At 65.3% G+C, this 54781-nt stretch carries 49 protein-coding genes; 29 read left to right on the top strand and 20 right to left on the bottom strand.

What is annotated here, in order from left to right; all coding sequences use genetic code 11:
* The 5 genes from HCZ97_RS14750 to HCZ97_RS14730 form a co-directional block, all read right to left on the bottom strand.
* The coding region (locus tag HCZ97_RS14750; protein WP_167689482.1) for a metal ABC transporter permease at nucleotides 1-315 on the bottom strand (315 nt) is incomplete at its 3' end.
* Nucleotides 312-1190 (bottom strand): metal ABC transporter permease, encoded by an 879-nt coding sequence (locus HCZ97_RS14745; protein ID WP_167689481.1) that lies wholly within the window; start codon nucleotides 1188-1190, stop codon nucleotides 312-314. The genes HCZ97_RS14750 and HCZ97_RS14745, both read right to left, overlap by 4 nt.
* A 130-nt stretch (nucleotides 1191-1320) precedes the next feature.
* Complete coding sequence (locus tag HCZ97_RS14740; RefSeq protein ID WP_303048721.1) at nucleotides 1321-2202, bottom strand: manganese/iron ABC transporter ATP-binding protein; 882 nt, start codon at nucleotides 2200-2202, stop codon at nucleotides 1321-1323.
* Nucleotides 2203-2244: 42 nt separating this feature from the next.
* Complete coding sequence (locus HCZ97_RS14735; RefSeq protein WP_167689480.1) at nucleotides 2245-3147, bottom strand: metal ABC transporter substrate-binding protein; 903 nt, start codon at nucleotides 3145-3147, stop codon at nucleotides 2245-2247.
* Nucleotides 3148-3592: 445 nt separating this feature from the next.
* Nucleotides 3593-4024 (bottom strand): NUDIX hydrolase, encoded by a 432-nt coding sequence (locus tag HCZ97_RS14730; RefSeq protein WP_167689479.1) that lies wholly within the window; start codon nucleotides 4022-4024, stop codon nucleotides 3593-3595.
* Between the two features lie 180 nt (nucleotides 4025-4204).
* Between HCZ97_RS14730 and HCZ97_RS14725 the strand changes: the two genes are divergently transcribed.
* The 9 genes from HCZ97_RS14725 to HCZ97_RS14685 all read left to right on the top strand — a co-directional run bounded on the left by HCZ97_RS14725 (nucleotide 4205) and on the right by HCZ97_RS14685 (nucleotide 13823).
* Nucleotides 4205-5038: an aldo/keto reductase gene (locus HCZ97_RS14725; protein ID WP_167689478.1), complete on the top strand. Its 834-nt coding sequence runs from the start codon at nucleotides 4205-4207 to the stop codon at nucleotides 5036-5038.
* Nucleotides 5039-5208: 170 nt separating this feature from the next.
* Complete coding sequence (locus tag HCZ97_RS14720) at nucleotides 5209-5985, top strand: SDR family NAD(P)-dependent oxidoreductase (RefSeq protein WP_167689477.1); 777 nt, start codon at nucleotides 5209-5211, stop codon at nucleotides 5983-5985.
* Between the two features lie 125 nt (nucleotides 5986-6110).
* Nucleotides 6111-7202, top strand: coding sequence for an ABC transporter ATP-binding protein (locus HCZ97_RS14715; RefSeq protein ID WP_167689476.1), 1092 nt, complete (start codon nucleotides 6111-6113; stop codon nucleotides 7200-7202).
* Nucleotides 7203-7242: 40 nt separating this feature from the next.
* Complete coding sequence (locus HCZ97_RS14710; RefSeq protein WP_167689475.1) at nucleotides 7243-8349, top strand: PotD/PotF family extracellular solute-binding protein; 1107 nt, start codon at nucleotides 7243-7245, stop codon at nucleotides 8347-8349.
* A gap of 64 nt (nucleotides 8350-8413) precedes the next feature.
* On the top strand, nucleotides 8414-9370 hold the full coding sequence (locus HCZ97_RS14705) for an ABC transporter permease (RefSeq protein ID WP_167689474.1): 957 nt from the start codon (nucleotides 8414-8416) through the stop codon (nucleotides 9368-9370).
* Nucleotides 9367-10164, top strand: a complete 798-nt coding sequence (locus HCZ97_RS14700) for an ABC transporter permease (protein ID WP_167689473.1) — start codon at nucleotides 9367-9369, stop codon at nucleotides 10162-10164. Before HCZ97_RS14705 ends, HCZ97_RS14700 begins: the two co-directional genes overlap by 4 nt.
* 30 nt (nucleotides 10165-10194) lie before the next feature.
* A complete protein-coding gene (gene hisD, locus HCZ97_RS14695) occupies nucleotides 10195-11520 on the top strand; it encodes a histidinol dehydrogenase (RefSeq protein WP_167689472.1) in 1326 nt (441 codons plus the stop codon).
* 3 nt (nucleotides 11521-11523) lie between these two features.
* The gene (locus HCZ97_RS14690) at nucleotides 11524-12528 is read left to right on the top strand and encodes a zinc-binding dehydrogenase (protein ID WP_167689471.1); all 1005 of its coding nucleotides are present in this window, start codon (nucleotides 11524-11526) and stop codon (nucleotides 12526-12528) included.
* Nucleotides 12525-13823 (top strand): hypothetical protein, encoded by a 1299-nt coding sequence (locus HCZ97_RS14685; protein WP_167689470.1) that lies wholly within the window; start codon nucleotides 12525-12527, stop codon nucleotides 13821-13823. The genes HCZ97_RS14690 and HCZ97_RS14685 overlap by 4 nt, the downstream gene beginning before the upstream one ends.
* 1 nt (nucleotide 13824) lies before the next feature.
* Here HCZ97_RS14685 and HCZ97_RS14680 read toward each other — a convergent pair whose 3' ends face one another.
* Both HCZ97_RS14680 and HCZ97_RS14675 read right to left on the bottom strand, forming a co-directional pair.
* On the bottom strand, nucleotides 13825-14562 hold the full coding sequence (locus tag HCZ97_RS14680; protein WP_167689469.1) for a UTRA domain-containing protein: 738 nt from the start codon (nucleotides 14560-14562) through the stop codon (nucleotides 13825-13827).
* 240 nt (nucleotides 14563-14802) lie between these two features.
* A complete protein-coding gene (locus HCZ97_RS14675; RefSeq protein ID WP_167689468.1) occupies nucleotides 14803-15198 on the bottom strand; it encodes a cupin domain-containing protein in 396 nt (131 codons plus the stop codon).
* A 303-nt stretch (nucleotides 15199-15501) separates the two neighbouring features.
* On the opposite strand from HCZ97_RS14675, the gene HCZ97_RS14670 reads away from it, so the two are divergent.
* Together HCZ97_RS14670 and dusA are read left to right on the top strand one after the other, a co-directional pair.
* Entirely contained in the window at nucleotides 15502-17640 is a 2139-nt protein-coding gene (locus tag HCZ97_RS14670) for a methyl-accepting chemotaxis protein (protein ID WP_167689467.1), read from the top strand.
* A gap of 435 nt (nucleotides 17641-18075) precedes the next feature.
* Nucleotides 18076-19083 (top strand): tRNA dihydrouridine(20/20a) synthase DusA, encoded by a 1008-nt coding sequence (gene dusA, locus HCZ97_RS14665; protein ID WP_167689466.1) that lies wholly within the window; start codon nucleotides 18076-18078, stop codon nucleotides 19081-19083.
* Between the two features lie 52 nt (nucleotides 19084-19135).
* Here dusA and HCZ97_RS14660 read toward each other — a convergent pair whose 3' ends face one another.
* Nucleotides 19136-20314: a multidrug effflux MFS transporter gene (locus HCZ97_RS14660; RefSeq protein WP_167689465.1), complete on the bottom strand. Its 1179-nt coding sequence runs from the start codon at nucleotides 20312-20314 to the stop codon at nucleotides 19136-19138.
* 204 nt (nucleotides 20315-20518) lie between these two features.
* Here HCZ97_RS14660 and HCZ97_RS14655 point away from each other — a divergent pair, with 204 nt between their 5' ends.
* Nucleotides 20519-21343: a sulfite exporter TauE/SafE family protein gene (locus tag HCZ97_RS14655; RefSeq protein WP_167689485.1), complete on the top strand. Its 825-nt coding sequence runs from the start codon at nucleotides 20519-20521 to the stop codon at nucleotides 21341-21343.
* A gap of 1 nt (nucleotide 21344) precedes the next feature.
* On the opposite strand, the gene HCZ97_RS14650 is transcribed toward HCZ97_RS14655, so the two are convergent.
* The 3 genes from HCZ97_RS14650 to ccmI are packed head-to-tail and all read right to left on the bottom strand — an operon-like array spanning nucleotide 21345 to nucleotide 23304.
* Nucleotides 21345-21584, bottom strand: coding sequence for a DUF1289 domain-containing protein (locus HCZ97_RS14650; protein WP_167689464.1), 240 nt, complete (start codon nucleotides 21582-21584; stop codon nucleotides 21345-21347).
* Nucleotides 21581-22060, bottom strand: a complete 480-nt coding sequence (ruvX, locus tag HCZ97_RS14645; protein ID WP_167689463.1) for a Holliday junction resolvase RuvX — start codon at nucleotides 22058-22060, stop codon at nucleotides 21581-21583. The genes HCZ97_RS14650 and ruvX overlap by 4 nt, the downstream gene beginning before the upstream one ends.
* Nucleotides 22057-23304 (bottom strand): c-type cytochrome biogenesis protein CcmI, encoded by a 1248-nt coding sequence (gene ccmI, locus HCZ97_RS14640; protein WP_167689462.1) that lies wholly within the window; start codon nucleotides 23302-23304, stop codon nucleotides 22057-22059. The genes ruvX and ccmI overlap by 4 nt, the downstream gene beginning before the upstream one ends.
* A 278-nt stretch (nucleotides 23305-23582) precedes the next feature.
* On the opposite strand from ccmI, the gene HCZ97_RS14635 reads away from it, so the two are divergent.
* Nucleotides 23583-24833 carry a sarcosine oxidase subunit beta family protein gene (locus HCZ97_RS14635; RefSeq protein ID WP_167689461.1) on the top strand — a complete coding sequence of 417 codons (1251 nt, stop codon included), beginning with the start codon at nucleotides 23583-23585 and terminating at the stop codon, nucleotides 24831-24833.
* Between the two features lie 164 nt (nucleotides 24834-24997).
* Here the strand turns inward: HCZ97_RS14635 and HCZ97_RS14630 are convergent, their stop codons facing one another.
* Nucleotides 24998-25405, bottom strand: coding sequence for a hypothetical protein (locus HCZ97_RS14630; RefSeq protein ID WP_167689460.1), 408 nt, complete (start codon nucleotides 25403-25405; stop codon nucleotides 24998-25000).
* 359 nt (nucleotides 25406-25764) lie between these two features.
* Here HCZ97_RS14630 and HCZ97_RS14625 point away from each other — a divergent pair, with 359 nt between their 5' ends.
* From HCZ97_RS14625 to HCZ97_RS14595, 7 genes are all read left to right on the top strand, one after another.
* On the top strand, nucleotides 25765-25932 hold the full coding sequence (locus tag HCZ97_RS14625) for a hypothetical protein (protein WP_167689459.1): 168 nt from the start codon (nucleotides 25765-25767) through the stop codon (nucleotides 25930-25932).
* A gap of 104 nt (nucleotides 25933-26036) precedes the next feature.
* Nucleotides 26037-26366 (top strand): sarcosine oxidase subunit delta, encoded by a 330-nt coding sequence (locus HCZ97_RS14620; RefSeq protein ID WP_167689458.1) that lies wholly within the window; start codon nucleotides 26037-26039, stop codon nucleotides 26364-26366.
* Nucleotides 26367-26415: 49 nt separating this feature from the next.
* Nucleotides 26416-29427, top strand: a complete 3012-nt coding sequence (locus HCZ97_RS14615) for a sarcosine oxidase subunit alpha family protein (RefSeq protein ID WP_167689457.1) — start codon at nucleotides 26416-26418, stop codon at nucleotides 29425-29427.
* Complete coding sequence (locus tag HCZ97_RS14610; RefSeq protein ID WP_167689456.1) at nucleotides 29420-30010, top strand: sarcosine oxidase subunit gamma; 591 nt, start codon at nucleotides 29420-29422, stop codon at nucleotides 30008-30010. The genes HCZ97_RS14615 and HCZ97_RS14610 overlap by 8 nt, the downstream gene beginning before the upstream one ends.
* Nucleotides 30011-30149: 139 nt before the next feature.
* Nucleotides 30150-30749, top strand: coding sequence for a superoxide dismutase (locus HCZ97_RS14605; RefSeq protein ID WP_167689455.1), 600 nt, complete (start codon nucleotides 30150-30152; stop codon nucleotides 30747-30749).
* 178 nt (nucleotides 30750-30927) lie between these two features.
* Nucleotides 30928-31155, top strand: a complete 228-nt coding sequence (locus HCZ97_RS14600) for a hypothetical protein (protein WP_167689454.1) — start codon at nucleotides 30928-30930, stop codon at nucleotides 31153-31155.
* A complete protein-coding gene (locus HCZ97_RS14595) occupies nucleotides 31155-31604 on the top strand; it encodes a host attachment family protein (RefSeq protein WP_167689453.1) in 450 nt (149 codons plus the stop codon). The genes HCZ97_RS14600 and HCZ97_RS14595 overlap by 1 nt, the downstream gene beginning before the upstream one ends.
* 13 nt (nucleotides 31605-31617) lie before the next feature.
* On the opposite strand, the gene HCZ97_RS14590 is transcribed toward HCZ97_RS14595, so the two are convergent.
* Nucleotides 31618-32169: a TIGR00730 family Rossman fold protein gene (locus tag HCZ97_RS14590; protein WP_167689452.1), complete on the bottom strand. Its 552-nt coding sequence runs from the start codon at nucleotides 32167-32169 to the stop codon at nucleotides 31618-31620.
* A gap of 452 nt (nucleotides 32170-32621) precedes the next feature.
* Here HCZ97_RS14590 and HCZ97_RS20875 point away from each other — a divergent pair, with 452 nt between their 5' ends.
* Nucleotides 32622-33668, top strand: coding sequence for a LysM peptidoglycan-binding domain-containing protein (locus HCZ97_RS20875; protein ID WP_167689451.1), 1047 nt, complete (start codon nucleotides 32622-32624; stop codon nucleotides 33666-33668).
* On the opposite strand, the gene HCZ97_RS14580 is transcribed toward HCZ97_RS20875, so the two are convergent.
* Nucleotides 33649-34020 (bottom strand): helix-turn-helix transcriptional regulator, encoded by a 372-nt coding sequence (locus HCZ97_RS14580; RefSeq protein ID WP_167689450.1) that lies wholly within the window; start codon nucleotides 34018-34020, stop codon nucleotides 33649-33651. The two genes, HCZ97_RS20875 and HCZ97_RS14580, sit on opposite strands and share 20 nt — an antisense overlap.
* A gap of 76 nt (nucleotides 34021-34096) precedes the next feature.
* On the opposite strand from HCZ97_RS14580, the gene HCZ97_RS14575 reads away from it, so the two are divergent.
* Entirely contained in the window at nucleotides 34097-35923 is a 1827-nt protein-coding gene (locus HCZ97_RS14575; RefSeq protein WP_254871548.1) for an ABC transporter ATP-binding protein/permease, read from the top strand.
* Between the two features lie 182 nt (nucleotides 35924-36105).
* On the opposite strand, the gene HCZ97_RS14570 is transcribed toward HCZ97_RS14575, so the two are convergent.
* The 3 genes from HCZ97_RS14570 to HCZ97_RS14560 form a co-directional block, all read right to left on the bottom strand.
* Nucleotides 36106-36912 (bottom strand): SDR family NAD(P)-dependent oxidoreductase, encoded by an 807-nt coding sequence (locus HCZ97_RS14570; protein ID WP_167689449.1) that lies wholly within the window; start codon nucleotides 36910-36912, stop codon nucleotides 36106-36108.
* Nucleotides 36913-37081: 169 nt separating this feature from the next.
* Nucleotides 37082-40651 carry an efflux RND transporter permease subunit gene (locus HCZ97_RS14565; RefSeq protein ID WP_167689448.1) on the bottom strand — a complete coding sequence of 1190 codons (3570 nt, stop codon included), beginning with the start codon at nucleotides 40649-40651 and terminating at the stop codon, nucleotides 37082-37084.
* Complete coding sequence (locus HCZ97_RS14560; protein ID WP_167689447.1) at nucleotides 40648-42066, bottom strand: efflux RND transporter periplasmic adaptor subunit; 1419 nt, start codon at nucleotides 42064-42066, stop codon at nucleotides 40648-40650. Before HCZ97_RS14560 ends, HCZ97_RS14565 begins: the two co-directional genes overlap by 4 nt.
* 330 nt (nucleotides 42067-42396) lie before the next feature.
* Between HCZ97_RS14560 and HCZ97_RS14555 the strand changes: the two genes are divergently transcribed.
* From HCZ97_RS14555 to der, 3 genes are all read left to right on the top strand, one after another.
* The gene (locus tag HCZ97_RS14555; RefSeq protein ID WP_167689446.1) at nucleotides 42397-43053 is read left to right on the top strand and encodes a hypothetical protein; all 657 of its coding nucleotides are present in this window, start codon (nucleotides 42397-42399) and stop codon (nucleotides 43051-43053) included.
* 240 nt (nucleotides 43054-43293) lie between these two features.
* Complete coding sequence (locus HCZ97_RS14550) at nucleotides 43294-44745, top strand: PQQ-like beta-propeller repeat protein (protein ID WP_254871547.1); 1452 nt, start codon at nucleotides 43294-43296, stop codon at nucleotides 44743-44745.
* A gap of 267 nt (nucleotides 44746-45012) precedes the next feature.
* Nucleotides 45013-46554 (top strand): ribosome biogenesis GTPase Der, encoded by a 1542-nt coding sequence (gene der / locus HCZ97_RS14545; protein ID WP_167689445.1) that lies wholly within the window; start codon nucleotides 45013-45015, stop codon nucleotides 46552-46554.
* 111 nt (nucleotides 46555-46665) lie between these two features.
* Here der and HCZ97_RS14540 read toward each other — a convergent pair whose 3' ends face one another.
* The 3 genes from HCZ97_RS14540 to HCZ97_RS14530 all read right to left on the bottom strand — a co-directional run bounded on the left by HCZ97_RS14540 (nucleotide 46666) and on the right by HCZ97_RS14530 (nucleotide 50719).
* Complete coding sequence (locus HCZ97_RS14540) at nucleotides 46666-47391, bottom strand: hypothetical protein (protein ID WP_167689444.1); 726 nt, start codon at nucleotides 47389-47391, stop codon at nucleotides 46666-46668.
* 153 nt (nucleotides 47392-47544) lie between these two features.
* A complete protein-coding gene (gene serS / locus HCZ97_RS14535; RefSeq protein ID WP_167689443.1) occupies nucleotides 47545-48837 on the bottom strand; it encodes a serine--tRNA ligase in 1293 nt (430 codons plus the stop codon).
* Between the two features lie 232 nt (nucleotides 48838-49069).
* The gene (locus tag HCZ97_RS14530; RefSeq protein WP_167689442.1) at nucleotides 49070-50719 is read right to left on the bottom strand and encodes a pentapeptide repeat-containing protein; all 1650 of its coding nucleotides are present in this window, start codon (nucleotides 50717-50719) and stop codon (nucleotides 49070-49072) included.
* Nucleotides 50720-51128: 409 nt separating this feature from the next.
* Between HCZ97_RS14530 and yajC the strand changes: the two genes are divergently transcribed.
* Genes yajC through HCZ97_RS14510 form a run of 4 tightly spaced genes read left to right on the top strand, consistent with a single transcriptional unit; the run spans nucleotide 51129 to nucleotide 54440 of the window.
* Nucleotides 51129-51422, top strand: coding sequence for a preprotein translocase subunit YajC (gene yajC / locus HCZ97_RS14525; RefSeq protein ID WP_167689441.1), 294 nt, complete (start codon nucleotides 51129-51131; stop codon nucleotides 51420-51422).
* 21 nt (nucleotides 51423-51443) lie between these two features.
* A complete protein-coding gene (gene secD, locus HCZ97_RS14520; protein ID WP_167689440.1) occupies nucleotides 51444-53075 on the top strand; it encodes a protein translocase subunit SecD in 1632 nt (543 codons plus the stop codon).
* Between the two features lie 2 nt (nucleotides 53076-53077).
* Nucleotides 53078-54037, top strand: coding sequence for a protein translocase subunit SecF (gene secF / locus HCZ97_RS14515; protein WP_167689439.1), 960 nt, complete (start codon nucleotides 53078-53080; stop codon nucleotides 54035-54037).
* Nucleotides 54038-54086: 49 nt separating this feature from the next.
* Entirely contained in the window at nucleotides 54087-54440 is a 354-nt protein-coding gene (locus HCZ97_RS14510; protein WP_167689438.1) for an Mth938-like domain-containing protein, read from the top strand.
* Nucleotides 54441-54781 lie beyond the last annotated feature (341 nt).

Here is a 54781-nt window from a genome sequence, read left to right as displayed (position 1 = left end):
AAGAAAGAACATGCCGGAAAAGACCACGCCCAGCACGGTATCCTGCTTCACGCGGGAATTCGTGGCCAGGAAGCCGGTCATGAGCGATGTGGTCATGCCGGCCGCGAAGGCGCCCAGGATCAGCGGCACGCCGGCCACATAGGCCAGCACGATGCCCGGCAGGACCGCGTGGCTGACCGCGTCGCCCATCAGGGCCCAGCCCTTGAGCACCAGGAAGCAGGAGAGCAGGGCGGTGGGAATGGAGACCAGCAGGCAGATCCAGAAGGCGTTCTGCATGAAGGGGAACTGGAAGGGCAGAAGCAGCGTCTCTGTCATCGGGGGGCGTGCTCCGGCTGGGTGGCGGCCCGCAGCTCGCGCCGGGCGCGGGCGCGGGTGGCCAGGTAGCCATGCTTGGGCGCAAAGGTGAAGGCCGCGAGGAAGACCAGCGTCTGGAGAGAGACGATGATGCCGCCGGTGGCGCCGTCGAGGAAGTAGCTGAAGTAGGCGCCGAGGAAGCTGGTGGTCGTGCCGATCAGGACGGAGGTTTGGATCAGGCGCGGGAACCGGTCACAGAGCAGGTAGGCCGTGGCCCCGGGGGTGACGACCATGGCGACCACCAGGAAGGCGCCGACGGTGGACATGGCGGCCACGACGGAGGCGGAGAGCAAGGTGAAGAAGATCACCTTCAGCAGTTGCGGGCGCAGGCCGATGGAGCGCGCGTGGCTTTCATCGAAGAAGGTGACCATGAGGTCCTTCCACTTGGCCAGCAGCACCGCCAGTGTGATGAAGCCGATCAGCGCCAGCTGCAGCGTGTCGCCGGGGGTGATTGCCAGGATGTTGCCCATGGTGATGGTCTGGATCGAGACCGCCACCGGGTTCACGGAGATCATGAAGAGGCCGAGACCGAAGAAGGCGGTGAAGATCATCCCGATGATGACATCCACCTTCAGCCCGGAGCGATCCGACAGAAAGAGCATCGCCACCGCGGCCAGGCCCCCCGACAGGAAAGCGCCAAGCGCGAAGGGCAGGCCGAGCATGTAGGCACCGGCAACCCCGGGCACCACGGAATGGGAGAGGGCGTCGCCGATCAGCGACCAGCCCTTGAGCATGAGGTAGCTGGAGAGAAAGGCGCAGACCCCGCCCACCAGCGCGGAGACCCACATGGCGTTGGTCATGTAACCATAGGAGAAGGGCTGGAGCAGCAGGTCCATCATCGGCCACCGGCGCGGGGGGCGCTGCCCCCGTCCCCTGCGGGGACTCCCCCGAAGTATTTCCGGCCAGATGAAGCGGATCCGGACCGGGCGAGGGGGCGGCCGTGCGGCCTCCGGACGGTGGGGAGGATCATCGGTCTTCTTCCTTCGGCTCGCGGCGGTGCAGCTGGTCGCCGTAATGGACCAGGGGACGCTCATCATCGGAGAAGATGCGCACCTCGCGCGGGTCGTCATCGTCGTGCAGGGCCGCGCCGCCGATGGTGATATGGCGCAGCACGCCGCCGAAGGCGCTTTCGAGGTTCTTGTGATTGAAGGTTTCTTCCGTCGGGCCATAGGCCAGGACGGTGCCCTTGATCAGAACGGTGCGGTCGCAGAACTCAGGCACGGAGCCGAGGTTGTGGGTGGAGACCAGCATGACACGGCCCTCGTCGCGCAGGTCGCGCAGGAGGGCAATGATCTGTTCCTCGGTCTTCACGTCGACCCCGGTGAAGGGCTCGTCCAGCAGGATGACCTGGCCTTCCTGCGCCAGGGCGCGGGCGAGGAAGACGCGTTTCTTCTGCCCGCCCGAAAGCTCTCCGATCTGGCGGTGGCGGTAGTCGGTCATGTTGACGCGGGCCAGGGCCTGGTCGACGGCGGCGTGGTCCTGTTTCCTGGGGCGGCGCAGGAAGCCCATGTGGCCGTAGCGTCCCATCATCACCACGTCCTCGACAAGGACAGGGAAGGCCCAGTCGACTTCTTCGGACTGGGGGACATAGGCGACCAGGTTCTTCTTCAAGGCCTCCCGGACGGACATCCCCAGCAGGGAGATTTCGCCCGAGGAGGCGGGGACGAACCCCATGATGGCCTTGAAGAGGGTGGATTTGCCGGCACCGTTCACGCCCACAAGAGCGGTGATCGTGCCGCGCGGGATTTCGAAGGTGGCATCGCGCAGGGCGGTGTGGCCGTTGCGGTAGGTGACAGAGACATGGGCCGCGCGGATGCCGTCGAAGGCCATGTTGCGGGTGTCTTTCATGGGAGCTTGGCTGGTCAAAATATGCTTCCTGGCTCTGCGTTCTTATTGCATGCCGGCTTCGAGACCGTCGGCAATGGTCTGCGAGGTCACGCGCAGCAGGTCAAGGTAGCTTGGCACGGGGCCACCCGCTTCGGAGAGGCTGTCGACGTAAAGAACGCCCCCGTAGTGCGCGCCGGTTTCACGGGCGACCTGCTGGGCGGGCTTGGTGTTGACGGTGCTTTCGCAGAAGACCACGGGAATGTCATGTTCGCGCACCCCGTCGATCACCTGACGGACCTGCTGCGGGGTGCCGGTCTGGTCTGCGTTGATCGGCCAGAGGAAGAGCTCCTGCATGTCGAAATCGCGCGCGAGGTAGGAGAACGCCCCCTCGCAGGTCACCAGCCAGCGCTGATCTTCCGGGATCTCTGCCACGCGGTCCTTGAGCGGTTCGATCGTGGCTCCGATCTGGTCCTTGTAGGCTTGCGCATTGGCGGCATAGGTGTCGGCGTGTGCGGGATCCGCGTCCGAGAGCGCGGTGGCGATGTTGTCGATGTAGATCTGCGCGTTTTCCAGGCCCATCCAGGCATGGGGGTTCGGTTTGCCCTCGTAAGCGCCGAGGGCGATGGGCATCGGGTCGATCCCTTCGGAGATGGTGACAGAGGGGATGTCGCCCAGGTTGCGGATGAACTGGTCGAACCAGAGCTCAAGGTTGAGCCCGTTGTAAAGCACGAGGTCCGCGTCATGCGCCCCGACGATATCGCGCGGGGTGGGCTCATAACCGTGAATCTCTGCGCCGGGCTTGGTGATCGACACGATCTCGGCCGCATCGCCCGCCACCTGGGCGGCCATGTCCGCGATGACGGTAAAGGTGGTCACGACCTTGAGCTTGTCGGCCGCCTGGGCACTGGCCGCAGGCAGGAGGCAGGCCAGGGCAAGTGCGAGGGCAGGGCGGTGGAGCGCGGGCATAAGGGATCCTTCAGGTCAGACTGTCCGGACGGGCCGGCATGGGCGATTTCCGGCGAGGCCGGGTCAATCTTTCTTAAATGAGTTTGCGAAGCATTCGCAAAAAGGCAAGAAGAAAGTGCCGCGACGCTGCGGAAAGCGGGTTTGCGCCGCCTGGGTGCCTGAAGAGGTGGCATCAATCTGGAGAGGGGTATCCCTGGCTTGCTGAGACGGGACCAATGGGTCCGGCTACGTGGCATCTGCTGCGTGGCGCGTCTTCGGGCTGGCGGGAGCGTGCGATTGGCTGGCTTGCACGGGGCTGGCTGGCTGTCGACGTCACCTTTCGTAAACCGAAATGCCGCTAGGGTCCACATTAATATCTATTAAAATCAATTACTTGACTAAATTACTCAGATGCCCGCTGTCTAGGCTTTTCTATTGTATTCCAATTTCCGGATTTCAAGAAATATCAGTCACTTGGCGGGTGGAGTTGCATCGCGATGGCGGCCTCTGCGATGCGCAGAACGTCCTTGCTGAGGTCCAGCGCACCGGATCGCAATTTCGTGATCGGGACCCAGGTGGCCTCAAGCGCGTCGTCGGCGGCCTGGGGGATTCCCTCCCTGTAATGGCACAGCACCGCGACGAGGATGAAATGACGGCGAAGGGTGCCTGCCTGCCGGTCGAAGGCGTCCAGCGCGTCGATGACCGGGCCGCTGTCAGCGGTGATCCCGGTTTCCTCCTGCAGTTCGCGCAGGGCGGCCTCTGCCAGCGGCTCGCCGGGGTCGATATGGCCGCCGGGAAATCCCCAGAGGCCCGCATCCGGTGGATTGGCGCGGCGCACCAGCAGGATCTCTTCGCCGCGCGGGACGACGGCCAGGACGGCGGGAATTGGCGTGGGCATCGTGAGCTCCTTGGGATCGGGCCTCTGGGCGGGCGTGTGGCGGCGCGATGCTAGCATTCTGGCGGGCGGGGGAAAGCGGCATCCCGGGGGCGCGCATTTCCTTTGGGCGGGGAACGCCCTAGGTAGGATGCGGGGCGCCCGTCACGGTGCCCCCTGAAACACCAGCACCGGAGATCCCCCATGGCTGACCTCGCCCCCCTTTCCCTGAATGACGGCAAGACGATCCCCCGGCTGGGGCTGGGTGTCTGGCAAGTGCCGGAAGAGAGCGTCGCGGATGTCGTCTCTACCGCGATCGGTATCGGCTACCGGCTGATCGACGGCGCGCGCATCTACGGCAACGAGGCCGGGATGGGCGAGGGGATCCGGGCCTCTGGCGTGGCGCGGGACGAACTCTTCGTGACCTCGAAGGTCTGGAACGAGGACCAGGGCTATGATGCCACGCGCCGCGCGGTGGAAGGCAGCCTGAAGCGCATCGGGGTGGAGTACCTGGACCTTTGCCTGATCCACTGGCCGTGCCCCGCCCAGGACAAGTACGTTGAAACCTACCGCGCCCTGATGGACGCGCGCGCAGATGGGCAGATCCGCTCTGCCGGGGTGTCGAACTTCCAGGACGCCCACCTGGATCGCGTGATCAAGGAGCTGGGAGAGGCCCCCGCGCTGAACCAGATCGAGCTGCACCCGGCTTTCCAGCAGGCGCAGATGCGGGCCGCGGATGAAGAGCGCGGCGTGTTGACGCAAAGCTGGTCGCCGCTGGGGCGGATGACCATGTTCGAGGCGCCCGAGATCAAGGCGATCGCAGAGCGGATCGGATGCACCCCGGCCCAGGTGATCCTGCGCTGGCACCTGCAGCTGGGCGTCTCTGTCATCCCGCGCTCCACCAATGCGGGCCGGCTGAAGGAGAACTTCGACACGCTCGACATCACGCTCACGGAGGCGGACATGGCGGCCATCGCCGGTCTTGACCAGGAAGATGGGCGGATCGGCCCCAACCCGGACGAGTTCGAAGGCAACTGAGCCCCCTCCGGTCAGGCGCGGGCGGTCGGGCGCGGGATTTGTGCAAAGGCGCAGGCTGACTTGACCGCAGTGCGGCGGCAGCGGCACGATCGGGTGGACTTGTCTATACATCCCTCGCGCCACGTTCCCGGGCCGAAAGCCCGGGGGCCGCGCCTGGACCGGAGAGCCGCATGAGCACAGCACCCGCCGATTTCCTGACGACCCTCTATTCGCTTGAGGGAAAGCGCGCCCTGGTCACGGGTGCCAGCCGGGGGATCGGGCAGGCGCTGGCGCTTGGCCTGGCGCAGGCTGGCGCGGACCTGGTGCTGACCGCCCGCGATGCCGCGAGCCTTGAAGAGACCGCACAAGCCGTCCGGGAGGCGGGCCGTCAGGTCGAATGCATCGCCTTCGATCAACGTGACGTGGCGCAGGTGAGGGAGCGTCTGGGCGCCCTCGCGCCTGTCGATCTCTTGGTGAACAATGCCGGCTATGAAGAAATCCGCCCCTCTGAAGACGTGGACGAGGCGCTTTGGGACCGGATCGTGGACACCAACCTGAAGGGCGCGTTCTTCACCGCCCAGGTCATTGGCAGCCAGATGCTGGCCCGCGGGCAGGGCAGCATCGTCAACCTGGCCTCGCTGACCTCTTTCGTGGGGGTGCCGACGGCCACGCCCTATGGATCGTCCAAGACCGGCCTTCTGGGCATGACACGGGCGCTGGCCAGCGAATGGGCCGGGCGCGGCGTGCGGGTCAACGCCATTGCGCCAGGCTATTTCCGCACCGCCCTGACTGAAGCCTTCTACGAAGACCCGGCTTGGCGCGACGCGATGCTGGGAAAGATCCCGCTTGGCCGCTTCGGTGAACTGCGTGATCTGGTTGGCGCGGTGGTCTTTTTCGGCTCCGGCGCCTCTGCCTATGTAACTGGTCAATGTTTGGGCATAGACGGTGGCTACCTGGCGTCCATCTGAGGCGCGGGCAGAGAAGACATATGCACAAGTCTATACATTAAATTCGCAAGGGGATTACCCTTGGGCAAGCCGGGCAGCGGCGGGAAATGCGGATCACGGACGTGCAAGCAGCGGAAAGACAGACGATGGAAGAGACGGCCTTGACCGTGCGGGTGCACGATGTCTCGATGGATTTCGGGTCGGGTACGAAGGCAGTGGACAGCGCTCGTTTCGACCTTGAGACCGGCCGGTTCCTGACGGTCCTTGGCCCCTCCGGGTCCGGCAAGACGACGCTGCTGCACATGATCGCGGGCTTCCTCAAGCCGACGGCGGGCGAGATCACGATCAACGGCCAGCCGGTCGATGCCCTGCCGCCGCATCGCCGCTCGATCGGGATGGTGTTCCAGAAACTGGCGCTCTTCCCGCATATGACCGCCGCCGAAAACGTCGCCTTTCCGCTGAAGATGCGGCGCTGGAACCCCAAGGGCATCCCGGCGCGCGTATCCGACTTCCTGGACCTGGTGAAGCTGGGCGATTACCGCGACCGGCGGATCCATGAGCTGTCAGGCGGGCAGCAACAGCGCGTCGCCATCGCCCGCGCCCTGGTCTTCGAGCCGGAGTTGCTGCTGCTGGATGAACCCCTTGCCGCGCTAGACCGCAAGCTGCGAGAGGAGATGCAGCTGGAGTTCCGCCGCATCCAGAAAGAGCTGGGCGTGACCACGATCAACGTCACCCATGACCAGCGCGAGGCGCTTGTGGTTTCGGATGAGATCATCGTGATGGATGGCGGCAAGATCCAGCAGAAGGCGACCCCTGTGGCCCTTTACCAGCAGCCCGCGAACGATTTCGTGGCCGGGTTCGTCGGTGTCTCCACCTTCCTTGACGGCAGCGCGACGGAGGGGGGCGTGGAAATCCAGGGGACCCGATGTGCCGGCACGCATATGACCGATATCGCCGCGGGCACGCCGGTGCGCGGCGGGATCCGGGCCGAACAGATCCGGCTGGGGCGCAGTGCGCAGGCCGTTGCCGATTGCGACACGCGCCTGACCGGGCACGTCAGCGACATGATCTTCGAAGGGGAACGGCTGCTCTACGTGCTGAACTGCCCGGCGCTGCCCGGCGTCGATATCCAGGTTTACTACCATGATCCCGATGCCTTCGATCTTTTCGAGATCGGATCGGAGGTCCACTTCGGCTGGCGGGCGCGGGATCTTCGGATCTTCCGCGCCGCGCGATAAGATCCGCACCAACAAAAGACTTCACGACAGGAGAGAGAACATGACCAATCTGAAAGGCAGCGTCTCGCGGCGCACGATCCTGAGGGCCGGGGCGATGACCGGCGGCGCGGCGATGCTGGGAACCTTGCCCGCAACGCGCCTGTTCGCGCAGGAACCCGAGAAACCCTCTGAAATTATCGTGCGCGCCTGGGGCGGCGAATGGGTGGAAGCGCTCAAGAAGGGCGTGTCCGATCCCTTCACCGAGATGACCGGCATCGCCGTGCGCCACGACCTGACCGAGGACAACGAGATCCAGCCCAAGGTCTGGGCCGCCGTCGCGCAGAACCGCATCCCGCCGATCCACATCAACTGGGATACGACTACCAATGCGACCAAGTCCGCCCTGCGCGGCGTGACGGAGGATCTGTCCGATCTCTCCAACCTTGCCGAGACGACCGACCTGGCCAAGCCCGTCGGGCTGGAGGGTTACCCGATCGTCAACACCTACGGCTATGTCTACGTGCTGGCCTACCGTCCCGAGGCCTTCCCCGATGGTCCCCCGACCTCTTGGAAGGATCTGCTGGATCCCAAGTTCAAGGGCCGCATCGCGCTTTACAACGATGGCATCGGCTTCCACTTCCCGGCGCAGGTGGCCGGCGGCGGCTCCCTTGAAGGGATCCCGGACGACATGGGCCCCTGCTGGGATTTCGTCGAGCAGATGAAGGCGCAGGAGCCGCTTCTGGGCGAAGACCCCGATTTCACCGCCTGGTTCCAGAACGACGAGATCGACGCGGCCTGCACCATCTCCACCAACGCGCTGGCGGCCAAACGTAACGGCGTGCCGATCGAATGGACCGTCCCGGTAGAGGGCTGCAAGTTCGACACAGACGGCCTGTGGATCCCCAAGGGTCTGCCGGAGAACGAGCTTTACTGGGCCAAGCAGTACATCAACTTCGCCATCACCGCCCAGGCACAGCAGACCTGGCTTGACGGCCTGGGCCTGCCGGGCGTCGTGCCGGGCCTGACCCCGCCGGAAGGGCTGGCGGGCGATCCCTCCTATCCCACCGAGCCCGAGGATTTCGAGCACCTGATCCGCATCTCCTCTGCCGTGCAGGTGGAGAACGAGAGCGAGTGGTTCTCCAAGTTCAAGGAAATCATGCAGGGCTGACCGGCCCGGCAGGGCGCGCCGGGGTTTCGGCGCGCCCGACTATGGAAGAATTGGTACGTTCCGGATGACAGATGTGACCGGCCCTGAGGGCAAAAGGCGCTACCCGCTGCGCTGGCATGTGATGGATGCCCTGGAAGGGGCCGCCGGAGTGCTCTGGCCCCGACGCATGGCTCCTTTCACGGGCTGGCTGCTGCTGGCGCCGGCGCTCTTGCTGGTTGCGGTGCTGGTGCTTGGCATGGTGCAGATCGCAGAAAGCTCCCTGCATACGCTGGACCGCTCCACCTTCCTGCCGTCCGAGGACTACACGCTGGAGAACTACCGCACGGTGGCCGACAGCGCGACCTATCTGAAGGTCATCTGGCGGTCGCTTTACGGCTCTTTCCTGACCGTGGTCTTCACGCTGATCCTGGCCTTTCCCTATTCCTACATCCTGGTGCGCACGAATTCGGCCTTCACCCGCAAGGCGCTTCTGGTGGCCCTTTTCCTGCCTTTCTTCATCGGCCAGGTGGTGCGGGCCTATGGCTGGCTGATCATCCTGGGCAATGCCGGGCTGGTGAACGATGCGCTGGAACTGATCGGGGTGGAGCGCCAGCGACTGCTCTTTTCCTTCCCCACGGTGGTCTTCGGGCTGGTGCAATACATGCTGCCCTTCGCCGTGCTGCTGCTGGCCCCCGCCCTGACCGCCATCCCGCGCGAGGTCGAGACGGCCGCCGGATCCCTGGGCGCCAACTGGGCGCGCGTGCTCTGGCATGTGGTGCTGCCGATGGCGCGGCCCGGGCTGATCGGCGCGACGCTGGTGGTCTCGACCCTGTCGCTGACGGATTTCGCCATGCCCGCGATGCTGGGCGGCGGCAGCCAGGATTTCATCGCCAACGCGATCTATGACCAGTTCTTCCGCACGGCGGACCAGGGGCTGGGCTCTGCGCTGGCGCTCCTGCTGGTGGCGATCGGCTCGCTCCTGGTGGGGGCGATCTTTGCCGCCTTCGGGGCCGGCACCCTGGCAATGGGAGGCCGCGAATGACCGCGCCGCTGCAAAGAGCGATCTTCTGGATCCTGGTCGGTTTCGCCGTGCTGATCCTGTCCCTGCCGATGGTGATCGTGGTCGGGGCCTCCGTGACCTCGGGCAATATCATCGCCTTCCCGCCAGAGGGATTTTCCCTGAAATGGTACGAGAAGATCGCCCAGGCACGGGACCTGCAGCAGGCCTTCTGGCGCTCGATCCAGGTGTCGCTGGTCTGCGTTGCGGTCTCCGTGCCGGTGGGCACGCTGGCCGGGATCGCGCTTAGCCGTTACCGGCTGCGGGGAGCGATGGCACTTCAGGTCTACCTGCTGCTGCCGTTCACCGTGCCACTGATCGCATCGGGGATCGGCATGATGCTGGTCTTCGGGGAATGGCGCATCCTGGGCGCGCTCTGGCCCGTGGGTGTGGCCTGCGCGGTCATCAACCTGCCGTTCATCATCTGGTCCGTGTCGGCCTCTGCCGCATCGCTTGACCGCGACCTGGAGCTTGCGGCGCAGAACTGCGGGGCAGGGCCGATCGCCACCTTCTTCCATGTGACCCTGCCGGCGGTCATGCCGGGGGTGATCACCGGCGGGCTGTTGATGTTCGTGCTGGCGATGACGGAGTTCCTGGTCAGCCTGCTGCTGACAGACGCCCGCACGGTCACCCTGCCGGTGCAGGTCTACAACAACATCCGTTCGATCATCACGCCGGATCTTGCCGCGGTCTCGACCATCTTCGTCGTGATCGCCCTGGCGGCTGTCTGGCTGTTGGACCGGCTGGTCGGGCTGGAAATCTTCCTCAAATCGAAATGAGTCGCGAACGGCTCAAGCAAGGACGACCCCATGACTGAAGTGACCTTCAAGGATCTCTCGACCCTTTCGCCAGGGGAGCGCGCGGCGCTGGTGCGCCGGTCAGAGGCGGATCTGTCCGGTTTCACCGACAAGGTCCTGCCGATCATCGACGCGGTCAGGACCGAAGGCGATGCGGCGCTGGCGCGGTTCGGGCGGGAGCTGGACCGGGCCATGGGGCTGGAGGCGTCTTCCCTGAAAGCCACACCTGAGGAATTCGACGCGGCCTTCGATGCGGTCGAGCAGGAGGTGATCGATGCCATCCAGTACGGGATCGACAATATCCGCACCTTCCACCAGGAGCAGAAGCCCGAACCGATGTGGCTGAAAGAGATCCGCCCCGGCGCCTTTGCCGGGGATCGCTGGACGCCGATCTCTTCCGTGGCGCTCTACGTGCCGCGCGGCAAGGGGGCCTTCCCCTCTGTCACCATGATGACCGCCGTGCCGGGCGTGGTCGCCGGGGTGCCGGACCTGGCTATCTTCACGCCGCCGGGCCCGGATGGGTCCGTGGATGCGGCCACGCTGGTCGCCGCACGCCTGGCCGGGGTCGAGACGGTCTACAAGGCCGGGGGCGCACAGGCCGTGGCCGCCGCGGCCTATGGTACGCAGACCGTAAAGGCCGCCAAGAAGATCGTCGGGCCCGGCAGTCCCTGGGTGGTGGCCGCCAAGCGGCTTCTGTCCCACGTGATTGATCCGGGCCTGCCCGCGGGCCCCTCCGAGGTCGTGATCCTGGCCGATGACACCGTCTCTGGCGGGCTGGCCGCGCTGGACCTGCTGATCGAGGCCGAGCACGGCCCCGACAGTTCTGCCTGGCTGGTCACCCCCTCGCGCCGCGTGGTGGACGAGGCGCTGGCGGCCCTTCCGGGGCACTGGGCGCAGATGAGCGAACAGCGGGTCGGCTTTTCCAAGACCGTGCTGACCGGCCCATATGGCGGCATCGTCCTGGCGAAGGACATGGAGGACGCCTGCGCCTTCGTGAACGAATACGCCCCAGAACACCTTGAGATCCTGTCGGAAAAACCCTTCGACTACCTTGGTGACATCACCGAGGCCGCTGAGATCCTGATGGGCACCCGCACGCCCAATGCCATTGCCAACTACGTGCTGGGGCCGAACGCGGTTTTGCCGACCTCGGCCGGGGCCAATACCTATGGCCCGCTCTCCGTCACCGATTACATGCGCCGCAGTTCCATCGGGTACGTGACCGAAAAGGGCTATCCGGAGATGGCCGCGCGCACCAAGCTGCTGGCGGAATACGAGGGCTTCTCCTCTCACGCCAATGCGGTGAGCGCGATGCGTGACCCCTACCTGAAGGGCTGAGGGATGCGCGCAGTCAGATTGCACGGCCCCGGCGATCTGCGGGTCGAAGAGGTCGAAACGCCGCCCGCGCCGGGTCCTGGGCAGGTTCTGGTCGGTGTCGCGCTTGCGGGCATCTGCGGGTCCGATCTGCACAATTACCGCACGGGCGCCTGGATCAGTCGCGCGCCTTCGGTGGCCGGGCATGAGTTCGCGGGCCGCGTGCGCGCCGTGGGGGCGAACGTGCGTCACGTCGCGCCGGGCGACCGGGTCTACGTGGACAGCCGCTACCTGTGTGGCACCTGCGCCGCTTGTCGCGCGGGTCTGGGCCAGGTCTGTGAAAACCTTGGCTTTATCGGTGAAGCGATCGACGGCGGTTTTGCCGAAGCGGCCCTGCTGCCCGCCGGCAACGTCGGTCGGGCGCCTGAGGGCGTGCCCTATCGCCAGCTTGCCATGGCAGAGTCCCTTGCGGTGGCGCTGCATGCGGTGACCCGGTTGCAGGCCCCGGAAGGGGCGCCCGTCATCGTGACCGGATGCGGACCCATCGGCGCGCTGGTGGCGATCCTGGCGGCACGGACCGGCAACCCGGTAATGCTGATCGACCGCGACGCCGGTCGGCGGGCGCTTGTCGCGGATATCGTCGGCGGACAGGAGGCCGAGCTTGACGGCGACTGGGGCAGGGAGCCCCCGCGCCACGCCATCGACACGACCGGCGCGCCGGTGGTAATTGGCACGCTGATCGAGCGGCTTGGCGGCGGGGGCGGTCTTGCCCTGGTCGGGATCGGGGAAGGGCAGCTTCAGCTTGATCCGGTCAAGCTGGTTGAAAAGGACATGTCGCTTGTCGGCTGCCATGCCTTCGCCGATGAGCTGGCCCCGGCGGTCGCGATGCTGGCGGATCTTGAGCCGGCGCTGGACCGTCTGATTGCCGCGCCGATCGACCTTGATGCGGTGCCAGAGGCCTACCGGCGGCAGTTGGCCGGCGAACCCGGACCGCTCAAGGTCCTGATTGCCTGCGGAGGAGATGCCCCATGAGCGGTACATCGCGCACTGCGGAACTGCGCCAGCTGGCGGCACGAGATCTGCCCGCCGCCGAGGCCGCGCTTGAAGCCTTCATCGGCGGTCTGTTCGACCTCAAGGTCGAAGGACTGCGGATCAACGTCGATCAGTATTCGCTGAACTCCCTCAACGGGACATTCACGGCCGCAGATCAGGGCTATTTCTTCAAGTTCCACCAGGAAGAGGGCGAAGAAGAGATGCGCGGTGAATACTACCGCGCAGAGATCCTGGCAAAGGCCGGCCTGCCCGTGGACCGCCCGCTCTACATGTCGCGGCTGCCGGGCGAACAGGTGCTGGTCTATGCCAAGCGGGACGACCGGCGGTTTTCCGATGTGCTCTTTGATCTGGACCTAGCCCCGGATGCCCAGGCGGCTGCCCGATGCGTCGCCGCAGAGGCGACCCTGAACGATCATCTGCTTCAGGTCGCCGAAGAAACCCTGAAACCGATCACGCCGGAGATGTCAGAGGCCGAACCGATCCACAGGCTCTTTCACGAGCGGCTGATCGATCCAGCCCAGGGTCAGTATCCGGGTGGTCGTCTCAAACGGTTCTACGTGGACAAGGTCTTTCGCTTTCCGGACGATGACGGGGTGTTCGATCTGGACTGGTCTGCGCTTTCGACCGCGCGCCCGGTTCTGAACGGGATCGCCTATGCCGATACGCTGGGGGAATTGTTCGACCGGGCCTATCGCCGCTGCGCCCCGGCGGCGCTGGCGGATGCGGGCGGGACCGTGGCCCACGGCGATGCTCACAACGCCAATGTTTGGTATGAGCACGGCACCGATCAGGACCGCCTGTCGCTTTTTGATCCGGCTTTTGCCGGGGACGCCGTGCCCTCTCTGCTGGCAGAAGTGAAATCGACCTTCCACAATGTCTTCGCCCATCCCTTCTGGCTGTATAATCCCGAGATCGCCGAGCAGCGCTACAAGGCCCAAGTGCGCTATGACGGCACCCGGCTGTTCATTGACACGGACTGGCAGCCCAACCCGCTGCGCCGCGCGCTGCTGGAGGCCAAGCAGGTGCATTTCTGGGCGCCCTGGATCGCACGGCTGCGCGACGAGGGCCTGTTGCCCGAGGACTGGGAGGACGTGATCCGACTGGGTCTGTTCATGTCCCCGACGCTGGTAATGAACCTGAATGCGGGGGAGGGCGCTGATCGACACAATGCCACCTCTTCGGCGATCGGCCTTATGGTGGCGCTCATGGTTGGCTCCCGCCCGCTGGAGGCAGAGGACATCTGTTCGCGCTTCTTCGCTGGGATCCGGGGCTAGGTCAGCCCGCCCCACCGGCAGAGAACTGTGCCACGATCTGATGCGCCTGCCCGCTGTAGGCCAAGCGGGCGCAGGTCACCCAGCCGCTGCCGTGCCGGGTCATGCGCAGGATTTCAAGGCAGGCCTGCCCCTCTGGAATCGCCAGCAGGGCGGCTTCGCTTGGCGCGGCATTGATGGCGCGCACGGTGTGGCTGGCAGAGATCCACGGCACCGTCTCAAGAAGCCATTGGCCCGGTTCCAGGGCGGTAAAGTCCTGGTCCAGCGCTTCGGGACAGGCGGCGGGGTTGATGGCGCGCAGCTCATGGCAGAACGGGGTTTCGCCCGCCAGATGCAGGCCTTGGACGATCAGCAGGGGCGTGTCCGCGCGTGGTGTCATGCGGTTGAGCAGCCGGTCTTCATCCTCTGTTAACGGTCGCAGGGCGCGCTCCATCAGCTGCCATCCGTGGGCCAGGCCCAGGGCTGCGACCTCTGCCCGGATGGAGGCGATCTCCATCACCGCGGATTGCGACCTGGGTTGCGCCACGAAAGAGCCCCGGCGTTTGTGGCGCACCACGTAGCCTTCCTGGGACAGCTGGGTCATCACCTTGTTGACGGTCATACGAGAGACCCCGAACTGGCTGGCAAGCTCTGTCTCTATCGGGATCTGGTGGCCGGGCGCCCAGGTGCCGCCCAAGATCTTGTCCAGCAGCCAGCCGCGGATCTTCATATGGAGGGTGTCATTCGCGGGTCTGTGGGTCACGGCTGGCCTCCGGCGCGTTCTTTGCCTGAGCCCGCGCGGGCCGGGAACGGCGCCTGAGCGCGGGTCGCGTCCGGGAACGCTGGTTCAGCCAGATTATTCTATACAAATGACCCGTCAAGAATGGCGGGCAGCAAGCCGTTGACCCCGTTTGGAATTGCGGGCCACTGAGCAGTTCAGAGGCACCGGTGCTTCCCTTGGCTCGGTGAACCCGGGCCAAGCGCGGCGAGGGCTGAAGGTCAGCTACTTTGCGTAGTCTTCTTCCGTCACCTTTTCCATCCAGGTCACCTGCGTGCCGTCGATACTTTCCTGGATGGCGATATGGGACATGGCGGTCTTGGGGCTTGCACCGTGCCAGTGCTTTTCCTCTGCCGGGAAGAAGACGACATCGCCGGCGGTCACCTCTTCGACCGGGCCGCCTTCGCGCTGCACGCGGCCCCGCCCAAAGGTGATCAGGATGGTCTGACCCGCCGGATGGGTGTGCCAGGCCGTGCGCGCGCCGGGTTCGAAGGTGACCTGCAAGCCGCTGCTGCGCCCCGGCGGATCGGCCTGGAACAGCGGGTCAATGCGCACGGTGCCGGTAAAGTAATCTTCGTTTCCGGGGGTGGAGGGGGCCGTGCCGGCGCGGGTGATCTTCATGCGGCTTTTCCTTTCTACGGGGCCGGGTGAGCGGCCCGGATTGCTAAGATGCTTGATGGACTTGGTAAGGGAGGACGCGCGCAAATGCACGTCTTCCCAGCGGCCAGCCCGCCGGGGCCCGCCCAGGAAAGCGGCCTTCCAGGCAGTTCGGCTACCGCGATCGCCTTGCCTGGCCCGGAAGCGCGACCAAGGAACGATCGCTCAAACTGTTTGTATCAGGTGGCGCCTATTCGGGCTCGCTTCAGAATCCGTAAAGACACTTTCTGTAGCCATCTCCCTGGTGAACCAGGTGAATGGAATAACATGAAGAGCGCCATCTCAACCATCTCGGGTAAGCTGCTTCTGGTGACGGGCGCAGCGATTTCAGCCATTCTGATCGCCTATACTGCGGTGGGCAGTTGGCAGAGCTCACATGCCGTGGAAGATCAGGTGATGGAGCTTGCGACCCAGAACGCGGGGCTTGTCGCCGAAAAGGTCGCGGTCAGCATCACCGAAGCAACAGCCAGCGGTGGGGCTTTGGGTCATGCGATTTCCAGCTACCTCGCCACCGGAGAGGCCAGCCGGTCCGATCTTCTGGCGATGATCAGCGGCGTCCCGGGATCAAGTCAGGCGCTTTTCGGCGCCTGGATGGCCCTTCTGGCAGACGGCTCGGCCGAGGCACTTCTGCCCGGCGATGCGGCCAGGAATGCAGACGGCATCTTTACCCCCTGGTGGTCTAAGGACGAAAACGGCAACGTGACGATGGAAACCTTTGCGATCAATACGGAGTCGCAATGGTACGCAAAGCCGCTTGCGACCGGAAAAGGGCTGATCACGGAACCCTATATTGCCGAGAATGGCACGATGATCACCTCTGTCAGTGTGCCGGTGACCCTGGATGGGCGGATCGTCGGTGTTGCCGGCGTGGACCTGGAGCTGGGGGATCTTACCGCAATGCTGGGAAGCCTGACCTCCTTCGACGGGGGGCAGAACCTTCTGGTCGACAGTTCCGGGAAATGGCTGGCCGCGCCGGATGCAGCCGATCTGACAAAGCCATATGATGAAACAGGGGCAGAGCTGGTGAAAGCTGCGCTTGGCGATGGAAAACCGCGTGTCATCAGGGGCTTCCCCGATGGCCGCACCCGGCTGGTCTATCCCTTTACCGCGCCCGGCATGAACACGATGTGGGCGACCATCGTCGATGTCCCTGCTGCAGTCTTTGCAGCACCGGTTCAGGCGGCCACGATGCGAACGGTCATTGGTGGGGTCCTGATCCTGACCATGGCGCTGGTGACGATGTACATTGCCACCACTCGGATCGTCCGGCACCCCCTGCGCCAGATGCTGGGCGCCGTGGACAGCCTGGTCGCTGGGCGGTTCAATGATCCCGTTCCGGGCAAGTCACGCAACGACGAAATCGGCGCAATCGCGGGAGCCGTTGAAACCCTGCGGCAGGGGCTGGTCGACAAGAACGCGATGGAAGAGGAACAGCGGCATCAGCAAGCGGAACAGACCTTTGTCGTCGAAACGCTTGCCGCGGGCCTCAAGGAGCTTTCCGACGGGAACCTCGATATCCATATGCACGAACCCTTTGCTGATGGCTACGATCAGCTGCGCCAGGATTTCAACGCGGCTCTGGTTCGCCTGTCAGAGGTGATCGGCGCGATCTCTGCCTCCACGCGGTCGATTGCGGGGAATGTCCAGGAAATCACCGGGGCCTCCAATGACCTGTCCCGCCGCACGGAAACATCCGCGGCCACCCTGGAAGAAACCGCGGCCGCATTGAGCGAGCTCACGAACTCCGTGAAATTTGCCGCCGATGGGGCCCAGCAGACGGACTCTCTTGTCGGCGGGATCAACGGAGAGATGCAATTGAGCTCCAAGACCGTGAACGAAGCGGTGGCAGCCATGGACGCGATTGGCAATTCTTCGAACGAGATCAACAAGATCATCGAGGTGATCAGCGATATAGCCTTCCAGACAAACCTTCTGGCCCTTAACGCCGGAGTCGAGGCTGCCCGTGCCGGGGAGGCTGGTGGCGGTTTCGCCGTCGTCGCCTCCGAAGTGCGCGGACTGGCGCAACGATCTTCGGATGCGGCGCGCGAGATCGGGCAGCTGATCTCTCAGTCGAGCGGTCACGTGAAGGAAGGGATCGAGCTGGTTGGCCGTGCAGGCGACGCCTTGCAGTCCATCATCTCCTCGATTGGCGGGATCTCGGAGCATGTGAGCAAGATCGCCTCTTCCACCCATGAGCAGGCGACGGGCATCGTTGAGATCAACTCTGCTGTCGGAAAAATGGACCAGGTCCAGCAGCGCAATGCCGCCATGTTCGAAGAAACGGCGGCCGCCTGCACCGCGCTGAACGATGAGACGCAGCGCCTGGAAGCCATGGTCGGGCAATTCCGTATGCCAGGCTCTTCGGCGCCTTCTGCGCCGGCAAGGGGGCCCAGCGCCGCCGCCTGAGCTTACTCCATTCCCGGCTTTTGGGGCAGGGTCAGTAGGCGGGTCGCTTAGGGGCCGTCTTGAAGACAAGGTCTTGCGCCTTGGCGGCGGGATCTCTGCGCCGAGGGCGCCGGTCCTGTCTCCCGCATCAGCTTGCGCGCGTTTATCGCGCGCAAGTTTCTTTGGGGCGGCGCAGCCAGGCTTGGCTACCCCTCGGAACGCCTGATCTGAAACCAATCGTCTCTAGGTGTCGGGTAAGGACACACCATGTTTCTTGCGGCTTTCAACCCACAGAGCCACCTTGGCAAGGTTGACAGCCAAGGGGCCGCGAACCTATGTCCACCGCTCAAGTCCTGGCCAAAGGTCCATCGGTGCCGGCCCGACAGTGCCTGCGCCCGCCCGGGCCTTGGTCGCACATGCCGAAGGCGCCTTGGGAAGAACAGAAAAGGGTCGTGGATGACCGATAAACCGCTGGATCGGAACGCAAGGCTCTCCGTCGCGCCGATGATGGACTGGACGGACCGCCATTGCCGCTACCTGCACCGTCTGCTCAGCCGGAACACGTTGCTCTATACAGAGATGGTGACCTCTCCGGCGCTCGTCCGGGGCGGGGCTCTGCACCTGCTGGGGTTCAACCCTCAGGAGCATCCGGTTGCGCTTCAGCTGGGCGGCTCCGATCCGGTCGAGCTGGCCGAGGCGGCGCGTCTTGGGCAAAAGGCCGGATATGATGAGATCAACCTGAACTGCGGCTGTCCCTCCGATCGGGTGCAATCGGGCACCTTTGGCGCGGTGCTGATGAAGGACCCCGACCTTGTCGCGCGCTGCGTGGCGGCCATGCGCGACGCCGTCGATGTCGAGGTCACGGTGAAGTGCCGGATCGGCGTGGATGAGCAGGATCCGGAACAGGTCCTGCCGGATTTCATCCAGAAAGTGGCCGCTGCGGGCTGTGAGCGGTTCTCCATCCATGCGCGCAAGGCTTGGCTGCAGGGGCTGAGCCCAAAGGAAAACAGGGATATCCCGCCGCTTGATTATGACCTGGTCCTGCGGATGCGGGAGCAGTTCCCGGATCTTCACCTGTCGGTCAATGGCGGGATCTCTTCGCTTGACCAGGCAGAGGGCTTCCTCAGTGCCGGTCTGGACGGGGTGATGATCGGGCGGACGGCCTATCACGACCCCTCGGCGATCCTCTGCGATGCGGATCGGCGGATCTATGGCGAGGAGACCGGCAGCCTGGGTCCGGAAGAGGCCGTGCGCGCGATGTACCCCTATATCGAGTCCCATGTGGCAGAGGGCGGCAAGCTGGCGCAGGTTACGCGGCACATGCTGGGGCTCTTTCAGGGGCGGCCTGGGGCCCGGGCCTGGCGGCGTATCCTGTCAGAGGGCGCGCATCGCAAGGGTGCCGGAACCGCGTTGGTGGAAGAGGCGCTGGACGCCGTCACCGGCGCGGCGCGTGGCGTAGCCTGACAGAAGTTGCCGGAGCCCGAAGGCTCCGGCAGATCGGGGGCTTGCAAGCCCCTCAGGCAATGGCTTCCCGGCGGCGCAGCACAAGCGTGGCCAGCAGGAAGGCAATCAACCCGCAGACAGCGATCGCGCCGGCCATCGGCAGGGCGGTGCCGTCGAAGAACGGACCGGTCAGCGCGATCATCAGCCCGCCTGCGACCATCTGCAGCGTGCCGCCAATGGAAGAGGCCAGGCCGGCGATATCCCCGTGTTCGTCCAGGGCCAGCACCATGGTGGTCGGGATCACCAGCCCCAGGAAGCTGTTGGCGATGATAAGGCAGGCGCCCATGGTCCAGACCGTGGCCATCCCAGCCAGGGCGATGACGAAGAGCAGCAGCGTGAAGGCGAAGAAGCCCGTTACGGCCAGGCGCACCATCCGCGACATGCCGATCCTAGTGGCAAGGCCGGCGGCCACCTGGCTGGCGGCGAAGAAGCCGACGGCGTTGCAGGCGAAAGCGATGGAGAACTGCGCCTCTGACAGGCCGAAGCTGGACATGTAGACGAAAGAGGCCGAGGCAATGAAGACGAAGAAACTTGCCATGCCGAAACCGCCCACCAGCGTCAGACCCATGAAGACGGGATCGGTGAACAGCACCTTCGCCCCCCGCGCCATTGCACTGACAGAGACCTTGCGCCGGGCGGGGCGCTCAAGCGTTTCCGGCAGCATGAAGATCGTCAGCAACAGGCCGACGAGGCTGAGCAAGGCCAGCGTGGCGAAGATCGCGCGCCAGTTGCCGAAGGTCAGCACCAGGGTGCCGAAAAGCGGCGCAAGCATCGGAGAGATGGAGATCACCAGCATGACCATCGCCATGAGCCGCGTGGCCTCGGCCCCGGTATAGCGATCCCGGATAACGGCGCGCGGGATCACCATCAAGCAGGCCCCGCCAAGCCCCTGAAGGGCACGCCAGGCCACCAGTACCGGCAAGCTTGGCGCGAAAGCGGCCCCGATGGAGCCGATCAGGAAGATGCAGAGCCCGATCACCAGCGGCAGGCGGCGCCCGGTGGCGTCCGCCATCGGGCCGTAGAACAGCTGGGCCAGCCCGAACGGAATGAAATAGCCGATGAGCGTGGCTTGGATGGCGGCCTCGGTTGCGCCGAAGTCGGAGGCAAGCTGGGGCAGGGCGGGCAGGTACATGTCAATGGCAAGCGGGCTGGTGAGCGCGAGCACACCCAGCACCAGGGCAAAACGCAACATTGGAAATTTCCGGAATGATTTTTTAACGCTCCGGACCCTACCCGCAGGCCTGGATGGTTGCCAAGGGCAAGGCCCGGCAAATGCGCCTTCGTTTTCGCACATTGGGCCTTGTGCCTGTGCTGCAGTGCCGAAAGACCGGGCAGGCGCTTGCGCATTCACGGTTTTCTTGATTTGTCTCCGGTCGCAACGAAGACAGGGATGACCATGGAAAATATCGGGCTGTTGATGTCCATGCTGGGCGTGCTGATCGTGATCGGCGCTTTCGCGGGCGTGCTGGCGGGGCTACTGGGCGTGGGCGGCGGGATCGTCCTTGTGCCGGCCTTCTTCTACACGTTCCAGAGCCTGGGCTATGACAGCCCGCAACTGATGCAGATGTGCCTTGGCACCTCGCTGGCAACGATCATCGTGACCTCGATGCGGTCCATGGCCAGCCATAATCGCAAGGGCGCCGTGGACTGGACGATCCTGAAGACCTGGGCGCCGGGCATCGCCATCGGTGCGTTGATCGGGGTGCTCGTGGCCTCCCAGTTGCGTTCAAGAGAGCTTCAGGCGTTGTTCGGGTTCATCGGCCTGTTCATCAGCCTTTACATGGCCTTCGGCAAATCCAGCTGGCAGATCGCGGATGAGATGCCGGGCCTGCTGACGCGCTCCATCCTTTCGCCGATCGTCGGCTTCCTGTCCGCGCTCATGGGGATTGGCGGGGGCTCTTTCGGGGTGCCGATCATGACGCTTTACGGCCGGCCCATCCACCGGGCGGTTGCCACGGCGGCGGGCTTCGGGCTGACCATCGCGCTGCCCTCTGCCATCGGCTTCCTGTTCGTGCGTGCGCCCGAGGGGGCCTTTCCGCCCTTCTCCGTGGGCGCGGTGAACCTGCCGGCCTTTCTGATCGTGATCTGCATGACGACCCTGACCGCGCCGCTTGGCGCCCGGCTGGCCCATGCGACGGATCCCAAGCCCCTGAAACGGATCTTCGCGGGTTTCCTGTTCCTTGTCGCGCTCAACATGCTGCGCAAGGCCTGGTTCGGCTGAGCTATTCCGCGCGCCGGAGACGTCCGGCGCGGCCCCCCCGGCGGGTTGCCTTGAGCGGCCCGCGCGATGGTAGCTGCGCCATGATCGCGCGGCGTTCCTCTTCCGACAGGCTGCCCCAAAGGGCGATCTCATCCCTTGTGCGCAGGCAGCCCGTACACAGCCCCTCTTGCGGATGCATCACGCAGATGTTCACGCAGGGGGAAGAGACGGCCTCTCTTTTCCAGACATCGCGACCGCTCATGTGGTGCCGCCCTTGAGGTAGCGCAGCCGGTCAAGCGCGCCTTGCAGGATGTAGGAGGCCGCGACGTGGTCGATGACCTCTGCCCGGCGGCGCCGCGAGGTATCGGCCTCAAGCAGGGCGCGCTCGGCGGCAACGGTGGAAAGGCGTTCATCCCAGAAGCTGATCGGCAGATCGGTCAGCCGCATGAGGTTGCGCGCGAAGGCGCGGGTGGACTGGCAGCGTGCCCCCTCCGTGCCGTCCATGTTGCGGGGCAGGCCAAGGATGATCCCGCCGATGTTGCGCGCGGCCAGGATCTTCAGCAGCGCTTCGGCATCCAGCGTGAATTTCTTGCGCCGGATGGTCTCAAGCGGAGTGGCGACGCCAAGAAAGGTATCAGAGACGGCGACGCCGATGGTCTTGTCGCCCAGGTCCAGCCCGGCGATGGCGCGGAAGGGCGGGACAGACGCCGCGAATTCGCTCATGTCTTCGTGGATCATCCGTCTACTCCTGCGCTTTCGGCGGCGCGCTGGATCATTGCCAGGTCATCGCCCTTTCCTTCGAAGGTGGTCAGGGCTTCCTGGTATATCGCGCGCGCACGGTCGGTTTCGCCAAGCACGCCCAGGGCAGAGATCAGGCGGGCCCATTCCCGGGCGTCGCCACCATCGCTGGCCAGGCGCGCGGCCAGGCCGTCCACCATGCCGCGGACCATGTCCTGGCGCTCTTGCGCGGTCATCTCGCCCGCGGCGTCCATGTCTTCGGCAGAGGGGCCGGGCATGGGGGCCGTCATGCCGGCGGCGGGGGGCAGTTCGAAGCGGGATTCCCCGGCCAGCATGGCGACCTGGGGCAGCTGGGCCCGGATCGGCGCGACCCAGGGGGCGGTGTCGGGGCTGCTGTGCAGCAGGTTGTTCCAAAGCCGGAAGGCAATGTCGTGCCGTCCGGTCTGGGCCATCAGCAGGCCGGAATAATAGGTGGCTGTCCCGTTGGTGGGGTCAGCGTGCAGGGCCGTCTGCAGCGCATCCGCCGCCTCAGCAGAGACAAGTCCCCCGGCTGAGAGTATCATCATATCCGCGTAATCGGCAAAGTCCTGAGCGGTGGCGCGGGTGCCGGCGATCTCAAGCACGCGGGCCTGGGCGGTATAGGCGTCCTTGAAATTGCCAAGCGCGGCCTCGTTGCGGGCCAGCAGGCGGAAGCCCTGTTCATCCTCGCTGCGTTTCTCGACGGCGCTGCGCAGCTGGGTCATGAGCGTCTGGAAATCTTCCGAAACGGGTTGATCCGGGGGGTAGCTGATCGGGCCGCCAACCTGGGCCTCTGCGGCCTCTTGGTCGGGGCGATTGTCTAGCAGCGACCGGGCAGAGGCAATGCGATCGGCGCGCGGCAGGTCGGCAGCACCGGGCTGGCCCAGCCAGACATAGGTGGCCACGCCCAGAACCAGCACCAGCGCGGCACCCAGCAGGCCGAGCGCGCGGGCAGGGCCCTTGCCGGTGCTTTCGGGTTCGCTGCGTGCCTCTGTATCGGCGGCCAGCAGGCGGCGCGAGATCTCCGTGCGCAGGCGCGCGGCCTCGCTTTCAGCCAGCGTGCCGCGGGCCAGGTCGCGGTCCACCTCTGCCAGTTGGTCGCGGTAGATCTTCATGTCGAAGGCAGCCGCAGGGGTTTCGGCCACCGGGGCCCGGCCGATCAGGGCCTGCGCCAGGAAGGCCGTGACCATAAGTGCCAGGGCGATGCTGACAATCCAGAAGAGCATGACGGACCTCGATCAGAGAAAGGGCAGGTGGCGAAGGCTTCCCCTGACTTAAACCCTGAGAGGGTTCGGAAAAAGGGGCGATTTTTGTGCGCTGCCGGGGCATACTGGCACATGAGAGTCCGTATTTCGGGGGCGCATCAGCGCCGTCGCGCGGCCATGTCGCAAGCGCTCGATATTGTGACGGTTTGCGGCGCGGCTAAGATGGGCAAAAGTCTAGGTTCGCCGCAATGGCGCGGCGGGACTCGCGCCCCTTACCCCCATGCCCATGCGAGGTGTCGATGAAACGCTATTCCGCCTTTGCCATTGCCCGCGAAGCCGCCCGTTACCACAGCGGTTGGGAGCGCGCCTGGCGTTCCCCCCAGCCCAAGGATCACTACGACGTGGTGATCGTCGGGGCGGGCGGCCATGGCCTTGCGACCGCCTATTACCTTGGAAAAAATCACGGCATCACCAATGTGGCCGTGATCGAAAAGGGTTGGCTGGGCGGTGGCAACACCGGGCGCAACACCACGATCATACGGTCGAACTACCTGCAGGACGATTCCGCCGCGATCTTCGAGAAGTCCCGTTCGCTTTACGAGACCCTCAGCCAGGACCTGAACTACAACGTCATGTTCAGTCCCCGCGGCGTGCTGATGCTGGCCCAGACCGAACATGAAAAGCGCGGCTGGCTGCGCACCGCCCATGCCAACGCCCACCAGGGCGTCACGACTGAGTTCATCGGGCGCGAGCGGGTCAAGGAAATCCTGCCGATCATCAACCTGGACGGGCCGCGCTACCCGGTGCTGGGCGCGCTCTGGCAGGCGCGCGGCGGTTCTGCCCGGCACGATGCCGTGGCCTGGGGATATGCGCGGGCCTGCTCGGACATGGGCATGGATATCCTGCAGAAATGTGAAGTGACCGGCATCGAACGCGACAGCGGCGGCAATGTCTCTGGCGTGCAGATCAGCAAGGGTCGCATCGGGTGCGGCAAGCTGGGCATCGTCGTGGCCGGGCATTCCGGTGTGCTGGCAGAGATGGCTGGTTTCCGCCTTCCCATCGAATCCGTCGCGCTTCAGGCGCTTGTGTCGGAGCCGATCAAACCCTGCATGGACGTGGTAGTCATGGCTAACACGGTGCATGGCTACATGTCGCAATCCGACAAGGGCGAGATGGTCATCGGCGGCGGCGCGGACGGCTACAACAACTACACGCAGCGCGGTTCCTTCCAGCATATCGAGGAAACCGTGCGCGCCCTGATCGAGACCTTCCCGATGATCTCGCGCCTGAAGATGCTGCGGCAATGGGGCGGGATCGTAGACATGACCGGCGACCGGTCTCCGATCATCTCGGCCACGCCGCTTGGCAATTGCTACATCAATTGTGGCTGGGGCACCGGCGGCTTCAAGGCCATTCCGGGATCTGGCTGGGCCATGGCCGACATGATGGCCAAGGGCACGCCGGGACCGCTGGCCAAGGGCTTTGGACTGGAGCGTTTCCGCGAGGGGCGTTTCGTGGACGAAAGCGTTGCCGCAGGCGTGGCGCACTAAAGCGCTCGGCCGGGTTGCAAAGCAGGATCAGGATGATGATGCGCGTGTCGGAAAATTCGGGGGTTTGGCGCGGGGAGGCCGGGCGATGCCCCGCTGGCCCCGGCCATGCCGGCCCGTCTTTCGCGGCTTGTGCCGCCCCGATGCCGCTTGTCGGGTCTTCCCGCCTATTCGGCGGGAAGATGGCTGATCGGCGCGCTGTCCTGCGTCAGCTTGGCCGAGTCGATGTCGCGCAACGCGCTGCGCAACGCGTTGATCGGGGCCTTGTGGATCCGGCCCAGCCGATCGGCCAGATGCGCCGGGTCGCTTCCGGGCAGGGGATCTGCGATGGCCGCGAAATCGAAGCCTTCACGCAGCGCAGCCGCGAATTCCGGCTGGTGCGCAAGGTGCCTGGCCAGGTTGGTCGCCAGGTAGCCAAAGGCCAGTGGTCTTGGGGGCTCTCCGGGTTTGCTGCCCATGAGAACATAGAGCCCCGGTCCTTCGGGAAGCTCTTCCAAGGTATCAAGTGTGCGGAATGGAACGGATTTGATCCGCGAACCCTTGAGGTCGAGCGAGAAGTCTATCGTGTGAGTCATGATGCTCACCTTTCTGCGCGTTATCCCAGGTGCGTGCCTGTAAAGACAATGATAGCCCAGAATGTTGTGGAGGCGATAACGTCCCCCCTCAACAGAGGGTACCTGAGTGCTGATGTGCCCGTTTGCGCGCCGCTTGGCAAAAATCGCCGATGCCAAGCGCCTGTTTTTGCTGAAACGCTGGGCAGGGCAGGCGCTGATGCTGCCGGGCTGAACGGCGCGAAAATGCGCTTTATTGAATATACAAGAACCGAATCGCAGCGCCTGACCGCTTGCTGTCGCGCAGGTCTGCGCGAACCCGGGAACAATCCGCAGTCGACAAGCGTTTTTCCTTCACTTGATTTTAGTGAAGAGGAACCGCAATGGCCGATCAATCAGGAAACTCGCGCTCCGGTGTCACCGGGATTGCCTTCGTACTTGGCGCGGTCGTCGTCATCCTCGCGGGGCTGGTCTGGTACATCTACTCGGGTGGTGAGCTGCCGGGCGAATCCGAACCCGAAATCCAGATCGACCTTCCGGGCGATTCCTGAGCGTTTTCAACCTGTCCCCTATTCGAAGGAAGGCCGGGCGCTTGGCGCGCCTGGCCTTTTTTCGTGCCCAACGTCCCCCGAAATCCACACAGAGGAGCGCGCCCATGCTGCTGCTTGAATGCCCCAATTGCGGTGTCATCGCCGAAGAGACAGAGTTCCATGGCGGTGGAGAGGCGCATCTGAAGCGCTTCGGCCCCGGGTCCTCGGACCAGGATTTCGAAGGCTACCTGTTCCAGCGGGAAAATCCGCGCGGCGTCCACTTTGAACGCTGGCGCCACGTCACGGGCTGCGGCAAGTGGTTCCACGCGGCGCGGGACACGGTCACGCTTGAGGTCTTCGGCACCTATTCGGCCCAGACGGTCGAGCCGCCCGAAGACCTGCTGGAAACCATTCGGGCGAAACGTCCGGGCTTCAAGTGGCGGGATATCGCATGAACGCGGCAGAACATTTCAATGACATGATGACCAAGGGAGCCACGGCGCGATGAGCAGCAGGCTTGCAGGCAGCGGGCGGCGGATCGACCGCTCCAAGAAGATCGAGTTTTCCTTCAACGGCCGCCGGATGAGCGGGTTCGAAGGCGATACGCTGGCCTCTGCGCTTCTGGCAAATGACCAGATGCTGATGGGCCGGTCGTTTAAGTACCACCGCCCGCGCGGCGTGGTCGCCTCTGGCGCGGAAGAGCCCAACGCCCTGATGGGCCTGGGCAAGGACGCCCGCTTTGAGCCGAACCAGCGCGCCACCACCCAGGAGCTCTTCGACGGGCTCGAGGCGGAAAGCCAGAACCACTGGCCCAGCCTGGAGTTCGATGTCGGCGCGATCAACAACTCGCTGTCGCGTTTCCTGCCGGCGGGGTTCTACTACAAGACCTTCATGGGGCCGCGGGCCTTCTGGAAACACGTCTATGAGCCGATCATCCGCCGCTCTGCAGGCCTGGGCAAGGCGCCCAAGGACCGCGATGCGGATCCCTACGAACACCTTTATGCCCATGCGGATCTGCTGGTTGTGGGGGGCGGTCTGGCCGGCCTGACCGCCGCGCTTGAAGCCGGGCGCCTGGGCGTCCAGGTCCTGCTGCTGGAGCAGGGCGCCCTTTGGGGTGGCCGCGCGCCCGTTGATGGCGGTGAAGTCGCCGGGCAGCCGGTGGCGGCCCACATCGCCGATCTGGTGGCAGAGCTTGAGGGCCTATCCAATGTCACCATGCGCCTGCGCTGCATGGGGGCTGGTGTCTATGACCATGGATATGTGCTGGGCTACGAACGGCTGACCGACCACCTGAGCGAAAAGACCGGGCCGCGCCATCGGCTGTGGCGCATCCGCGCCCGCCAGGTGCTGGTGGCTACGGGGGCCATCGAACGCCCCATCTCTTTCGCGGGCAACGATATTCCCGGCGTCATGCTGGCCGGGGCCATGCGCGATTACCTTAGCGATTACGGCGTCTCCGTGGGCGACCGCATCGTGGTCGTGACCAACAACGATGACGCCTACCGCACTGCGATCGCCCAGAAGGAAGCGGGGCTGAGCGTGGCCGCCGTGATCGATGCACGGCTCGCCGGTGGCGGCGCCCTTGCCCAGCTGGCAAGGGAGGCCGGCATCCGTGTAGAGACCGGCCGTGCCATCGCCCATGTCAACGGCAAGAAGCGCGTCACCGGCGTGGCGATCTGCTCTCAGGCGGGCAGTGGCGCCGTGCTGGAAGAGATCGCCTGCGATGCGGTTGCCATGTCCGGCGGCTGGTCCCCGGCGGTGCACCTGTGGTCCCATTGCGGCGGCAAGCTGTCCTGGGACAGCGAACGTGCCATGTTCCGTCCCGATCCGGACCGCGCCCCCACAGGTGCCGACGGGCTGCCCTTTGTCGCCACGGCAGGCTCTGCCAGCGGCGCGCTCAGCCTGTCCGAAGTGCTGAAGGACGGCCGCTATGCCGCGCGCACCGTGGTTGACCGCCTGGGCCTGTCCATGCCCGAGGCCACCGCGCCCGAGGTCTGGGAGGTCGAAGAGATCCCCATGGCCCCGATCTGGACCATGCCCGAAGGCGCCACCTACAAGCTGCGTTCCAAGAGCTGGCTCGATTTCCAGAATGACGTCAAGGTCTCGGACGTGCAGCTTGCGGCGGCCGAGGGCTTTGAAAGCGTCGAACATGCCAAGCGTTACACCACGCTGGGCATGGCGACGGACCAGGGCAAGCTCAGCAATATCAATGGCCTGGCCGTGCTGAGCCAGGAACTGAACGTGACCATCCCGGAAGTGGGCACAACCACCTTCCGCCCGCCCTATACGCCCATCTCCATGGGCTCCATCGCGGGTGAGGCGCGGGACGAGGGCTTCCAGCCGCTGCGCAAGACGCCGATGTATGACTGGCATGAGGCCAACGGGGCCTTTTTTGAACCGGTCGGCCATTGGCGGCGGCCCTATTGCTATCCCAAGGCAGGTGAAAGCCACGCCGATGCCGTCCTGCGCGAAATCACCGCCGTGCGGGAACGGGTTGGGCTGCTGGATGCCTCCACCCTGGGCAAGCTGATCGTGCGCGGGCCGGATGCGGGCAAGTTCCTGGACCTGATCTACACCAACATGATGTCCACGCTTAAACCGGGGCGCTGCCGCTACGGGCTGGTCTGCGACGAGAACGGCTTCCTCATGGATGACGGCGTGGTCGCGCGGCTGGATGAGCACAGCTTCCTGGTCCATACCACCACGGGCGGCGCCGAACACGTCCATGCCCACATGGAGGAATGGCTGCAGACCGAATGGTGGGACCTGAAGGTTCACGTGGTCAACGTGACGGAGCAATACGCCCAGATCGCCGTGGTCGGGCCCCAGGCGCGGCAATTGCTGGAGGTGCTGGGCACGCCCGGGATCTCTGCCGAGGAACTGCCCTTCATGGCCTGGGCGGACCGGTTGGTGGGGGGCATTCCCTGCCGGATCTACCGGATCTCCTTCTCTGGTGAGCTCAGCTACGAATTGAGCGTGCCGGCGGGGCAGGGCCTGGCCCTGTGGACCGAGCTGATGGCCGCCGGTCACGGCTTTGACGCCGTGCCCTACGGGACAGAGGCACTGCACGTGCTGCGGGCCGAAAAGGGCTTCATCATGATCGGGGATGAGACCGATGGCACGATCATTCCCCAGGACCTTGGCCTGAACTGGGCGATCTCCAAGAAGAAGGAAGACTTCATCGGCAAGCGCGGCCAGATGCGCAGCCACTTCCAGGATCCCGATCGCTGGAAACTGGTGGGGCTGGAGACCGTCGATGGCTCTGTGATCGAGGATGGCGCCTACATCCTGGACGACGGGCAGAACGACAAGGGCCAGCGCAACATGCAGGGGCGCATCACCTCGACCTACTATTCCCCGACGCTCAAGCGCGGCATCGCCATGGCGCTGCTGAAGAAGGGCCCGGAGCGCATGGACGAGGTCGTGCAGGTCACAAAACTGGCGGGCGGATCGGTTTCGGCGAAAGTCGTGGATCCGGTCTTCTACGACAAGGCAGGAGAGAAACAGAATGTCTGATGTCACCGGACCGGCGCCCGTAAGCGCCTTGAACGGCGCGGTTTTTGACGGCTACGTGCGGATTGCCGAAGCGCCGATGCGGGGCATGATCACCCTGCGGGGGGATCTGTCATCCTCCATGATGCGCAATGGTGCGACCAAGGTCACGGGCTGCGACATGCCCGGCCAGCGCCAGATCAGCCTGGGCGAGGACAGGGTCATCGCCTGGATGAGCCCGGATGAGCTGCTGGTCGGCATGCCCCTGTCCGAAACCGCCGAGGCGCTGGAAACCCTGGCCGGCACCTTCACCGATCCGGCCTTTTCGGCGGTCGATGTGACCCATGCCCGCGCGGCCTTCACCCTGACCGGAGAGGACGCGCTGGTGCGCGAGGTGCTGGCAAAGCTGGCCCCGGTGGACATGTCGCCAGAAGCCTTCCCGGAGGGCAGTTTCCGCCGCACGCGGCTGGCCCAGGTCCCCGCCGCCTTCTGGATGCCGGAGCCGGGCCGGGCAGAGCTGGTCTGCTTCCGCTCTGTCGCGGGATATGTCTTCTCCATCCTGTCGGACGCGGCGCGCGAAGACGGGATCGTGGGGCTATACGCCTGAAATCAATACCCGCTGCCCCTGCAGGGGGCTGCGGGACGCCTGTGCAGCCTTGCAGGGCCAAATACCCTTGACCTTCTGCACGACGGCATACCATCTATGCCCGAGAGTAACTCTTAACTCCAAGAAAAGGGGGCCCCAAATGGCTTTTGAACTTCCCGATCTTCCTTACGCCCACGACGCACTTGCAGACCTGGGTATGTCCAAGGAAACGCTGGAATATCACCACGACATTCACCACAAGGCCTATGTCGACAACGGCAACAAGGCCATTGCCGGGACCGAGTGGGAAGGCAAATCCGTCGAAGAGATCATCAAGGGCACCTACGACGCAAACGCTGTTGCCCAGAACGGCATCTTCAACAACGCCTCGCAGTTCTGGAACCACAACCAGTTCTGGGAAATGATGGGCCCCGCGCAGACCGGCATGCCCGGTGAGCTGGAGAAGGCCATCACCGAGAGCTTCGGTTCCGTCGACAAGTTCAAGGAAGACTTCTCTGCCGCAGGCGCGGGTCAGTTCGGCTCTGGCTGGGCCTGGCTGGTGAAAGACACCGATGGCTCGCTCAAGGTCACCAAGACCGAGAACGGCGTGAACCCGCTTTGCTTCGGCCAGACCGCTCTGCTGGGCTGCGACGTGTGGGAACACTCCTACTACATCGACTTCCGCAACAAGCGCCCCGCCTACCTGTCGAACTTCCTCGACAAGCTGGTGAACTGGGAAAACGTCGCTTCGCGCATGTAAGCTTCGCCCGTCAAGGCACTGGAAAGGCGTGGGGATTTCCCCGCGCCTTTTTTCATGCGCGGGTTTCGGCTGAGGCCCGGCAGAGGACCGCGGATTTGGTGGGGGCTGAACCTGCCCGAGGGAACAGCAGGCCGTGGCAGGCGTTGTCTTGATGAAACCAAGGAAAGCGAGGAGCACCATGGCCGAACGCAAGAAATCCAAGGACGGCACCCGAGAGACCGAACAGGTCCTTGGCGAGCGCCCCGAAGACATGTCCCCGGCCGGCCAGCAGGGCCGCAAGGGCGGTGAGTTGCAGACCAAGGTCGGCACCCGCGATGAGAAGAAGGGGCTGAACACGCGCCCGGGCGAGAAGACCCGCCCGCTGGCCCAGGATCGCAATGAGTCCGGCGACAAGGAGAAAGTGTGATGGCGAATATTCCCAACGATTGCTGGGTGATGGTAGCGGATGGCGAAAAGGCCATCTTTCTGCGCAACATCACCGATGCGGAAGACCCCAACCTTGAGGTCATTCGCAAGGAAGAGCAGGAGAACCCCTCTGACCGCGAACAAAGCGCCAATCGCCCCGGCCGCAAGGCCGATACCGGCGTCGGCCAGCGCTCTGCCATGGACGACACGGACTGGCACGAGCTGGCGAAGGAGCGCTTTGCCGACGAGATGGCCGATATCCTCTACAAGCTGGCCCACCGTGGCCGCTTCGAGAAAATCGTGTTGATCGCGCCGCCCAAGACGCTGGGAGAGCTCAGGAAATCCCTGCACAAGGAGGTGGCGGACAAGGTCATCGCCGAGGTGCCCAAGAGCATGACCAACCACCCCGTGGATGAGATCGAGAAGCTTCTGAAGGCGGAAAACGTCTGAAGAGGCGGGACGCCTAGTCCAGAAGAGAGCCGAGGGCGCGCAGAGCGCCTTCGGCATCCCCGACCGCCGTGATGCTTTCGATCACGGCCCTGTCGGTAAACCCTTGGCTGACCATGTGATCCAGCATCGTCAGCAGGGGATCCCAATAGCCTTCGACGTTGATCAGCACGATCGGCTTGGCATGCAGGCCAAGCTGGCGCCAGGTCAGGACCTCGAAGAACTCGTCAAGCGTGCCGCCTCCGCCGGGCAGGACAACGACGGCATCGGAATTCACGAACATGACCTTCTTGCGCTCATGCATGGTCTCCGTGACCACGTAGCGGGTCAGGTCGCTCTTGCCGACTTCCCATTTGACCAGATGCTCGGGGATGACGCCAAAGGTCTCTGCCCCGGCCGACTGGGCGGCGCGGGCGACTTCGCCCATCAGGCCCACGTCTCCGGCGCCGTAGACCAGCCGCCAGCCGCGGCCCGCAAGCCCGGCGCCCAGGGATTTTGCCTGTTCCGCATAGGCTTGTTTCGCACCCGGGCGTGAGCCGCAATAGACACAGATCGACGCTTTCGTCATTTCGGACTCCCCGCTGGCTGCGATTTCTTTGGATCGGTGATAGCCTTCTTGCTATATGTGCTCAACCGCTCAACAGGCGGTATGCATGGGGAATATCAAGGAATTCTGTCACGATGCCTGGGGAATTTAACGCCGGACCTGCTCTTGCCGTCGTGACCACCGCCTTTGTGGCGGGGGGGGGTGCGATCTGGATGGGCTGGATCGGTCCTTATGGCGACAGTGCGGAAACAACCCCGGTCACGGAGGCCGCCGTCAGTCCTGAAGCCGGGGCGGAGGCACCCGTTGAGACCCCCGTTGAAGGTGGGTCTGAGAGCCCGGCAGTCGCCCAGCCTGAGGTCGCGGATGCGGCGCCGGCCGCCCTTTCCCAGCCCCAGGAAAGTGTTTCAGAAGAACCAGTTGCGGCGGGAAGTGAAAGTGATGCTTCAACTGCTGCGGCGCTGAGTGAGCCTGCCGTGGAGCAGGTCCCGCCGGGCACCGCCGAAGAGGCCGCGCCCCTGGCCGAGGTTGCCTCGGCCCCCGCACCCAGTTTCGATGTGGTTCGGGTGGAGCCCGATGGCACGGCGCTGATCGCCGGCCAGGGCGCCCCGAATGAAGAGATCTCCATCCTGATCGACGGCAACGAGCTGCAAAGCGCGCGGACCGGATCGGACGGGCGCTTTGTCAGCTTCCTGTCCCTTGGCCTCAGCGAGACGCCGCAGGTCCTGACCCTGCGCGGCGCTGGCACAGATGGCACTGCGGGCACCGATGGCGCGCAACAGGTGATCCTGTCGCCCAATCCCGCAGCCGGGGGCGTCATGGTGGCCGGCGCGCCGGAGCTGGTGCAGCCCGCCGCGACCCCGCCGCAAAGCCCCGAGCAGCTGACAGCCCTGCCTGAGGGCGAAACGGACCTGCCGGAGCCTGCCGCGGAAAGCCCGGAAATGGCGGCAGAGGGCACGGCCCCCGCCGAACCGCAAACCCCGACGGTCCTGCTGGCCGATGGCAGTGACGTGCAGGTGCTGCAACAGCCCGACGCGCCGACTGGCGCCGAGGGGGTGGAGCTGTCCACGATTGCCTATGACGCCGATGGCGCGGTGATGCTGAAGGGCCGGGCGCGCCCCGGCAGCTTCGTGCGTGGCTACCTGAACGGGGTGCTGAAGGCCACGGCAGAGGTGTCCTCTGAGGGCAGCTGGGAAAGCCGCGTGCCGGGGGTGATCCCCGGTGTCTACACGCTGCGCGTGGATGAGGTGGACAGCGAGGGCGCGGTCATGAGCCGGGTGGAAACGCCCTTTGAACGCGCCGCACCTGCCCAGATCGCACAGGCCCGCGAAGAGGCCGGCCAGGCGGGCAGCCCGGTGTCCGAAGTGACGATCCAGCCGGGCAATACGCTTTGGGCCATTGCGCGGGAAAACTACGGTGACGGCGTGCTTTACGTGCGTGTCTTCGAGGCGAACCGGGAGCTGATCCGGGACCCTGACCTGATTTATCCCGGCCAGGTCTTCACTATTCCTGGGGCAGATTGAAGCCCTTGCGCTCCGGCGTGACGGCCTGTTGGGCCATCTCGTTCAGGCAGCAGGAGCGCACGTTGGTATCGCCCGCGCAGCAATCGGACAGCAGATAGCCGATGGTGCCGCCGATGCGGTCCCGCAGCGCCCGGTAGAACACCATGCGCCCGCGCCGCTCCGGCGCGACGATGCCCGCCTGTTCCAGCACGTTCAGGTGGAAGGACAGCCGCGAGGCGGAGACAGAGACCGTCTGCGCGATATGGCCGGCAGAGGCGCCCTCTGGCCCGTGGCGGACCAGGAAATGGACAATATCCAGCCGCGTCTCGTTCGAGAGGGCCGCAAGACAGTCGAGGGCTTCTTGGCGCTGCATCTTTCAACTTCTCATGAAACGTTGAACTATTGGACGATAGGTTATATGAGCCGGGCAAACAAGAGGAGAGCCGGGCATGAGCCTACGCCATTCGCATGTGACCACCACGGAGATGCCGAAGAACGGCGGCAAGATCGTGGCCCGTGTCCTGCCTTATCTCTGGCCGAAGGAACATGCCTGGGTGCGGCGGCGCGTGTCATGGGCGCTGGTGATCCTTTTCGTGGCGAAGTTGGTCGCGGTTGGTACGCCGTTTCTCTACAAGGCCGCCGTGGATGCGCTTGCCAAGGATGGCGGGGACAGCGCGGCCTGGTTGCTGAGTATCGGGGCAGTGGGGTTAACGGTTGCCTATGGCTTCGCGCGCCTGATGTCCGTGGGCTTCCAGCAGCTGCGTGACGTGGTCTTTGCCCGGGTGGGGCAACGCGCCCTGCGGGCCCTGGCGCTTGAGACCTTCACCCATATCCACCGCCTGTCGATGCGCTATCACCTGACGCGCAAGACCGGGGGGCTGAGCCGGATCATCGAGCGCGGCGTCAAGGGGATCGAGTTCCTGTTGCGCTTCATGCTGTTTTCCATCGGCCCGCTGATCCTGGAACTGGCGATGATCGCCGTGGTCCTGGCGGTGATGTTCGACTTTACCTATGTCCTCGTGGTGGCCGTGGTCATCGCCTTCTACACCGCCTTCACCTTCAAGGTGACGGAATGGCGCGTGAAGCTGCGCAAGGAGATGAACGACCAGGACACCGATGCCAACCAGAAGGCCATCGACAGCCTTCTGAACTTCGAGACGGTCAAGTATTTCGGCGCGGAGGCGCGCGAGGCACGGCGCTACGATCATGCCCAGGAACGCTACGAGGCGGCCTCCCTGAAGACGGCCTATTCGCTGGCCTTCCTGAACTTCGGCCAGTCGGTCCTGATCACGGCGGGGCTTGTCGTGGTCATGGTGATGGCCGCGATCGGCGTGCAGAACGGCACGCTGACGGTGGGGGATTTCGTGCTGGTGAACAGCTACATGATCCAGATCACCATGCCGCTGAACATGCTGGGCACCGTCTACCGGGAGATCCGCCAAAGCCTTGTGGACATGGGGGAAATGTTCCACCTTCTGGACCAGCCCGCAGAGGTGCAGGACAAGCCGGGCGCGGCCAAGCTTGCGGTTTCGGGCGGCGAAGTGGTGCTGGATAACGTGCGCTTTTCCTATGACCCGGAGCGCGAGATCCTGAAGGGTGTGAGCCTGCGGGTCGCGCCGGGTCAGAAGGTGGCGCTTGTGGGCTCTTCGGGGTCGGGCAAATCCACCATCGGGCGGTTGCTCTTCCGCTTTTACGACGTGACCGGCGGGGCGATCCGGATCGACGGGCAGGACCTGCGGGACGTCACCCAAGCCAGCCTGCACCGGGCCATCGGCGTGGTGCCCCAGGACACGGTGCTGTTCAACGACACGGTGGGCTACAACATCGCCTACGGCCGCGAACATGCCACCGAGGAGGAGATCATCAAGGCCGCGCAGGCAGCGCAGATCCATGACTTCATCATGTCCCTGCCGGAGGGCTACGAGACCCGGGTGGGCGAGCGTGGGCTGAAGCTTTCGGGCGGGGAGAAGCAGCGCGTGGGGATTGCCCGGACGCTGCTGAAGAACCCGCCGGTGCTGCTGCTGGACGAGGCGACGAGCGCGCTGGACACCGATACCGAGCGCGAGATCCAGTCGGCGCTGGCGCGTGCGGGCGAGGGGCGCACGGTGCTGACCATCGCGCACCGCCTGTCCACCATCGCGGATGCGGACCGAATTGTCGTTCTGGAAAAAGGACTTGTGGTCGAAGAGGGCACCCATGTCGACCTGCTTGCGCGGGACGGGCGCTACGCGGCGCTTTGGGCGCGGCAGTCGGCGGAGGCGGAGGAAGCCGCCTGAGGAGGGGCGTTTTTTCCAGGGTGATTTGGGCCTGAAAATGGCGTCGGTACCACGTCTGTTTTGCGTCGGTATTACGTCGGTATCACGTCGGTGCGCTCCGCACGTTGGCGGAAGGTCTTGTTAGGGCATCTCTGAAATTAGCGCGGGCGCCGGGGGATCACCTCCGGCGCCCGCGTTCAGTTTCATGCCTGGGGCGGCTGGCCGTTGGAGGCGGAAAGCCCGCCATCCACGGGCAGGTTCACCCCGTTGATGAAGCCCGCATCGGCCGAGGCCAGGAAGCAGATCGCGGCGGCCACGTCTGCGGGCTCGCCCGGGCGGCCCAGGGGCAGGCGCTCCATGAACTTGTCGACCAGCTCCGTGTTGTCGAACATGCCATCGGTCAGCGCCGTGCGGGTGATCGAGGGGTTCACCGCGTTGACGCGCACGCCGCTGTCACGCGCATCCAGCGCCAGCGAGCGGGTAAGGTTGGTGACGCCGCCCTTGGCTGCGTTATAGGCGAACATATTCCAGTCCCCGCCGGTGCCCGACACGGAGGAGGTATTGACCACGTTGCCGCCAGAGGTTTTCAGCGCCCCCCAGGCCGCGCGGGTCATCAGGTAGAGCCCGGTGAGATCGGTGCCGATCACGCGCTCCCAATCCTTGACCGGCATTTCGTCGATCGCGCCGGAGGCCGCGATGCCGGCGTTGTTGACCAGCACGTCCAGCGCGCCGAAGTGCTCCACCGTTTCGCGCACGACGCGGGTGGTGTCCTCTTCCTTGCCGATGTCGGCACAGAGCAGAAGCACGCGGTCTTCGGGCAGGTCGCGGGCGGCCTCTTTCAGGTCATCGGCAGAGCGCGCCACCATTGTGACATTGGCGCCCTCATGTGCAAAGCGGCGGGCGGTGGCGCGCCCGATGCCGGTGCTGGCGCCGGTGACGATCACCGTCTTGCCGGTGAAGCGGTCAAGGCCGGGATTGGGGATGCGGTCGGTTTCGGAAATATCCGTCATGGGGTGTCCTTTCCATCAGGCCGACAGGGGGAGGGTCTGCCGGTGTCATGAAGAGAACGAAAAGACCCCCGGTGCCTGTTCCGGGCAGCGGGGGTCCTGAGCGCGTCAAGCGGGGGCACAGGCGCAATTGCAGGGGCTGTGGGGCAGTCCTGGGGCCGAATGCGCGGGCCTATTCGGCGGCGCGCAGGCCCTGGCTGTCCGGCGTGTCGAGCGGCGCTTCCAGCGGCCAGAGGATCTCTGGATGCTTGACCCGGCGGGCGGCGCGACGCAGGGCCCAGTCCTGCGCGGCCTGTGATGAGCGCCCGAGCGAGAGCGAGGCCAGCCCGCGCGCGATCCAGAGAACGTAGTGCCCGGCCCAGACCCGCAGCGCCAGCATCGAGGGCGTGAAGACCAGGGTCAGCACCGTGGCGATGCCCAGGCCGAAGACCACCGCCGTTGCCAGCTGTTTCCACCAGAGCGCGGTGGGGCTGTCGATGGAATAGCCCCCGCCCAGGAAGTCCAGGCTGAGGCCGAACATCATCGGGGCCAGCCCGGCCATGGTGGTGATCGTGGTCAGCAGCACCGGGCGTATGCGATCCTCTGCCGTGCGGATGATCGCCTCGATCCGGGGCATGTAGGCGGAATATTCCTGGTAGGTGTCGATCAGCACGATGTTGTTGTTCACCACGATCCCGGCCAGCGCGACGATGCCTGTGCCGGTCATGATGATGGAGAACGCCTGGTCCATGACGAGCATCCCGATCAGCACCCCGGCGGTGGACATGACCACGGCCAGCAGCACCAGCACGGAGTTGTAGAAACTGTTGAACTGGGCCAGCAGGATGATGAACATCAGCGCCAGCGAGGCAGAGAAGGCGGTCATCAGGAAGGTTTCGGATTCCGCCTGGTCCTCCTGGTCGCCGGTCCATTCGTAATCGATCCCCGCCGGCAGCACGCCGCTGTCGAGCCATTCGGTGAGACGCTCGATCCGTTCGTTCGGGGTCATCGGAACCTCGATCGTTTCGCCGGTGCGCGGGGCGGTGGTGGTGGTGGTCAGCCCGGTTTCCACGGCGGCCTTCACATCGAAATAGCGGGTCTGGTCGACGCGCTTGATCTGGGCCAGCTTTTCCACCGGGCGGCGGGTGATGAAGTTGGAGAGCGGCACCAGCCCTTCCGGGGTGCGCACCTTGAGCGTATCCAGGGTGGAGAGCACCCGGTCTTCTTCCGGCAGGCGGAGGCGGATGGAGATTTCCTCGTCCGAGGTTTCGACGGGCATCGTGTCCAGCTCAAGCCCTTGGGTGATCAGCTGCACCATGGCGCCCACGGTGGCGACATCGGCGCCGTAGCGGCCTGCCTTTTCGACATCAACGTCGATCTGCCAGTCGATGCCGGGCAGGGGCAGGGTGTCTTCGATCAGGGTCAGCCCGCCGATCTGTTCGAACTTGTCGCGCGCCAGTTCGGTAGCGGCGATTAGCGTGTCCCAGTCATCGCCCTTAAGGCGCAGGTGCACCGGCTTGGCCGAGGCCGGGCCCATGTCGCCTGCGAGGATCTCTATCTTGATGCCGGGGATCTGTTCGGCGGCGGCGGTGAGCTCGTCTATCACGCGGTTGCCGTCCAGGTCGGGGCGGTCGCTGCGGTCTTCCCATGGGATGATCTCAAGGTTGATCTGGCCGATGGTGTCCAGCGGCGGCTCGGCCCCGCCGGTGTTGCTGTCCAGCCCGCCTTCACCGGCGAAGGCGAAGGCGCTTTTCACGCCGGGGTGGCGCAGGATGACCGTTTCGACCTGGGCAACCAGCGCATCCTTCTGTTGCAGCGAAAGGTTGCCGCGGGCGCGGACGTAGACGATGGCCTGCTCGGGCTCGCTTTCCACGAAGAACTCGACCCCTTTCTGGTGGGAGCCGTAGTAGCCGAAGGTGGCGACGACGAAGCCTACGACCGCCACGGCGGTGACGATGGGCATGACGGGGTTGGCCGTGATCGCCCACATGAGCCAGCCGAAGGGCGTGCGGCTGCGGGTCCTGACCGCGCCGGCGCGTGCCGGGCGGCGGACGGAGCCCATCACGATGGAGGTGGCGAAGGTGGCCAGCAGGAAAAGCAGGATGCCGGGCAGGGAGGCCATGGGCCCCGCGCCGATCATCGGCTCACCCGACAGGTAGCCGGGATTGATGGTCAGCATGGCGCCCATGTACATGCCCAGGATCGTCAGGGGCACCAGCGCAAGGCGCAGCCAGGCGGGGGCCGTGCGGCGCAGCCAGGCGGCGGAGCCGTCAAAGGCGCGGGCCAGGCGGCCGATCACGCCGCCCATCACCGGCAGGTAGATCAGCGCCACGATCAGCGAGGCCGAGAGCACGAAGATCAGCGTGACCGGCAGCATCCCCATGAACTGCCCCACGATGCCGGGCCAGAAGAGCATCGGAAGAAAGGCGCAGAGCGTGGTCGCGGTCGAGCTGACCACGGGCCAGAACATGCGCTTTGCGGCCTCCACGTAGGCATGCATGGGCCCGGTGCCTTCGGAGATCCGCTTGTCGGCGTATTCGACCACCACGATGGCGCCGTCCACCAGCATCCCCACGGCCAGGATCAGGCCGAACATGACGATGTTGGACACGGTGATGCCCATGATCGAGAGCAGCACGAAGCAGAGCAGGAAGGAGGTGGGGATGGAAAAACCCACCAGCACGGCGGGGCGCGGCCCCAGGGCGGCCAGAACCACGATCATCACCAGAGCGATGGCGGTCAGCACGGAGCCTTCGAGCTGTTCGACCATGGAGCCGACGACGCGGCTCTGATCGTTGGAGGTGCCCATGTGCACGGCTGTCTGAAGCTCCTGTGGCCAGAGCGCCTGCTGTTCGGCGACCACCTCCTTCACGCGGGTGGCGGTGTCGATGATGTTGAAGCCCTTGCGCTTGACGACTTGCAGGGCAATCGTGGTTTCGCCGTTGAAGCGGGCGGTGCCGGTGCGGTCCTCGTAGGTCATGCGGATGCTGGCAAGGTCGCCCAGCGTGACTACGCGGTCGCCGTTCAGCTTGACGGGCAATTCGTAGATGTCCTGCAGCTCATCGAAGGAGCCGGGGATCTTGACGGCAAAGCTGCCTGCCGCGCTGTCGATATCCCCGGCGGCGATCAGCTGGTTGTTGTTCTGCACCACCGCCAGCAGTTCGGCCGCCGTGACGTTGTAGCTTTCCAGGCGGATGGGATCGATCACCACCTCGACCATCTGGTCGCGATTGCCCGCGATGCCGGCTTCCAGCACCGCGTCCAGGCTTTCCAGCTTTTCCTGAAGGTCCTCGGCAATGCGGGCCATGGTGCGTTCGGGAACCTGGCCGGTGAGGTTCACGATGATGATCGGGAATTCGGAGAAGTTGATCTCGTTCACCGAGTAGCTGTCGTAACCTTCGGGGAAATTCGCCTCGGCCTTGCCCATGGCGTCGCGCACGTCGGCCATGGTCTTGGTCTTGTCCCAGCCGAATTCGAATTCCAGCGCCACGCCGGCATAGCCTTCGGCGGCGGTGGAGGTCATGGTCTTGAGCCCGTCGAGGTCGGAAAACTCCGTCTCCATGGGTTTGATCAGCAGGGTCTCACTGTCCTCGGCGGAGATGCCCATGAAGGGGACGGAGACGAAGAGCGCGGGGATCTCGATGTCCGGCTCGCCCTCCTTGGGGAGGGTGGCATAGGCATAGGCCCCGGCGGCGATGGAGAGCGCGATGAAGGCCAGGATCATCCTGGCGCGGGAGGCGGCCCAGTCGACCAGGCCGGTCATTGGCCCGCCCCGTCGGTCAGATCGGGCAGGGCCAGGTCGCCCTCTCCCGCGCCGGGCAGATCGTAGCTGGCCAGCACGGGCACGCCGGCGACCACGTATTCCTGGCCGATGACGATCACGTCGGCCTGGTCGGGCAGGCCGGTGACCCAGATGCCGCGCCCGCTGTCGCGCAGGATCTCAACCGGCACGAATTCCGCCAGAGAGGTCTTGCCTACGACGCGGACGCCCAGCTCGCCTTCATCGTTGAGGGTCAGCGCGGATTGCGGCAGCAGATGCGCCTCTACCCCGCCCGAGGCGATGGAGATGGTCGCGGTCTGCCCGTCCCGGATGGCGAGATCGGGGTTGGGCACGTCGATCTCAACGCGGAAGGTGCGGGTGGTGGGATCGGCAGAGCGCGACAGGAAGGTGACCTTGCCGGTGACTTCGCGCCCGCTGGCGGTCAGAAGGGCCCGGGCCTGGGCGCCAAGGTTGGCGCGTTCCACCTCTGTCTCGGGCAGGTAGCCCGTCAGGCGGATCGGATCCAGGTCATAGAGCGTGGCGCACAGCCCGCCGGCCTGCAGGTAGGCGCCGATTTCGGCCGTATCGCTTTCCAACAGCCCGTCGAAGGGGGCGTGGATCTGCAGGCGCTCGATCTCCTTCTCGGCGGCGGCCACGGTGGCCCGCGCGGCAGAGATGGAGGCCTCGGTCGAGGACAGCCCTGCCTTGGCGGCGCTCAGCGTGGCTTCGGCAGAGCGCACGGCGGCACGGCGGGAGGCCAGGGTGGTGGAGGAGGCAAAGCCCCCCTCTGACAGCTTGTCGGCGGCGGTATAGTTGATCTGGGCTTCTTCCAGCAGCGCTTCTGCCTCGATCACGCGGGCCTCTGCCGTGGGCACGGAGGCCTCTGCCTCGGCCAGGCGGGCCTCGGCTTCGGCCAGGGAGGTTTCGCGCGTGCCGGCATCAAGCTTGCACAGCAGATCGCCCTGGCTGACCAGCGTGCCCTTGGAGATCGGGGCGGACAGCACGGTCGAGCTTGTCTCTGCGCGCAGCTCCACCTGGCGGGCGGCTTCGGTCTGGCCGCGCAGCTGGATGGAATTGTCGAGCGGGCGGGCGATGGACTTCAGGGCGACAACGCGGATCGGCGCGCCCTGATCTGCGCCGGCCTCTTCGCTGGCCGCCTCTGGGGTCTCCTCCATGACGGCGTTGGACATCGCATCGCCAGAGGGGGCGTCGGCGGGCCCGGGCGTTTCGGCGGGGTTGGTCACGGGCGCTTCGGCGGCTTCTGCGCTGCCGGCGGGGGCGTCGTCTTCGCGCGCGACGGCGATGGCCGCATCGAGCCCCTCGCCACGGGCAAAGGTGAAAAGCGCGTCGCGTTCAATGAGAACAAGATAAAGGACAGCCACGACGAGAATGGCAGAAAGGAGAGAAATGAATCGCATAATCTGCACCCGAAGTTTCGCGAAATGGTTCAACCCGAGTTAGAGAGACTGCGCCTTAATACAAGTCTTTTGCGCCCTTAAACTAAACTGATCGTCTCACTTTTCTCGTCTTACGGCAGTTGGGGCACATTTTATGCACCGCTTTGCGCGAAACGCCAGCCTGAAAGCCCGTTTTACAGGGGCGCAACGGGGATCGCTTTCGCCCTTGCCGTCCCGTCGGGCGGTGGCGCGGGGGGCAGGGCGGCGCCGGTGCAAGGGCGGGGTCGGGCGCGGGCTTGGCAGTGAGCGGGGGCTGCGGTAAGAGGGTCCGAAATTCCAAGGGAGCCCGCCGTGAGCGACACTGACAGTTTCATCGATGAAGTGAATGACGAGCTTCGCCGGGACCGGCTTTACGGGATGTTTCGCCGCTATGGCTGGATTGCCATCCTGGTGGTGCTGCTGATCGTCGCGGGGGCTGCCGCGAACGAATGGTACAAGGCCCGCCAGGCGGCAGAGGCGCAGGCCTTTGGCGATGCGATCCTGGCCGCGCTGGACAGCGAAACGCCGGAAGCCCGCGTTTCCGCGCTTGAGCAGATCGAGACGCTGGACAACAGCCAGGAGACCCTGGTGGCCCTGCTGGCCGCCTCCGAGGCCGCCGCGGCCGGGGATCGCGCCCAGGGGGCGGATCTGCTGGAGGGGCTGAACACCGAGGGCATGAAGCCGATCTACGGTCAGCTTGCCACCTTCAAGAAACTGATGATGGAAGCAGAGACCACCACGCCCGCCGAGCGGCGCGAGGGGTTCATGGGCCTGATCGCCCCCGGCGCGCCGCTGCGGCTGCTGGCCGAGGAGCAGATCGCCCTGACCTATATCGAGGAAGACAACACCGCCGAGGCGCTTGAAAGCCTGCAGGCGATCCTTGCCGATGCCGAGGCGACGCAGGGCTTGCAACAGCGGGTCACACAGTTGATTGTGGCTCTTGGCGGCACCCCCGGCGAGGCTGGCTGACCCACGCCGGACCGCCTTGCCGATGCGGCGGGCGGTCGATCCGGCAGGCAGGCTTTGGCCCGGGTTCGGGGCAGGGCGGCTTGACGGGGGCGACGGGCAACGGCACAGGGGGCGTATCCGGGGGGCTCACCTGCAGGCAGGTAACCTTCTGAAAGACCGCGGGAAGTTTCCCGCAAGGACATGATCCCGGCGACCCAGAGGGAAACCGGGCAAGCGACGGCGCAAGATCGAAGGGCGGGCATGGCAAAGGCAGTGACGAATTCCCTCATTCGCGGGGCAGATAACAGCGGTTCCGGCCCCATCGGAGCCATGCGCCCCGAAGGCCCGCAGGATGGCCCCAAGACGCGGCCTGGTGCGCGGTCCGGCCGGCGTTCGGGCCTGCGGGTCACGGCGCTTGCGCTGACCAGCCTGGTGGCGCTTTCGGCCTGTAACGGGCGGGACACGCTGCTGACCGGCGCGCGCGAGGATCTCTTCTCGGTCACCGCGCAGGGGCCGGCGGAAACGGCGCCGCTGCCCAACCGGGCGCTGCCGATTTCCCTGCCCGCGGTCAGCCGCAACAGCGAATGGCGCCAGGGCATCGGCTCTCCCGGGAACCGGGTCGCCAATGCCGCTCTTTCCAGCAACCCGCAGCCGCTCTGGGCGGTCAGCATCGGGGAAGGCGAGAGCCGCAAATCCGAGATCACCGCGGATCCCGTGGTGGCCGGCGGGCGGATCTTTACCCTGGATGCGGGCGCGGGCGTGAGCGCCGTGACGCCCTCGGGCCAGCTGGCCTGGCGCACCGATCTGACGCCGCCGCAGGACCGATCCGGCGAAGCCTCCGGCGGGGGGCTGGCCTATGCGGACGGCAAGCTTTTCGTCGCCTCCGGCTATGGCACGCTGACCGCGCTGGACCCGGCGACGGGTGGCGTGATCTGGCAGCAGAAGCTGATGGCCGCGGCCACCGGCGCGCCGACGGCCTATGGCGACCTGGTCTATGTCACCGCCGGCCAGTCCGAGGCCTGGGCGATCGAGCAATCCAATGGCCGCGTGCGCTGGCGCCTGTCGGCCACGCCCGATCTCAACAGCCTGTCCGGCGCTCCGAGCCCGGCGGTGGACGATCAATACGTGATCTTCGGCTTCGGCTCCGGTGAGCTTCAGGCGGCCTTCCGCCGGGGCGGGATGCGGGTCTGGGATGCGCTGATCACCGGCCGCCGCACCGGCTTTGCCCGCGCCAACATCAACGACATCACCGGCGATCCGGTCATCAGCGGCAGCACGGTCTACGCCGGCAACCAGTCCGGCCGCATGGTCGCGCTGCAGAAGGCCAACGGAGAGCGGCTCTGGACTGCGGACGAAGGGCCCATGGGCCCGGTATGGGTCGCGGGCGGCTCTGTCTTCCTGCTCTCGGACGGCAATGACCTGGTGCGGCTGAACGCCGGCACGGGCGAAAAGATCTGGTCCGTGGACCTGCCGTTCTTCAAGGCCAGCAAGCCCAAGCGGCAGGATGCGGTCTATGCCCATTACGGCCCGATCCTGGCGGGCGGGCGCATCGTCGTGGCCTCTTCGGATGAGGTCCTGCGCCTCTTCGATCCGGTCTCCGGGGCAATGACGGCCTCTGCCGCGCTGCCCGGTGGGGCGGCAAGCGCACCGGTGGTGGCCGGTGGCGTGCTCTACGTCGTCTCCAAGGACGGTGTCCTGCACGCCTATCGCTGAGCCCGGCCAGGGGCGCGCCGGGCCATCTGGCCCGGTGGCAGGCAAGGGAGCGGCGGGCTTGTCCCGCCCGAGCGCGCCTGCCGCTGCCCGGCACGGGACGGCGGGGGACACCAGGGCCGGCAGGATTTGAGGGGTCCGGATCAGCACCGGCCCTGATGGAAACGCGCATGGAATGCGGGGCAGGGTGCCTCGGGAAGGCGATCAACCCTTTCCGAAGCTTTTCTTTTGGTGTACCTGCCCCGTTCGAACCCCAACGAGGCCCAGCCAATGTCCTTCACCCTAGCCATCGTCGGCCGCCCCAACGTGGGCAAATCGACGCTCTTCAACCGCCTGGTCGGCAAGAAGCTCGCCCTGGTCGATGACCAGCCCGGCGTGACCCGCGACCTGCGCGAAGGGGACGCGCGGCTGGGCGACATCCGCTTCACGGTGATCGACACCGCCGGCCTGGAAGAGGCCACGGACGAAAGCCTGCAGGGCCGGATGCGCAAGCTGACCGAACGCGCCGTGGATATGGCCGATGTCTGCCTGTTCATGATCGACGCCCGCGCCGGCGTGACCTCGACCGACATGGTCTTTGCAGAGATCCTGCGCAAGCGCGCCGCCCGCGTGATCCTGGGGGCCAACAAGGGCGAAGGCTCTGCCGCGGATGCCGGTGTGCTGGAGGCCTACAACCTGGGCCTGGGCGAACCGCTGCGCCTGTCGGCCGAACATGGCGAAGGCATGAGCGAGCTCTTCTCCGTGCTGATGCCCATCGCCGAGGAATTCGAGGAAAAGACCCATGTCATCGCGGCGCAGGGCCCGATCATGGATGTCGCCCTTCCCGAGGAAGACGGCGGCGAGGCCGAGGGCGAAGCCGCCTGGCGCCCGACCGAGGAGCGCCCGCTGCAGGTGGCCGTCGTGGGCCGCCCGAACGCCGGGAAATCCACGCTGATCAACAAGTTGCTGGGCGAAGAGCGTCTTCTGACCGGCCCCGAGGCCGGGATCACCCGCGATTCCATCTCCTTGCGGATGGATTGGGACGGGGTGCCGGTCAAGATCTTCGACACGGCCGGGATGCGCAAGAAGGCCAAGGTGCAGGACAAGGTCGAGAAACTCTCTGTTTCCGACGGGCTGCGCGCGGTGAAGTTCGCAGAGGTGGTTGTCGTTCTGCTCGACGCGGCCATTCCCTTTGAACAGCAGGACCTGCGCATTGCCGACCTGGCAGAGCGCGAGGGCCGTGCCGTGGTCATCGCCGTCAACAAGTGGGACATCGAGGACGAGAAGCAGGACAAGCTGAAAGCGCTGAAGGAATCCTTCGAGCGCCTGCTGCCGCAGCTGCGCGGTGCCCCGCTGATCACCGTCTCTGCCAAGACGGGGCGCGGGCTGGACCGGCTTCAAGCGGCCATCGTCAAGGCCCATGACACCTGGAACCGGCGGGTCTCTACCGGGCGGCTCAACCGCTGGCTGGCGGAAATGCTGGCCCAGCACCCGCCCCCCGCGCCGGGCGGGCGGCGCATCAAGCTGCGCTACATGACCCAGGCCAAGACCCGGCCGCCGGGCTTCGTGGTGATGTGTTCCCACCCCGACAAGATGCCGGCCAGCTATTCGCGCTACCTGGTGAACGGGTTGCGGGAGCATTTCGACATGCCCGGCACGCCGATCCGCCTGACCATGCGCGGGCAGGGCGACAAGAACCCCTACCAGGGCAAGACGAAGTCCACCCCCTCCCGGCTGCGCAAGCACCTGGGCAAGGCGCCGGCGGATGCCAAGCCCAAGCGCACCGGCCGCCCCTCTGGTGGCAAGCCCCTGGGGCGCAAGCCGGTCAAGTAAGGTCTGCGCCCCTTGGGCAAGGATCCGGAATGGAAAAGGGCGCCCGTGGGGCGCCCTTTGTCGTTTCGGGGTCTTTGGTTTTGGCCCCTGGCGGGCCTTGCAACGAAAGGGTCAGAGCGCCTCTCGGTAGGTCTTGATGGCGCGGAATTCCAGCGGCAGCAGCGCCAGCAGGACCAGCAGCGCCAGCACGCCGAAGCCGATGCGTCCGACGGCGAAATTGTCGATCACGATGCCCAGCACCGCCCAGACCATGGCGCCCAGGTAAAAGGGCAGCGACCGCAGGCTCATGCGGTAGATCAGCACCGCGATGCCTGCGGCCAGCAGCAGGAAACCGGCGTGGATCAGGAAGACCGGGGTGCCCCCGTAGCCGGTAAAGACCACGGCGGTGCCCACGCAGGAGGCGGCGGTCAGCCAGCCGGCGTAGAGCCCCACCGGCGCCTGCAGCCAGAGCCGGTCATGGTAGGGCAGGCGCATCAGCGCCCAGAGCGCCGTCAGCATCATCGCCCATATCATCACCGTCGCAACGATGGGAGAGATATTGGCAACCGGGATCCAGGCCGCGCCGATCACGAGGGAGGCCAGCAGAGGCCAGCGATGGGCGTCCCAGTCCGGGTGCAGCGGGCGCTTGAAGAGCCCGTAAAGCGCCATGACCAGCAGCCAGGCGTAGATCACCGTCCAGATCACCGCGAAGGTCAGCCCCATGGGCTGGATCAGCGGGTCGGTCTGCGGCAAGGGGAATTGATCGGCCGTAAAGCCGGAGAATCCGGGGCTGAGGATCGGTGAGAGCACGAAGGCGATCACAGCGAGAAGGATGAGGATCGGTTTTGTAAATTGCATGTCCCGGCTCCGGAAAAGGTGTTCTGGAGGACATACGCGCGAGGCCCGGAGAAAGTTCACACCCGGGCCGATTTTTCTTTTAAAAAGCACAATTTGGGACCCGTGGGACCGCCAGAGACGGATCCCGCCGCCGGGAGCCGCCCCGGCCCGGTATCAGGCCAGCGTGCCCTCTGCCGTCAGGGTCAGCTTGCCGCCCAGGTAGGGCGCCAGCACCTCTGGCAGGGAAACGGAGCCGTCTTCGTTCTGCCCGTTTTCCAGTACGGCGATCAGGCAGCGCCCCACGGCCAGGCCGGACCCGTTCAGCGTATGCACGAACTCCGGCTTGCCCCCTTCGGAGGGCTTGAAGCGGGCGTTCATGCGACGCGCCTGGAAGTCGCCGCAGACCGAGATCGAGGAAATCTCGCGGTAGGTGTTCTGCCCGGGCAGCCAGACCTCGATATCATTGGTGCGCCGCGCGCCAAAGCCCATGTCCCCGGTGCAAAGCGCCATGGTGCGATAGGCCAGGCCCAGCTTTTCCAGGATGCCCTCGGCGCATTTGGTCATGCGGTCGAGCTCTTCGCGGGAGGCCTCGGGATGGGTGATGGAGACCATCTCCACCTTCTCGAACTGGTGCTGGCGCAGCATGCCCGCGGTATCGCGGCCTGCCGATCCGGCCTCGGAACGGAAGCACTGGGTATGGGCCACGTAGCGGCGGGGAAGGTAATTTTCCTCTATCGTGCAATCGTTTACGATGTTGGTCAGGGTCACTTCCGCGGTCGGGACAAGCCAGTAGCCATCAGAGGTCTTATAGCTGTCCTCACCGAATTTCGGCAGCTGGCCGGTGCCATACATCATCTCTTCGCGCACCAGGACCGGGGTCCAGGTCTCGGTCAGGCCGTTCTCTTCGACATGGGTGTTCAGCATGAACTGCGCCAGCGCGCGGTGGATGCGCGCGACAGCCCCCGAAAGCACCACGAAACGCGCGCCGGACAGCTTGGCGGCGGTTTCGAAATCCATGCCGTCCAGCACGCCGGCCAGCTCGTAATGCTCTTTCGGGGTGAAGTCGAAGGCGGGCGGGGTGCCGTGGCGGTGGATCTCGACGTTGTCGTCCTCGTCCTTGCCATCGGGCGTGTCCTCATAGGGAATGTTGGGGATTCCCATAAGAAGATCAGTCAGTTGCGCGTCCAGCTCCTTGGCCTCTGCCTGCAGGGCGGCCACGGCGGACTTGGTCTCGGCGACCAGCGCGCGCAGGCGTTCGAACTCTGCCTCGTCGCCCTTGGCCTTGGCCGCGCCGACCTGCTTGGAGGCCGCGTTCTGCTCTGCCTGGGCGGTTTCCGCGGCGCGGATCTTGGCGCGCCGGGCCTCGTCCAGGGCCAGGATCTCGGCGGACATGGCAGAGGCTCCACGGCGGGACAGGGCGGCATCGAAAGCGGCCGGGTTGTCGCGGATGGTGCGGATGTCGTGCATGTCAAAGCCCCCTGGCTGATGAGATTCGTGCCGGGGTTATGCCGGATTTCTTCTGGAATGGTAACCGGGGAGTGCGCCGCGGCGCGCACTGTCGGCGCAGCATCGGTGCGACGTCTGTTTCGCGTCGGTATGACGTCGGTATCGCGTCGGTGCGCAGCGGGCGGTGGGTTAACGGGGGTGTTAAGGAAATAATCTTGGGGAGGGGTGGGAGAGGCGCGTGTGAACACGCACCCTACGGGAGGGTGTCCGGGTGGTTTTCGCGCTGCCAGGCGCGCCAGGCGTCGTAGAAGGGGCCGGCTTTCCCGAAGAAGTCGGCGTCGAGGTCTTCCCTGGGCCAGTGCTCTGGCCAATCCGCCTCTTCGTGACCTCTGCCGCCGGGAAGGCTGACGGACCCGTCGCCAAAGAGCGACGAAAGGTGATCGGTGATCTGTGGGACATCGGTGAAGTCGACCTCCTTGACTGCCGCTCTTCGAAGATCGGCGTCGGTCAGGGCGGTCTTTTGGTCTAACTGTGCCTCCCAGAGGTCCGCCCCCTGCAACATCGCCCGGCTGAGGTTCGCCCCCTGCAATTGCGCGCCCCAGAGTTTCGCCCCTTGCAATTGCGCCCTCACGAGGACCGCCCCTTGCAACTGTGCGTCCATGAGCTCCGCCCCCTGCAACTGCGCCCTCACGAGGACCGCCCCTTGCAACTGCGCGTCCCAGCCGTCCGCCCCCTGTAACTGTGCCTGCGTTAGGTCCGCCCCTTGCATCCGCGCCCACCTGAGGTCCGACCCCTGCAACTGCGCTTCCCAAAGGTCCGCCCCCTTCAACTCCGCCTCCCTGAGGACAGCGCCCTGTAACTTTGCCCGCTCGAGGTCCGCCCCCTGCAACTCCGCCTCTCTGAGGCTCGCCCCCTGAAGCTGTGCGCCCCTGAGGTCCGCCGGGCCCAGATCCAGATCCTGAAGGATCAGGCCACGCAGGTCGACCTGTTGAAGGTTGAGCCTGCGATCTTCCAAGGTTTCATGCTGGCGGCGTTTCGCACTGCGCGCGCTGATCACCCGAAGGGCCACGTCGATGTCGAGACGGGGCGGGAGGCGCACTTCTCTCCCCCACTTGCGCCACTCATCGGGGCTCGGTTCCAACGGGTCACCGGTTTCCGGATCAGTGCTTCCGGGCGGCCCGGTCAACTCGGGCCGTCCCGCATTCTGCCGGATATAGGCGCAAAGGATCTCCATTACCGGGATATGGTCCCGCTCACTGTCCTGTGCGATCCGCTCCAGCGACAGGATCGCGCCGATGCGCACCTCGATGTTCGGCTCCGTCCGCTCATCATAGACCGGGCGGGATAGGTCTGGCTTTTTATTGTCGTAAAGGACGTGAATGGGCTCTCCTTCCGCATTCACGCGCTGGCGCTTGACGGTCTTGTCCGCCCCCAGCCCCTCGACCGCCTTGTTGATCCGGTCGGTGATCAACCCTTCCTCCGTCGCCCGGGCGGTGCGTTCGTTGATCCAGACGCGGATCAGAGAGAACAGCAGCGTGGCAGAGGCCGCCAGAACACCGATCAGGACGGCGGCGGTGTACCCGATGTTGCGGATGTCCTCGTAGCTGTCGCCGGCCTCACGCGGGGCAGAGGCGCGCTCCTGCAGCAGATCCACCAGGTGGTGGACCGAGATCCCGACCTCGAACAGATAGAACCAGAGCGCCAGGCCGATCAGGGCGACACCCCCGATCATCAGGATCGCCACGTAATGTCTGCGAAGCTGCGCTGTCAGGCCCTGCCGCGGCGCAGGTCGCGCCGCGCCGTCCGAGCGGGACGGCATCTGCTGGATCAGGAAGAACACCAGCGTGAAGCCCAGGAAAATCCAAAGGAACGGATGGGTGACGATGGCCAGGTAGCTTTGCATGGGGCAGGGCGGGTCCTTCGTAAGACGGGGCAGGCTCCCCCCAACCCTGACCCGCCCGCCGCCCCCGCGCAACGCAATTGCGCCCACCACGGCAAAGGTGCATTGCCAACCTACGCGCAGCGGCTGCGCGCGCCGCCAGGCCCAACCCCGCCCACCGCCAGGCGGCCCGGGCCCCCGCCTCTCGCGGATCCTCTTCATCTGGCCGGAAATACTTCCGCCGGAAGCCGCCCCGCCCGCGCCGCCGGGCGCGACACCCGCCCGAAGGCCCCCCTCACCGAAACGTCAGGGAAATGCCCCCGCGCGCGGCGATCCGCGCCCCCATCCCGTCTTGCATTCCCCCGGCCCCGCACATAGGTTCCGGCCAACTTCGCGGGGGGAGACCCGCTTGCACAATCAGAAGGAACCTTGAATGGACCCCGCAGCAATCGGACAGTTTCTGCCGCTTATCCTGATCTTCGCGATCATGTACTTCCTGCTCATCCGCCCGCAGCAGAAGAAGATGAAAGAGCACAAGGCCATGGTCGAAGCCGTGCGCCGCGGGGACCAGGTGATCACCCAGGGCGGCCTGATCGGCAAGGTCTCCAAGGTCAAGGAAGACGGCGAGATCGAGGTCGAGATCGCAGAAGGCGTCAAGGTGCGTGTCGTGAAATCCACCCTGGCGAATGTCCTTTCCAAGACAGAGCCGGCCGCGGACTCCAAGTAATCCCGCGAAAGGGCCAGCCACATGCTGCAGATTTCAACGTGGAAACGGGTCCTGATCTGGGGGCTTGTCGCCCTCGGTCTGTTGCTGGCCCTTCCGAATGCCTTCTATCCCCGGGTCGAGGCCTATAACGACGAGCTTGCCGCCGGCGAAGAGGCCACGGGCTGGCCCTCTTTCCTGCCCTCCGGCCTGGTGAACCTGGGCCTCGACCTGCGGGGCGGGGCGCATCTTCTGGCAGAGGTCCGCGTGGCCGATGTCTACGAGACCCGGATGCAGGGCCTCTGGCCCGAGATCCGCAACCTGTTGCGCGACCAGCGCGACACGGTGGGTCCCATCCGCCTGCAACCCTCTGCCGGATCGGTCCTGAAGATCCGCATCGGCAATGAAGAGGGCATGGAAACCGCGATCCGCAGCGTGCGCAGCCTGGCCCAGCCGGTGGTCACGCTCAGCGGCGCGGGCGCCACGGACCTGGAAGTGAGCGGGCAGGGCGATATCCTGACCGTGGGCCTTTCAGAGGCCGAGCGCGTCGCGATGGATGACCGCACCGTCCGCCAATCCCTTGAAATCATTCGCCGTCGTATCGACGAGGTCGGCACCCGCGAACCCACCATCCAGCGCCAGGGCCAGGATCGCATCCTGATCGAGGTGCCGGGCGTGGGCTCTGCCGAGGAGCTGAAGGCGATCATCGGCACCACCGCGCAGCTCAGCTTCCAGCCGGTGATCCGGCGCGGCGTCTCCGAGAACGCGGCCGCCACGGCGGGCGAAGAGGTTCTGCCCTCGCTTGACGAACCGGGCACCTTCTACCTGCTGGAAACCGCCCCCGTCGTCTCTGGCGAGCAGCTGACGGATGCGCAGCCGACCTTCGACCAGAACGGCCGGCCGGCGGTCTCCTTCCGCTTCAACCCCTCGGGCGCGCGCAAGTTCGGCGATTACACCGCCCAGAACATCGGCAACCCCTTCGCCATCGTGCTGGATGACGAGGTGATCTCTGCCCCGGTGATCCAGGCGCATATCGCCGGCGGATCGGGCATCATCACCGGCAATTTCAGCGTCGAGGAAAGCACCAACCTGGCGGTCCTTCTGCGCGCGGGCGCACTGCCGGCGGGGCTCGACTTCCTGGAAGAGCGCACCATCGGCCCGGAACTGGGGGCAGACAGCATCCAGGCGGGCAAGATCGCCTGTATCGTGGCCGGTGTCGCGGTGCTGGTCTTCATGTTCGCCAGCTACGGGCTGTTCGGGCTTTTCGCCAATATCGCGCTGATCCTGAACGTGGGGCTGATCTTCGGCATCCTCAGCATGATCGGCGCCACGCTGACCCTGCCGGGGATCGCGGGCATCGTGCTGACCATCGGCATGGCGGTGGATGCCAACGTGCTGGTGTTCGAGCGGATCCGCGAGGAAAGCAAGACCGCAAAGGGGCCGGCCCGGGCGATCGAGCTGGGCTATGACCGGGCGCTATCGGCGATCGTGGATGCCAATATCACCACCTTCATCGTGGCGGCGATCCTGTTCATCCTGGGCTCCGGCCCGGTGCGGGGCTTCTCCGTGACACTGGCCATCGGCATCCTGACGTCGGTCTTCACGGCAATCTGGATCACGCGTCTTCTGATCGTGACGTGGTTCGAACGGGCACGTCCCAAGAAGATCGAGGTGTGATGATGAAACGTCTGAAACTGATCCCTGAAGATACGCATATCGACTTCTTCAAGTACCGTACGCTGACCTTCGGGCTGTCCTGCGTGGCCATGGTGGCCTCTGTCATCCTGTGGTTCACCATGGGGCTGAACTTCGGCATCGACTTCCGCGGCGGCACGACGATCCGCACCCAGAGCGAAGAGGCGATCTCGGTCGCGGATTACCGCGCGGCCATCGCGCCGCTGGAGCTGGGCGACGTGGTGATTTCCGAGGTCTTCGGCACCGAGGATCACGTGGCCTCCATCCGCATCCAGGCGCAGGACGAATCCGCCAGCGCCAGTGCAGAGACCCTGGCAGAGGTTGAGACGGCGCTGCAGGCGGTCGATCCGACGATCAGCTTCACCTCCGTCGAAAGCGTGGGGCCCAAGGTCTCGGGTGAACTGGTCAAGACCGCGGCCCTGGCCGTGGGGGCGTCCCTTGCGGCGATCCTGTTCTACATCTGGCTGCGCTTCGAATGGCAGTTCTCTCTTGGGGCGGTCTTCGCGCTGTTCCACGACGTGCTGCTGACCATCGGCATCTTCGCCCTGTTCCAGATCCGGTTCGACCTGGCGACCATCGCGGCGCTGCTGACGATCATCGGCTATTCGATCAACGATACGGTGGTGATCTTCGACCGGCTGCGGGAGAACCTGCGCAAGTTCAAGACCAAGCCACTGCTGGACGTGATGAACATCTCCGTCAACGAGACGCTAAGCCGCACGATCATGACCTCCGGCACGACGCTTATCGCGCTGATCGCCCTGCTGGTGCTGGGCGGCGACGTGATCCGCGGCTTCGTCTTCGCCATCACTTGGGGCGTGGTCATCGGGACCTATTCCTCGGTCTACGTGGCCAAGAACGTGGTGCTCTGGCTGGGCGTGAAACGCGATTGGTCCAAGCCCGACAACAACGCCGGCAACCAGTTCGCCAATATCGACGCCTGAGGCACGCCCGGCGGATCGAGGAAAGCGGATCGACGAAAGGAGCAGGCCATTGCGCCTTCAGGAGATCAACTACGACAATGCCCGTCCCATAGATGGCTATGGGCCGGGCTTCTTCCGCGTCGCAGGCGAGGTGCTGCCCGCCCCGGCGCTGATCCTGGCCGATGACGCCCGCCCCTGGGGCGGCCTGGAGGACAGCGAGACGCTGCTGGCGCTGGAAGGGCAGATCGACGTGCTGTTCATTGGCACCGGCCCGGAAATGACACCGGTTCCCGCCCCCCTGCGCCGCGCGCTGGAAGAGGCCGGGATCGCCGTGGAGCCCATGGCGAGCGCCTCTGCCTGCCGGACCTTCAATATCCTGCTGTCTGAAGGGCGCCGCGTGGCGGCGGCGCTGCTGGCGGCCTGAGCGCCCTAGTGCCGAGGGGCGGCCCGGCGGCGGGCTCCGGATGCCTCCGGCGGGAGTTTTTCGGCAAGAAGAAGACAGGCCGAAGGTCCTTCCGGGCGCCCGCGCTCTCCCGGGCAGGGCAGGCGGGGTGAACCTTCTTCTTGCCTGAAAACTCCCGCCGGAGGCCTTGGAATGGCGAGGCCGGGCGATCCGCCGCAGAGATGGCTGCTTCCGTGCGGGGCCGGGCTGCGCTACAGGAAATACATGGAACTTCTGGTTGAAAATCTGGGTGTTGCGCGTGGCGGTCTGCCGGTGCTCGACGGGGTCAGCTTTTCGCTGACCGCGGGCGAGGCGCTGATCCT

Source organism: Pseudooceanicola sp. HF7, from assembly GCF_011806405.1.
Lineage (GTDB): Bacteria > Pseudomonadota > Alphaproteobacteria > Rhodobacterales > Rhodobacteraceae > Pseudooceanicola.
The sequence above is the reverse complement of the archived record's forward strand: the minus strand, read 5'-3'. Positions and strand labels throughout refer to the sequence as shown.

What these genes read in the sequence shown, in the direction of transcription:
- HCZ97_RS14745 (WP_167689481.1), bottom strand. Translation starts at nt 1,190, where the DNA reads ATGGACCTGCTGCTCCAGCCCTTCTCCTATGGTTACATGACCAACGCC.
- HCZ97_RS14740 (WP_303048721.1), bottom strand. Translation starts at nt 2,202, where the DNA reads ATGAAAGACACCCGCAACATGGCCTTCGACGGCATCCGCGCGGCCCAT.
- HCZ97_RS14735 (WP_167689480.1), bottom strand. Translation starts at nt 3,147, where the DNA reads ATGCCCGCGCTCCACCGCCCTGCCCTCGCACTTGCCCTGGCCTGCCTC.
- HCZ97_RS14730 (WP_167689479.1), bottom strand. Translation starts at nt 4,024, where the DNA reads ATGCCCACGCCAATTCCCGCCGTCCTGGCCGTCGTCCCGCGCGGCGAA.
- HCZ97_RS14725 (WP_167689478.1), top strand. Translation starts at nt 4,205, where the DNA reads ATGGCTGACCTCGCCCCCCTTTCCCTGAATGACGGCAAGACGATCCCC.
- HCZ97_RS14720 (WP_167689477.1), top strand. Translation starts at nt 5,209, where the DNA reads ATGAGCACAGCACCCGCCGATTTCCTGACGACCCTCTATTCGCTTGAG.
- HCZ97_RS14715 (WP_167689476.1), top strand. Translation starts at nt 6,111, where the DNA reads ATGGAAGAGACGGCCTTGACCGTGCGGGTGCACGATGTCTCGATGGAT.
- HCZ97_RS14710 (WP_167689475.1), top strand. Translation starts at nt 7,243, where the DNA reads ATGACCAATCTGAAAGGCAGCGTCTCGCGGCGCACGATCCTGAGGGCC.
- HCZ97_RS14705 (WP_167689474.1), top strand. Translation starts at nt 8,414, where the DNA reads ATGACAGATGTGACCGGCCCTGAGGGCAAAAGGCGCTACCCGCTGCGC.
- HCZ97_RS14700 (WP_167689473.1), top strand. Translation starts at nt 9,367, where the DNA reads ATGACCGCGCCGCTGCAAAGAGCGATCTTCTGGATCCTGGTCGGTTTC.
- hisD (WP_167689472.1), top strand. Translation starts at nt 10,195, where the DNA reads ATGACTGAAGTGACCTTCAAGGATCTCTCGACCCTTTCGCCAGGGGAG.
- HCZ97_RS14690 (WP_167689471.1), top strand. Translation starts at nt 11,524, where the DNA reads ATGCGCGCAGTCAGATTGCACGGCCCCGGCGATCTGCGGGTCGAAGAG.
- HCZ97_RS14685 (WP_167689470.1), top strand. Translation starts at nt 12,525, where the DNA reads ATGAGCGGTACATCGCGCACTGCGGAACTGCGCCAGCTGGCGGCACGA.
- HCZ97_RS14675 (WP_167689468.1), bottom strand. Translation starts at nt 15,198, where the DNA reads ATGAAGATCACCCGCGCCGGCACGGCCCCCTCCACCCCCGGAAACGAA.
- HCZ97_RS14670 (WP_167689467.1), top strand. Translation starts at nt 15,502, where the DNA reads ATGAAGAGCGCCATCTCAACCATCTCGGGTAAGCTGCTTCTGGTGACG.
- dusA (WP_167689466.1), top strand. Translation starts at nt 18,076, where the DNA reads ATGACCGATAAACCGCTGGATCGGAACGCAAGGCTCTCCGTCGCGCCG.
- HCZ97_RS14660 (WP_167689465.1), bottom strand. Translation starts at nt 20,314, where the DNA reads ATGTTGCGTTTTGCCCTGGTGCTGGGTGTGCTCGCGCTCACCAGCCCG.
- HCZ97_RS14655 (WP_167689485.1), top strand. Translation starts at nt 20,519, where the DNA reads ATGGAAAATATCGGGCTGTTGATGTCCATGCTGGGCGTGCTGATCGTG.
- HCZ97_RS14650 (WP_167689464.1), bottom strand. Translation starts at nt 21,584, where the DNA reads ATGAGCGGTCGCGATGTCTGGAAAAGAGAGGCCGTCTCTTCCCCCTGC.
- ruvX (WP_167689463.1), bottom strand. Translation starts at nt 22,060, where the DNA reads ATGATCCACGAAGACATGAGCGAATTCGCGGCGTCTGTCCCGCCCTTC.
- ccmI (WP_167689462.1), bottom strand. Translation starts at nt 23,304, where the DNA reads ATGCTCTTCTGGATTGTCAGCATCGCCCTGGCACTTATGGTCACGGCC.
- HCZ97_RS14635 (WP_167689461.1), top strand. Translation starts at nt 23,583, where the DNA reads ATGAAACGCTATTCCGCCTTTGCCATTGCCCGCGAAGCCGCCCGTTAC.
- HCZ97_RS14630 (WP_167689460.1), bottom strand. Translation starts at nt 25,405, where the DNA reads ATGACTCACACGATAGACTTCTCGCTCGACCTCAAGGGTTCGCGGATC.
- HCZ97_RS14625 (WP_167689459.1), top strand. Translation starts at nt 25,765, where the DNA reads ATGGCCGATCAATCAGGAAACTCGCGCTCCGGTGTCACCGGGATTGCC.
- HCZ97_RS14620 (WP_167689458.1), top strand. Translation starts at nt 26,037, where the DNA reads ATGCTGCTGCTTGAATGCCCCAATTGCGGTGTCATCGCCGAAGAGACA.
- HCZ97_RS14615 (WP_167689457.1), top strand. Translation starts at nt 26,416, where the DNA reads ATGAGCAGCAGGCTTGCAGGCAGCGGGCGGCGGATCGACCGCTCCAAG.
- HCZ97_RS14610 (WP_167689456.1), top strand. Translation starts at nt 29,420, where the DNA reads ATGTCTGATGTCACCGGACCGGCGCCCGTAAGCGCCTTGAACGGCGCG.
- HCZ97_RS14605 (WP_167689455.1), top strand. Translation starts at nt 30,150, where the DNA reads ATGGCTTTTGAACTTCCCGATCTTCCTTACGCCCACGACGCACTTGCA.
- HCZ97_RS14600 (WP_167689454.1), top strand. Translation starts at nt 30,928, where the DNA reads ATGGCCGAACGCAAGAAATCCAAGGACGGCACCCGAGAGACCGAACAG.
- HCZ97_RS14595 (WP_167689453.1), top strand. Translation starts at nt 31,155, where the DNA reads ATGGCGAATATTCCCAACGATTGCTGGGTGATGGTAGCGGATGGCGAA.
- HCZ97_RS14590 (WP_167689452.1), bottom strand. Translation starts at nt 32,169, where the DNA reads ATGACGAAAGCGTCGATCTGTGTCTATTGCGGCTCACGCCCGGGTGCG.
- HCZ97_RS14580 (WP_167689450.1), bottom strand. Translation starts at nt 34,020, where the DNA reads ATGCAGCGCCAAGAAGCCCTCGACTGTCTTGCGGCCCTCTCGAACGAG.
- HCZ97_RS14575 (WP_254871548.1), top strand. Translation starts at nt 34,097, where the DNA reads ATGAGCCTACGCCATTCGCATGTGACCACCACGGAGATGCCGAAGAAC.
- HCZ97_RS14570 (WP_167689449.1), bottom strand. Translation starts at nt 36,912, where the DNA reads ATGACGGATATTTCCGAAACCGACCGCATCCCCAATCCCGGCCTTGAC.
- HCZ97_RS14565 (WP_167689448.1), bottom strand. Translation starts at nt 40,651, where the DNA reads ATGACCGGCCTGGTCGACTGGGCCGCCTCCCGCGCCAGGATGATCCTG.
- HCZ97_RS14560 (WP_167689447.1), bottom strand. Translation starts at nt 42,066, where the DNA reads ATGCGATTCATTTCTCTCCTTTCTGCCATTCTCGTCGTGGCTGTCCTT.
- HCZ97_RS14550 (WP_254871547.1), top strand. Translation starts at nt 43,294, where the DNA reads ATGGCAAAGGCAGTGACGAATTCCCTCATTCGCGGGGCAGATAACAGC.
- der (WP_167689445.1), top strand. Translation starts at nt 45,013, where the DNA reads ATGTCCTTCACCCTAGCCATCGTCGGCCGCCCCAACGTGGGCAAATCG.
- HCZ97_RS14540 (WP_167689444.1), bottom strand. Translation starts at nt 47,391, where the DNA reads ATGCAATTTACAAAACCGATCCTCATCCTTCTCGCTGTGATCGCCTTC.
- serS (WP_167689443.1), bottom strand. Translation starts at nt 48,837, where the DNA reads ATGCACGACATCCGCACCATCCGCGACAACCCGGCCGCTTTCGATGCC.
- HCZ97_RS14530 (WP_167689442.1), bottom strand. Translation starts at nt 50,719, where the DNA reads ATGCAAAGCTACCTGGCCATCGTCACCCATCCGTTCCTTTGGATTTTC.
- yajC (WP_167689441.1), top strand. Translation starts at nt 51,129, where the DNA reads ATGGACCCCGCAGCAATCGGACAGTTTCTGCCGCTTATCCTGATCTTC.
- secD (WP_167689440.1), top strand. Translation starts at nt 51,444, where the DNA reads ATGCTGCAGATTTCAACGTGGAAACGGGTCCTGATCTGGGGGCTTGTC.
- secF (WP_167689439.1), top strand. Translation starts at nt 53,078, where the DNA reads ATGAAACGTCTGAAACTGATCCCTGAAGATACGCATATCGACTTCTTC.